This window comes from Deltaproteobacteria bacterium (genome assembly GCA_029210625.1).
Lineage (GTDB): Bacteria > Myxococcota > Myxococcia > SLRQ01 > SLRQ01 > JARGFU01.
Window position 1 is genome coordinate 23,329 of the sequence record JARGFU010000004.1, and the last position, 56,724, is coordinate 80,052.

51 protein-coding genes (1 of these 51 only partly in view) are annotated in these 56,724 nt (G+C 71.3%); 31 read left to right on the forward strand and 20 right to left on the reverse strand.

The features are described from left to right. The 3 genes from P1V51_04785 to P1V51_04795 form a co-directional block, all read right to left on the reverse strand. The coding region (locus tag P1V51_04785) for a hypothetical protein (GenBank protein ID MDF1562335.1) at positions 1 to 187 on the reverse strand (187 nt) is incomplete at its 3' end. An 89-nt stretch (positions 188 to 276) separates the two neighbouring features. Beyond that, complete coding sequence (locus tag P1V51_04790) at positions 277 to 1,188, reverse strand: alpha/beta hydrolase (protein ID MDF1562336.1); 912 nt, start codon at positions 1,186 to 1,188, stop codon at positions 277 to 279. Further along, positions 1,185 to 2,060 carry an MBL fold metallo-hydrolase gene (locus P1V51_04795; protein ID MDF1562337.1) on the reverse strand — a complete coding sequence of 292 codons (876 nt, stop codon included), beginning with the start codon at positions 2,058 to 2,060 and terminating at the stop codon, positions 1,185 to 1,187. Before P1V51_04795 ends, P1V51_04790 begins: the two co-directional genes overlap by 4 nt. 68 nt (positions 2,061 to 2,128) lie before the next feature. Between P1V51_04795 and P1V51_04800 the strand changes: the two genes are divergently transcribed. The 3 genes from P1V51_04800 to P1V51_04810 all read left to right on the forward strand — a co-directional run bounded on the left by P1V51_04800 (position 2,129) and on the right by P1V51_04810 (position 5,722). Further along, positions 2,129 to 3,385, forward strand: a complete 1,257-nt coding sequence (locus P1V51_04800; protein MDF1562338.1) for a M48 family metallopeptidase — start codon at positions 2,129 to 2,131, stop codon at positions 3,383 to 3,385. 96 nt (positions 3,386 to 3,481) lie between these two features. Beyond that, complete coding sequence (locus P1V51_04805; protein ID MDF1562339.1) at positions 3,482 to 4,855, forward strand: serine/threonine-protein kinase; 1,374 nt, start codon at positions 3,482 to 3,484, stop codon at positions 4,853 to 4,855. A gap of 33 nt (positions 4,856 to 4,888) precedes the next feature. Continuing rightward, positions 4,889 to 5,722: a PilZ domain-containing protein gene (locus P1V51_04810; GenBank protein ID MDF1562340.1), complete on the forward strand. Its 834-nt coding sequence runs from the start codon at positions 4,889 to 4,891 to the stop codon at positions 5,720 to 5,722. 42 nt (positions 5,723 to 5,764) lie between these two features. On the opposite strand, the gene P1V51_04815 is transcribed toward P1V51_04810, so the two are convergent. After that, positions 5,765 to 6,139, reverse strand: coding sequence for a YraN family protein (locus P1V51_04815; protein ID MDF1562341.1), 375 nt, complete (start codon positions 6,137 to 6,139; stop codon positions 5,765 to 5,767). Positions 6,140 to 6,174: 35 nt separating this feature from the next. Then, on the reverse strand, positions 6,175 to 7,608 hold the full coding sequence (locus P1V51_04820; GenBank protein ID MDF1562342.1) for a hypothetical protein: 1,434 nt from the start codon (positions 7,606 to 7,608) through the stop codon (positions 6,175 to 6,177). A gap of 147 nt (positions 7,609 to 7,755) precedes the next feature. Here P1V51_04820 and P1V51_04825 point away from each other — a divergent pair, with 147 nt between their 5' ends. The 3 genes from P1V51_04825 to P1V51_04835 all read left to right on the forward strand — a co-directional run bounded on the left by P1V51_04825 (position 7,756) and on the right by P1V51_04835 (position 10,438). Next, positions 7,756 to 8,670, forward strand: coding sequence for an isoaspartyl peptidase/L-asparaginase (locus tag P1V51_04825; GenBank protein ID MDF1562343.1), 915 nt, complete (start codon positions 7,756 to 7,758; stop codon positions 8,668 to 8,670). 62 nt (positions 8,671 to 8,732) lie between these two features. Then, positions 8,733 to 9,998: a hypothetical protein gene (locus P1V51_04830; GenBank protein ID MDF1562344.1), complete on the forward strand. Its 1,266-nt coding sequence runs from the start codon at positions 8,733 to 8,735 to the stop codon at positions 9,996 to 9,998. Continuing rightward, positions 9,995 to 10,438, forward strand: a complete 444-nt coding sequence (locus P1V51_04835) for a hypothetical protein (protein ID MDF1562345.1) — start codon at positions 9,995 to 9,997, stop codon at positions 10,436 to 10,438. The genes P1V51_04830 and P1V51_04835 overlap by 4 nt, the downstream gene beginning before the upstream one ends. On the opposite strand, the gene P1V51_04840 is transcribed toward P1V51_04835, so the two are convergent. Further along, the gene (locus P1V51_04840; protein MDF1562346.1) at positions 10,439 to 11,026 is read right to left on the reverse strand and encodes a superoxide dismutase; all 588 of its coding nucleotides are present in this window, start codon (positions 11,024 to 11,026) and stop codon (positions 10,439 to 10,441) included. A gap of 122 nt (positions 11,027 to 11,148) precedes the next feature. Beyond that, positions 11,149 to 11,781, reverse strand: a complete 633-nt coding sequence (locus P1V51_04845) for a response regulator transcription factor (GenBank protein MDF1562347.1) — start codon at positions 11,779 to 11,781, stop codon at positions 11,149 to 11,151. Positions 11,782 to 11,974: 193 nt separating this feature from the next. Here P1V51_04845 and fadI point away from each other — a divergent pair, with 193 nt between their 5' ends. From fadI to P1V51_04870, 5 genes are read left to right on the forward strand one after another with little or no spacing between them, the layout of a single operon-like run. Beyond that, positions 11,975 to 13,282, forward strand: coding sequence for an acetyl-CoA C-acyltransferase FadI (gene fadI, locus P1V51_04850; GenBank protein MDF1562348.1), 1,308 nt, complete (start codon positions 11,975 to 11,977; stop codon positions 13,280 to 13,282). 32 nt (positions 13,283 to 13,314) lie between these two features. Further along, positions 13,315 to 15,549 carry a fatty acid oxidation complex subunit alpha FadJ gene (gene fadJ, locus P1V51_04855; GenBank protein ID MDF1562349.1) on the forward strand — a complete coding sequence of 745 codons (2,235 nt, stop codon included), beginning with the start codon at positions 13,315 to 13,317 and terminating at the stop codon, positions 15,547 to 15,549. Further along, positions 15,546 to 16,481: an NUDIX hydrolase gene (locus P1V51_04860; GenBank protein MDF1562350.1), complete on the forward strand. Its 936-nt coding sequence runs from the start codon at positions 15,546 to 15,548 to the stop codon at positions 16,479 to 16,481. Before fadJ ends, P1V51_04860 begins: the two co-directional genes overlap by 4 nt. 55 nt (positions 16,482 to 16,536) lie before the next feature. Then, positions 16,537 to 17,784, forward strand: coding sequence for a hypothetical protein (locus P1V51_04865; protein ID MDF1562351.1), 1,248 nt, complete (start codon positions 16,537 to 16,539; stop codon positions 17,782 to 17,784). Beyond that, positions 17,784 to 19,232, forward strand: coding sequence for a hypothetical protein (locus tag P1V51_04870; protein ID MDF1562352.1), 1,449 nt, complete (start codon positions 17,784 to 17,786; stop codon positions 19,230 to 19,232). Before P1V51_04865 ends, P1V51_04870 begins: the two co-directional genes overlap by 1 nt. On the opposite strand, the gene P1V51_04875 is transcribed toward P1V51_04870, so the two are convergent. Further along, entirely contained in the window at positions 19,229 to 20,149 is a 921-nt protein-coding gene (locus P1V51_04875; protein ID MDF1562353.1) for a PAS domain-containing protein, read from the reverse strand. The genes P1V51_04870 and P1V51_04875 overlap by 4 nt on opposite strands. A 73-nt stretch (positions 20,150 to 20,222) precedes the next feature. Next, positions 20,223 to 22,586 (reverse strand): nitric-oxide reductase large subunit, encoded by a 2,364-nt coding sequence (locus tag P1V51_04880; GenBank protein ID MDF1562354.1) that lies wholly within the window; start codon positions 22,584 to 22,586, stop codon positions 20,223 to 20,225. Between the two features lie 122 nt (positions 22,587 to 22,708). On the opposite strand from P1V51_04880, the gene P1V51_04885 reads away from it, so the two are divergent. Beyond that, complete coding sequence (locus P1V51_04885; GenBank protein MDF1562355.1) at positions 22,709 to 23,134, forward strand: Rrf2 family transcriptional regulator; 426 nt, start codon at positions 22,709 to 22,711, stop codon at positions 23,132 to 23,134. 47 nt (positions 23,135 to 23,181) lie between these two features. Beyond that, positions 23,182 to 23,430 carry a YecH family protein gene (locus tag P1V51_04890; protein ID MDF1562356.1) on the forward strand — a complete coding sequence of 83 codons (249 nt, stop codon included), beginning with the start codon at positions 23,182 to 23,184 and terminating at the stop codon, positions 23,428 to 23,430. Positions 23,431 to 23,438: 8 nt separating this feature from the next. On the opposite strand, the gene P1V51_04895 is transcribed toward P1V51_04890, so the two are convergent. The 4 genes from P1V51_04895 to P1V51_04910 are packed head-to-tail and all read right to left on the reverse strand — an operon-like array spanning position 23,439 to position 30,119. Next, positions 23,439 to 26,684 (reverse strand): efflux RND transporter permease subunit, encoded by a 3,246-nt coding sequence (locus P1V51_04895; GenBank protein ID MDF1562357.1) that lies wholly within the window; start codon positions 26,682 to 26,684, stop codon positions 23,439 to 23,441. Between the two features lie 12 nt (positions 26,685 to 26,696). Next, positions 26,697 to 27,983, reverse strand: a complete 1,287-nt coding sequence (locus tag P1V51_04900) for an efflux RND transporter periplasmic adaptor subunit (GenBank protein MDF1562358.1) — start codon at positions 27,981 to 27,983, stop codon at positions 26,697 to 26,699. 4 nt (positions 27,984 to 27,987) lie between these two features. Beyond that, a complete protein-coding gene (locus P1V51_04905) occupies positions 27,988 to 29,496 on the reverse strand; it encodes an efflux transporter outer membrane subunit (GenBank protein MDF1562359.1) in 1,509 nt (502 codons plus the stop codon). After that, positions 29,493 to 30,119 (reverse strand): TetR/AcrR family transcriptional regulator, encoded by a 627-nt coding sequence (locus tag P1V51_04910; protein ID MDF1562360.1) that lies wholly within the window; start codon positions 30,117 to 30,119, stop codon positions 29,493 to 29,495. Before P1V51_04910 ends, P1V51_04905 begins: the two co-directional genes overlap by 4 nt. A gap of 212 nt (positions 30,120 to 30,331) precedes the next feature. Here P1V51_04910 and P1V51_04915 point away from each other — a divergent pair, with 212 nt between their 5' ends. The 6 genes from P1V51_04915 to P1V51_04940 all read left to right on the forward strand — a co-directional run bounded on the left by P1V51_04915 (position 30,332) and on the right by P1V51_04940 (position 35,960). After that, positions 30,332 to 30,835: a MarR family transcriptional regulator gene (locus P1V51_04915; GenBank protein MDF1562361.1), complete on the forward strand. Its 504-nt coding sequence runs from the start codon at positions 30,332 to 30,334 to the stop codon at positions 30,833 to 30,835. Then, complete coding sequence (locus P1V51_04920; protein MDF1562362.1) at positions 30,835 to 32,079, forward strand: ABC transporter permease; 1,245 nt, start codon at positions 30,835 to 30,837, stop codon at positions 32,077 to 32,079. The genes P1V51_04915 and P1V51_04920 overlap by 1 nt, the downstream gene beginning before the upstream one ends. Further along, entirely contained in the window at positions 32,080 to 33,324 is a 1,245-nt protein-coding gene (locus P1V51_04925; protein ID MDF1562363.1) for an ABC transporter permease, read from the forward strand. Positions 33,325 to 33,344: 20 nt separating this feature from the next. Further along, a complete protein-coding gene (locus P1V51_04930; GenBank protein ID MDF1562364.1) occupies positions 33,345 to 34,028 on the forward strand; it encodes an ABC transporter ATP-binding protein in 684 nt (227 codons plus the stop codon). Further along, positions 34,025 to 35,290: a hypothetical protein gene (locus tag P1V51_04935; GenBank protein MDF1562365.1), complete on the forward strand. Its 1,266-nt coding sequence runs from the start codon at positions 34,025 to 34,027 to the stop codon at positions 35,288 to 35,290. The genes P1V51_04930 and P1V51_04935 overlap by 4 nt, the downstream gene beginning before the upstream one ends. A gap of 244 nt (positions 35,291 to 35,534) precedes the next feature. Beyond that, entirely contained in the window at positions 35,535 to 35,960 is a 426-nt protein-coding gene (locus P1V51_04940) for a hypothetical protein (protein ID MDF1562366.1), read from the forward strand. 59 nt (positions 35,961 to 36,019) lie between these two features. Here the strand turns inward: P1V51_04940 and P1V51_04945 are convergent, their stop codons facing one another. From P1V51_04945 to P1V51_04955, 3 genes are all read right to left on the reverse strand, one after another. Next, on the reverse strand, positions 36,020 to 36,808 hold the full coding sequence (locus tag P1V51_04945) for a hypothetical protein (GenBank protein ID MDF1562367.1): 789 nt from the start codon (positions 36,806 to 36,808) through the stop codon (positions 36,020 to 36,022). Next, entirely contained in the window at positions 36,799 to 37,065 is a 267-nt protein-coding gene (locus P1V51_04950) for a hypothetical protein (protein ID MDF1562368.1), read from the reverse strand. Before P1V51_04950 ends, P1V51_04945 begins: the two co-directional genes overlap by 10 nt. Before the next feature lie 66 nt (positions 37,066 to 37,131). Further along, entirely contained in the window at positions 37,132 to 38,550 is a 1,419-nt protein-coding gene (locus P1V51_04955; protein ID MDF1562369.1) for an alkaline phosphatase family protein, read from the reverse strand. A gap of 139 nt (positions 38,551 to 38,689) precedes the next feature. On the opposite strand from P1V51_04955, the gene P1V51_04960 reads away from it, so the two are divergent. From P1V51_04960 to P1V51_04995, 8 genes are all read left to right on the forward strand, one after another. Then, entirely contained in the window at positions 38,690 to 40,021 is a 1,332-nt protein-coding gene (locus P1V51_04960; GenBank protein MDF1562370.1) for an ABC transporter substrate-binding protein, read from the forward strand. Positions 40,022 to 40,026: 5 nt separating this feature from the next. Beyond that, on the forward strand, positions 40,027 to 40,812 hold the full coding sequence (locus P1V51_04965; protein ID MDF1562371.1) for an ABC transporter ATP-binding protein: 786 nt from the start codon (positions 40,027 to 40,029) through the stop codon (positions 40,810 to 40,812). Further along, the gene (locus P1V51_04970) at positions 40,809 to 41,582 is read left to right on the forward strand and encodes an ABC transporter ATP-binding protein (GenBank protein MDF1562372.1); all 774 of its coding nucleotides are present in this window, start codon (positions 40,809 to 40,811) and stop codon (positions 41,580 to 41,582) included. The genes P1V51_04965 and P1V51_04970 overlap by 4 nt, the downstream gene beginning before the upstream one ends. After that, positions 41,579 to 43,423, forward strand: coding sequence for an AMP-binding protein (locus tag P1V51_04975; protein ID MDF1562373.1), 1,845 nt, complete (start codon positions 41,579 to 41,581; stop codon positions 43,421 to 43,423). The genes P1V51_04970 and P1V51_04975 overlap by 4 nt, the downstream gene beginning before the upstream one ends. After that, positions 43,420 to 44,316, forward strand: a complete 897-nt coding sequence (locus P1V51_04980) for a branched-chain amino acid ABC transporter permease (protein ID MDF1562374.1) — start codon at positions 43,420 to 43,422, stop codon at positions 44,314 to 44,316. Before P1V51_04975 ends, P1V51_04980 begins: the two co-directional genes overlap by 4 nt. Next, positions 44,316 to 45,401, forward strand: coding sequence for a branched-chain amino acid ABC transporter permease (locus tag P1V51_04985; GenBank protein ID MDF1562375.1), 1,086 nt, complete (start codon positions 44,316 to 44,318; stop codon positions 45,399 to 45,401). The genes P1V51_04980 and P1V51_04985 overlap by 1 nt, the downstream gene beginning before the upstream one ends. A 77-nt stretch (positions 45,402 to 45,478) precedes the next feature. Next, entirely contained in the window at positions 45,479 to 46,003 is a 525-nt protein-coding gene (locus tag P1V51_04990; GenBank protein ID MDF1562376.1) for a hypothetical protein, read from the forward strand. Further along, complete coding sequence (locus tag P1V51_04995; protein MDF1562377.1) at positions 46,000 to 47,127, forward strand: hypothetical protein; 1,128 nt, start codon at positions 46,000 to 46,002, stop codon at positions 47,125 to 47,127. The genes P1V51_04990 and P1V51_04995 overlap by 4 nt, the downstream gene beginning before the upstream one ends. A 1-nt stretch (position 47,128) precedes the next feature. On the opposite strand, the gene amrB is transcribed toward P1V51_04995, so the two are convergent. Further along, positions 47,129 to 47,929 carry an AmmeMemoRadiSam system protein B gene (gene amrB / locus P1V51_05000; protein MDF1562378.1) on the reverse strand — a complete coding sequence of 267 codons (801 nt, stop codon included), beginning with the start codon at positions 47,927 to 47,929 and terminating at the stop codon, positions 47,129 to 47,131. Between the two features lie 98 nt (positions 47,930 to 48,027). Between amrB and P1V51_05005 the strand changes: the two genes are divergently transcribed. Then, complete coding sequence (locus P1V51_05005; GenBank protein MDF1562379.1) at positions 48,028 to 49,131, forward strand: diguanylate cyclase; 1,104 nt, start codon at positions 48,028 to 48,030, stop codon at positions 49,129 to 49,131. A 140-nt stretch (positions 49,132 to 49,271) separates the two neighbouring features. On the opposite strand, the gene P1V51_05010 is transcribed toward P1V51_05005, so the two are convergent. Further along, complete coding sequence (locus P1V51_05010; protein ID MDF1562380.1) at positions 49,272 to 50,657, reverse strand: VWA domain-containing protein; 1,386 nt, start codon at positions 50,655 to 50,657, stop codon at positions 49,272 to 49,274. A 171-nt stretch (positions 50,658 to 50,828) separates the two neighbouring features. On the opposite strand from P1V51_05010, the gene P1V51_05015 reads away from it, so the two are divergent. From P1V51_05015 to P1V51_05025, 3 genes are all read left to right on the forward strand, one after another. Beyond that, positions 50,829 to 51,632, forward strand: a complete 804-nt coding sequence (locus tag P1V51_05015; protein MDF1562381.1) for a glycosyltransferase family 2 protein — start codon at positions 50,829 to 50,831, stop codon at positions 51,630 to 51,632. 62 nt (positions 51,633 to 51,694) lie between these two features. Then, positions 51,695 to 52,528, forward strand: a complete 834-nt coding sequence (locus P1V51_05020; GenBank protein ID MDF1562382.1) for a 3'(2'),5'-bisphosphate nucleotidase CysQ — start codon at positions 51,695 to 51,697, stop codon at positions 52,526 to 52,528. Between the two features lie 113 nt (positions 52,529 to 52,641). Beyond that, positions 52,642 to 53,310: a Smr/MutS family protein gene (locus P1V51_05025; GenBank protein ID MDF1562383.1), complete on the forward strand. Its 669-nt coding sequence runs from the start codon at positions 52,642 to 52,644 to the stop codon at positions 53,308 to 53,310. Positions 53,311 to 53,314: 4 nt separating this feature from the next. Here the strand turns inward: P1V51_05025 and P1V51_05030 are convergent, their stop codons facing one another. Then, positions 53,315 to 54,592 carry a hypothetical protein gene (locus tag P1V51_05030; protein MDF1562384.1) on the reverse strand — a complete coding sequence of 426 codons (1,278 nt, stop codon included), beginning with the start codon at positions 54,590 to 54,592 and terminating at the stop codon, positions 53,315 to 53,317. Positions 54,593 to 54,658: 66 nt separating this feature from the next. After that, a protein-coding gene (locus P1V51_05035; GenBank protein MDF1562385.1) for an adenylate/guanylate cyclase domain-containing protein crosses the window boundary here: on the reverse strand, positions 54,659 to 56,724 show its 3' portion. It continues 967 nt past the right edge of the window; only the last 2,066 of its 3,033 coding nucleotides appear in the window; its start codon lies off the right edge, out of view; its stop codon occupies positions 54,659 to 54,661.

Here is a 56,724-nt window from a genome sequence, read left to right on the forward strand (position 1 = left end):
TCTTGGCGACCTTCTTGGCCGCCTTCTTCTTGGCGACCTTCTTGGCCGCCTTCTTCTTGGCGACCTTCTTGGCCGCCTTCTTGGCGACCTTCTTCACCGCCTTCTTCGCGGTCTTCTTCGTCGCCTTCCTGGTGACCTTCTTCGCCGCCTTCTTGGCAGCCTTCTTCGCGACCTTCTTCGTGGCCATGGAGTCCCTCCCTTTCGATCGGCCGCTTCATACTCCGAAGCGATGCGAAGCGAGAACCCCGAAAACAGCGAACGAAATGACGTGCTGCGTCAGCCGCGCCGGTCGAGGAGGTGGTGCCGATCGAGGAAGGCGAGGGTGCGCCCGGCGATGGGCTCGGCGAGGTCGAGCAGGCCGGTGTGGGTGGCGTCGGGGAGGAAGGTCCACTCGGCGCCCGGGATCGCCTCGGCCATGCTCTTCCCGATGGCCGGCGGCGTGAAGCGGTCGTGGCCGCCGGCGATCACCAGGGTGGGCACGTCGATGCGCGGCAGGAGATCGCTCGCCGTATGTCGCGCCGCCGAGCGCGCCATCCAGAGGGCGCTGGCCGGATCGAGCGTGGCGAGGTGATCGTAGAAGGGGTCCATCACCTCGCGGGTGGCGCCGGACCCGACGAACTTCGCCAGGCGGTTGAGGCGGTGCCCGGCCCCGGTCTTCGAGATGCGCGCCGTCGTCCGCAGGAGGGGGCCGGCGAGGCCCGGCTGCACCACCCCGAGGAGGCGCTCGAGCTGCGCGCCGAAGAGGGGGTGGACGAGGCTGCGGAAGGGGTGCTCGTAGGTGCCCAGCAGGAGGGCGTAGCCGGCGATCCGATCCGAGAGGGTGCGCCAGGCCTCGAGGTTCACCTGGCAGCCGACCGAGAAGGAGGCGAGGATCGCCGGGTGCCCGGCGTCGACGCCCACCGCGTCCATCACCCGGCCAAGGTCCGCGGCGGCCTCGGGGATGGTGGCCGTGGCCTCGGAGCGGGCGGGCTCCGACTCGCCGTGGCCTTTGAAGTCCCAGGTCACCAGCCGCGCCCTCCCGCCGAGGCGATCGTGGAGGGCGTCCCAGTAGAAGGTGGGGCAGGCGAAGCCGTTGGTGAAGATCACGGTGGGCAGCGCGGCGTCCCCCTGCCCGGGGGTGCGCAGGATCACCGAGAGGCCCGCACCGTCGCTCCCCTCCACCCGCAGCCGCTCGAGGGTCTGGCTCAAGCGCTCGCCTCCACCCGCAGCTCGCCGGCGGTGTCCTTCACCGAGAAGCGGCCGCGCTCGTCGCGGGTGACGGTGCCCACCGCCACCTCGGGATCGTGGGTGAAGAAGAGCCGACCCTCCCGCTCCAGCAGGCGCTCCAGCAGGGCCTGCTTCTCCTCGATCAGCCGCTCGGGGAAGCGGTCGTAGCCCATGGTGATCGGCAGGTGCACCCAGGGGGCGCCGGGGATGAGGTCGCCGGCGAAGCAGAGGGGGCCGTCCGCGGTGGGCACCTCGGTGAGCATCAGCCCCGGGGTGTGCCCCAGGGAGAAGGTCAGCCGGTAGCCCCGGCCGAGGAGCTCGCTCGCCTCGCCGTCGACGAGGGAGAGGCGCCCGCTCTCCTCGAGGAGCGCGGGGAGCTCGGGGATGAACGAGGCCCGATCCCGCAGGTGCGGCGCCCGCGCCCGCTCCCAGGCCTCGCGGCCGATGACGAAGCTCGCCCGCGGGAAGAGGAGGCTCGGCTCGCGGCCCTGCTCGTGCTTCGCCAGCAGCCCGCCGGCGTGATCGAAGTGCAGGTGGGAGAGCACCACCACGTCGATGCTCTCGTGGGGGTGACCGAGGGCGGCCAGGTTCTCCAGGAGGACGTGCGCCTCCTCGGTGACGCCGAAGCGGTCGCGCAGGCGGGGCTCGAAGAAGGCGCCCACCCCGGTCTCGAAGAGGATCGTCCGGCCGCTCTCCTCCACGCAGAGGAGCGCCCGGCAGGCGAGCGGGATCCTCCCCTGCTCGTCCGGCGCGATCCACTGGCTCCAGACGGCCCGGGGGGCGTTTCCGAACATGGCACCGCCGTCGAGGCGCTGCCGGTTTCCTTCGACCGAGTAGAGGCTCTTCGCGTTCATGCGGGCCGGAGTGTAACCCAAGAGACCGCGCTTGCTCACCAGCGCCACCCCCCTCTAACCTCTCAGGGGTGAGCGATCTCCTCTCCCACATCCGCTTCGAGCCCGAGGCCCAGCTCCTCGACACCCTCTTCGATCGCTTCGGCCTCGACGAGATCCTCGATCACTTCATCGAGGCGGGTGGCGCCGGGCCCCACTACGAGCTGGTGCTCTCCACCCAGCTGCGGCTGACCCCGCTCCTGGCCCCGCGGCTGGTCCCGCTGATGGCCGAGGTGCGCGAGCGCCTCGAGTTCGCGGAGCCCATCGACCTCTTCGTGCAGCCGGACGCCGAGATCAACGCCTTCGCCCTCCACACCGTGCACGAGGGCGATCCCCACGCCATCTCCCTGACCAGCGGCCTGGTGAAGGCGATGAGCGACGACGAGCTGCGCTTCGTCCTCGGCCACGAGCTCGGGCACCTGGCCTACCGGCACTACCGGGCGCGGCTGCTCGACGTCGCCGTGGGAGAGGAGCCCACCGGCGAGTCCCGCCTCCCCGCGCTCCTGCGCCGGCGCCTGGGGAGCTGGGATCGCCTGGCCGAGCTCTCCGCCGACCGGGCGGGCTTCGCCGCCGCCGAGGGGCGCCTCGAGCCCATCGTCTCGGCCTTCTTCAAGATGGCCTCGGGGCTGGGCCCCGAGCACCTGCGCTTCGACATCGAGGCCTTCCTCGGCCAGCTCGAGGCCCTCCAGAAGATGAAGCGCAAGGAGATGCTCGCGAGCTTCTCCCACCCCGTCACCCCGGTGCGGGTGCGGGCCCTGCAGCTCTTCGGGGAGGCCGACGGGATCCACCTGGAGGACCTCCACGCCGTCGACACCTCGGTGGGAGAGGTGGCCCGCCTGATGGAGTTCGAGGCCAGCGAGCCCCTCGACGTGAACGCCCGGGACCTGCTGCTCTCGGGCGGCCTGCTCGCCGCCCACGCCGACGGCAACCCGGTGACCCAGGACCAATCCGAGCTGCTCATCCACCTCCTACTGCCCCTCTGCGCCAACCCCGAGGCCGAGGTGCAGGCGATCCACAGCGCCGAGGAGGCGCGGGCCCGCTTCGAGGTCGCCGCCGGCTGGTTCCGCGAGAACGCCGGCGAGGAGCGCTTCGGCATCTACCGCCAGCTCTGCCACATCGTCGGCGTGGACGGTCACCTCCCCGAGGGCGAGAAGGACTTCATGCGCGAGGTGGCCGAGGCCCTGGAGATCCCCAAGAAGGCCGCCGACGAGATCCTCTACGAGGTGCTCTCGGGCTACCTGCAGGCGCGCGCGGCCCAGCGCCGCCCCTCCTTCGGCTTTGACAGCTAGCAGCGGTTGATCGAGTCCCCGCTCGCGGGTCAAAATCGGTCTTTGGTCGAAGGCATGGCTCCCTGGTCTCCAGGGAAGGAACGAAGGGGTTGAGGCATGGACACGCCAGTCACGACAGAGGTCCTCTCGGGAGAGGCTCGCTTCATCTTGCAGCACCTGGCCCGCAACGCGGCCGAGGGTGACTCGAACCACATGGGGGACGTCCGGACCGCCCTCGAGGGGGCCGTGACCCTCGACTTCGCGGACTACCTGAAGTTCCTCAAGAAGTTCAACTACATCACCCTCAACCGGCAGGAGCACACCCTCGGCCTGACCACGGACGGCTCCCGCATCGTCGAGGGGCTCGACATCGAGCGCTTCACCCTGGAGATCGGCGACTACTTCGAGCACCGGGTGCAGGAGCCCAAGGTCATCGTCAACACCGACGACGACCGGGGCAACGAGACCCGGGTGGCGCTGACCGCCGCCAGCGACCTGCGCTACGTGCGCTACGACGAGCTGGGCTCCGGCGCCCTGGGCACGGTCCTGCGGGGCAAGCACGGCAAGCTCGGCATCGACGTGGCCATCAAGGAGATCAAGGATCTCTTCGACTACTTCTCCTTCCTCAAGCGCCAGACCGTCGCCTCTCGCCTGGACGTGGCGGTGCGGGCCCAGGCGGCCCTCCACCACCCCACCGTGCTGCGGATCTTCGACCTCGAGATCGAGGTCGCCCACCCCTACTACGTGATGGAGATCTGCCCCTCCTCCCTGCGCCAGCGCCTCGAGGAGAACCCCGAGGGCCTGCCCGAGGAGGAGGCCCTGCGCTGGTTCCTGCAGGTGCTCTACGCCCTGAAGGCCGCCCACGACGCGGGGATCCTGCACCGCGGGCTCAAGCCCGAGAACGTGCTCCTCGACGAGCTGGACAACGCCCGGGTCGGCGACTTCGGCATCTCCACCCTGATCTCGGCCGAGGACGCCAAGGGCCAGTCGATGCCGCGGGTCTTCCTCGGCACCGGCGGGATGGCCTACCTCGCCCCCGAGCAGATGGAGCTCGGCGCCGAGCTCTCCCCCGCCACCGACATCTACGCCGCCGGCATGCTCCTCTACGAGCTGCTGATCGGCCGGGCGCCGGGCCGCCGCGCCCCCCTGCCCTCCGAGGCGAAGAAGGGCGTCTCGAAGAAGCTCGACGACCTCTTCGACAAGCTCACCCAGGACCGCCCCGAGGATCGCTACGCCGACGTGGACGCGGTGCTCGCCGACTTCTACGCGGCCTTCGACGGCTTCGGGAAGCCGGGCGACCTCCTGCTGCGCGGCAGCGCGCCGGCCGAGGCCGCCCAGGGGGACGAGGCCAAGGAGGCCGGGGGCGCCAAGAAGAAGGCGGCCGGCCAGCGGGCCGGCGGCAAGAAGAAGGGGGACTCCGAGGCCAAGAACGGCAAGGCCGAGGAGGAGGCCCCGGAGGAGTCCGAGGCCGCGGCCGACGCCGAGGCGTAAGAACCACAGAGACCCCACCGCAGCGAGACGCTCGTGCACAAGCCCACCCTCTCCGATCGCCGCCAGTTCCCCCGGATGGAGTGCTCCATCCCCCTGCGAGTCTCCGACTACCACTTCGAGTGGGACGCCCGGAGCCTCTCCCTCTCGAACGGGGGGACCTTCATCCAGACCTCCCAGGACTTCTCCCCGGGGCAGGACATCGAGGTCACCGTCATCGACGAGGAGTTCGGGCAGGAGTGCGTGCTCGAGGCGCAGGTGCGCTGGGTCCGCAGCGCCGGCCTCGGCCCTCACGGGATCGGGGTGGCCTTCCTCGAGCGCCGAGCCGAGCGCCTGGAGATCCTCCACGACCTGGTCGATCGCCTGGCGGTGGCCGACGTGGCGACGGCGACCCGCTTCCGCGCGGCGAGCAAGCCCCTGCCGATGGACACCATCCTCTACGTCGCCCGCTCCGCCCCCTCGAGCCCGGTGCTCACCAACGAGGAGCGGCAGTTCCTCGCCTGCGTCGACGGCCACTCCACGCTCGAGGACATCAAGGGGCAGATGCCCGACCTCGAGTTCCAGATCATCTCCTACGCCCCCTTCTCCCTCCTGACCAAGGGCATCCTCACCCTGATCGAGGGCCACGGGATCAAGAAGGCGCGGCGCCGGGTCGGCGGCCGGGCCCCGCAGGGCCCGATGTTCATCAGCGGCGCCTCCCGCAAGCAGACCCAGGCCCGCAACGCCCAGGCCCAGAGCTACTACCAGCAGGCCCTCCAGTCCCTGCAGATGAACGACAAGCGCAAGGCCCGCACCCTCCTGGCCCTGGCCCTCCAGCTCGCGCCGGGCGACGCCGAGATCTCGGCCGCCCTCAACAGCCTGGAGGACTGATTCAGGTCGGACGAGGTCCGGCCCCCGGACCTCCGGTCCGCGTCACGGGCGGAAGGCGTCCTCCAGGTGCTCGAGCTGCCGCGGCCGTCCGTCCTCCAGCACCACCGCCACCACGTCGAAGCGCAGGTCGCAGCCTCCGTCGCCGTGGCGCGCCAGGTGGTGGCGGGCCGCCAGGACGATCCGCTGGATCTTGCGGCGATCGATGGTGGCCTCGGCCGGGCCGCGATCTCCGCGGCTGCGGCTGCGCACCTCCACGTAGGCCCGCACCCCCTCCCGCTCGGCGACGAGATCGATCTCACCGCCCCGGACGGTGAAGTTCCGCTCGAGGATCCGCCAGCCGCGGGCCTCCAGCTGCCGGGCGACCCAGGCCTCCACCGCGTGGCCGAGGTGGCGCCGCTCACTCGCGTCCAGTCCCATGCGCCTCGCCTCTGCGAGAGCGGTGCCAGGGGGCCTCAGGGCGCGAGGGTGGCCGAGAGCGGGAGGCAGGCGACGAAGGCCACCGACTCGAGCTCGGGATCGCCGACCCAGAGGCTCTGGGTCGGGGCCGCCGCCAGGTCGTGAGGCCCGCCCTTCGCCTGTCCGCCCAGGCAGAGGCGGTCGCCCTCCCGGGCCGCGTCCTCGAGCACGATCCCCACCGGCAGCACGATCAGCCAGTGGGCCCGCTCGCCGTGGAAGCAGCCGAGCCAGTGCGAGGAGGCGTCCCCGTCGACCCGCAGGTCGGCGCGCCGCGTCGTCCGGGGCATGGGGCCCTCCCCCGCCCGCAGCACGCAGGTCGCCTGACAATCGGCTGGCACCTGGCCGGGCAGCACCTGGCCGGGCAGCACCTCACCCATCGGACAGGCGGCTGGCCCCTCGCCGGCGGCCGGGTCGGGGCCCGCCTCCGGGGAGGGCGCCGGGAGGAGGCGGCCCTCGCCGTCGAAGCGGCTGGTCAGGGTCTCGTCCGGCGCGGCGTTCGCCAGGCTCGTCCCTTCCCCGGGATCGAGGTCCACCAGCCCCTCGTAGCGCCCGGCGAGGAGGAAGACCTCCCCCTCCTCCCGCTGCAGGGAGCGCAGGCGATCGTCCCCGGCGCTGCCCCAGGTGCGCAGCCAGCGCAGGCTGCCCTCCGGGGAGAGCCGGGCGAGGAAGAGGTCACGCCCGCCCCGCTCGCCTCCGACCACCCGCGGCGGCGGCGCGCCCGCCAGGCCCTCGCTGCCCGGCGCGAGCTCGCCGGCCAGGAGGAGGTCTCCCCCGGCGAGGACCTCCAGGGCCCCGAGGCCGATGCCCGCCTTCAGCCCCGCGAGGGCCGGCACCGCCGCGGCCGGCTCGCCGTCGGCGCTCCGGAAGCGCTGCCCCGCCCCGGTGATCAGCCACCCGCCGGGGCCGAGGGCCAGGCGGACGGGCCCCGGCTCGCTCTCGGCGTCGCCCAGCTGCGCCGCCCAGCCCTGCGCCCCGGCCCGGCGGGGCTGCACCTGGGGCGGCACCAGGGTGCGGGTGGTCAGGGAGCCGTCCGGGCGCCGGAGCATGAGGCGCAGCCCGTCGGGATCCCAGACCGGCTCCGCCAGGAGGGCGTGGCCGGGGTCGACGCGGATGGGGTGCACCGAGCGGTCGGCGAGGCCGACGAACCAGGCCTCGTGGCTGCGGCCGTCGCGGCTGCTGAAGAGGCAGCCGAGGGTCTGCCCCTTCTCGGCGCAGCGCAGCTCACCGCGGCCGGTCACCAGGACCTGCTCACCGGCGATGGTGACGCGGCAGGGGGTCTTGGGCTCGCAAGCGGCCTTCCAGGGGATCGGCTCGGGCTCGGCCTCCGGCGCCGCACCGGCGCCCAGGAGCAGGAGCGCTGCGGAGACGAGCGCCGCGCCCGGCCCCCATCTCGATTTCGTCGCCCCGGTCACGGTCGGAGCGTACCTCATCGGCTGCGAGCTGTGAGCTACGAGCTGCGAGCAACCATCGCCCTGCTCGGTGAACCAGATCTCGGGGATCCGGGGCACACCTCGATGCCCCTCTTGCTCGTAGCTCGCAGCTCAAAGCTCGCAGCCAAAGCTGATAGCTTCTCGGTCATGAAGGTTGCCATCCTCGTCCACGGCGGCGCCGGCCAGATCCTCGACACCGACCGCGCCGCGGCCTGCGCCGAGGGCTGCCTGAAGGCGGCCCGGGCCGGGCACCGGATCCTCCTCGAGGGCGGCCGGGCCCTCGACGCCGCCCAGGCCGCGGTGGTCGTCCTCGAGGACGACCCCCAGTTCAACGCCGGGACCGGGGCGGCCCTCACCGCCGAGGGGAGGCTCGAGCTCGACGCCATGGTGATGAACGGCGAGGACCTCGCCGTCGGCGGGGTCATCGGCCTCACCTCCTTCAAGAACCCCGTCCTGGTGGCCCGCGCCGCCCTCGAGAGCGGCCCCCACGCCCTCTACGCCGCCGAGGGCGCCGCGCGCTTCGCCCGGGAGCAGGGCTTCCACCGGCTCCCCGAGGCCGAGATGGTCCCCACCGGCGTGCTCAAGCGCTGGCACGGCGAGCGGGAGGCGGGGTGGCCCCGCATCCCGGGCACCGTCGGGGCCGTGGCCATCGACCTCGAGGGCCACGTCGCGGCGGCGACCTCCACCGGGGGGATCAGCGGCAAGCTCCCGGGGCGGGTGGGCGACACGCCCCTGCCCGGCAGCGGCGCCTACGCCGACGATCGCAGCGGCGCCGCCGCCGCCACCGGGGCCGGGGAGTCCATCCTCCGGGTGCTCATGGCCCAGCGCGCCCTGATGGCCCTCGAGCACCTCGAGCGCGAGCGTCGCACGGGGGACGAGGCCGGAGACCACGCCACCCGCGCTGCCCAGGCCGCGGTGGACGAACTGGCCCGGATCGGCGGCGAGGGCGGCATCATCCTCGTCGATCGCCACGGCCACCTGGGCTTCGCCTACAACACGCGGCGCATGAGCCGGGCCTGGATCATCGGCGAGAACGAGAGCGAGGGCTCGGGCTTCGAGTAGGGGGGATTGGGCGTTCGCCTCCGGGTGACTATTCTCGAACTCCAGGCCCCACCGTTCGAACCATGAGCACCGAGCACAAGAGCCGGACCGGCACCACCCTCGCGCTGCGGGACGCAGGCGGAGCCCAGACCCGCGCCCCGCTGGCGAAGCTCTACCGCGGCCTGCTCCTGCGGGTGGAGGCCCTCCTCCGGGGCAGCGAGGTGTTGCGTACCGTGGCGCCGGAGCAGGAGCCGGTGGAGACGATCCACCACGCCGCCACCGCGGTGTCCCGGGAGGTCGAGGGCCTGCGCCTCTCCGGGGCGATCCCGGACGAGCCCGTGCTGCGCTCGATCGAGTCCCGCCTGACGCGCCTCGAGGAGCGCTTCCTCGCCCTCGATGACTCCATCCCCACCGGCGCCTTGCGGGAGGTCGAGCTCGAGCAGTTCCCCGAGTCGGCGGTGCTCGCCTACCTCTCCTTCCTCGCCGCGCACCTCGAGGGCCGCCCCGCGACCCTGGCCCGGCTCGAGCTCCTCGTCACCCGCTGCTGCTCCCGCCCGGGGAGGGACGGGCGGCGGGAGCTCCGGCCGCGCGCCGAGATCCTGGCGCTGCTCGAGGACCTGGCCCAGCGCAGCCTGCCGGGCACCGATCGGCGGGACGCCGCCCTCGAGTTCCTCCGGGCGGCCCGCCGGCGCATCGCAGAGCACCAGACCCTGGAGGAGCTCTTCGGAGGCACCGTCTACACCGAGCTGCACGGCCTGAAGGTCTCGCTGGGCGCCGACCTCCTCGATCCGGCCCTGCTCCACGAGCTCGTGAAGCTCAACCTCGTCCTCGACGACCTCGTCCGGCGCCACCTCGAGCGGCGCGCGAAGGAGGGGAAGACCGTCGGCGAGCTGGGCACCCAGGCCTCGGTCGAGGAGCACTTCGCCCGGGCCCGCGAGCGGGCGCGGCTGGAGGGAGCGCAGGCCTTCGCCCGCGCCGCCCGCCCGGCGCTCCGGCGCCGCTGGATCGTCCGCGGCGCCGCCCTCGTCATCCTCCTGCTGGGCCTCACGGCCCTCCTCCTCGATCGCCCCCACCGCACCCTCGAGCGCCCCCTCGAGCCGGCCCGGACCCAGGGGCTCTCGACCCTCCTGAAGGAGGCGCGGCTCGTCGGCCCCGGCGGTCATCAGCTCCTCGCGGGCACCCTCGACGCCGCGGCCTGGACCGGGCAGTCGCGCCGGGAGCGCCGCGCCTCCGCCGAGGCGCTGGCCGGCGAGCTCGACGCCCAGCTGCAGATCGGCACCGCCGTGGTGACCCACCAGGGCGAGCTCTACCTGCTCGTGCGCGGAGGGAAGGTGGCCTACCTGCGATGAGCAACCGTCTCCGAGGCCTGAGCGTGATCGACCTCTGCCTGGTGCTCGGCCTGGCCGGCGTGCTCCTCGCCCTGGCCCTGCCTCGCTACGCCGCCCACCAGGCGAAGGCGTCGCGGCGCGAGGCCACGCTCGCCCTCGACCGGATCTGGCGGGCCCAGCAGGCCGCCGGGCAGGAGGGGGGGGACTACGAGGCGAGCCTGGGGAAGCTGGGGCTGACCCTGCCGGGCGCCCCCTGGAGCTTCCTCCTCTCCCGCCCCTCGGGACCCGGGTCCTTCCTGGCGATCGCCCAGGCGAACCTCGACGGTGACCCGGCGAAGGACCTGCTCCTGCTCGAGGTCACCTCGCTCGAGCCCGGGGCGACGCCCCGGGCTCACCTGCTCTTCGACGACCTCGACGACAGCTTCCAACCGGAGCCGTCGCCGAGGGCCGAGCGGCGCTAGCTACTTCGCGGCGGCGTAGTTCTCGGCGGCGAAGCCCCAGTCGACCAGGTCGTTCAGGAAGGCGTCCAGGTGGGCGCCCCGGTTGTTCCGGTGGTCGATGTAGTAGGCGTGCTCCCAGACATCCGCGGTGAGGATCGGGGTCTGGCCGTCGGTCAGCGGGTTGCCGGCGTTGGGGGTCTTCACGACCTTCAGGGTGTCGCCGTCGAGGACCAGCCAGACCCAGCCGGAGCCGAACTGGCCGAGGCCCGCGGTCTTGAAGGCCTCCTTGAAGGCGTCGAAGGAGCCGAAGTCCTTGTCGATGGCCGCCGCGAGCTCACCCTCGGGGGCGCCGCCGCCGCCGGGCTTCATGCTGTTCCAGTAGAAGGTGTGGTTCCAGACCTGGGCCGCGTTGTTGAAGACGCCGCCGTCGGAGGTCTTGATGAGCTCCTCGAGGCTCTTCTCGGCCTCGGGCTTGCCCTCGGTCAGCTTGTTGAGGTTGTTCACGTAGGCGGTGTGATGCTTGCCGTAGTGGTACTCGATGGTCTCGGCGCTGATCTGCGGGGCGAGGGCGTCGTTGGCGTAGCGGAGGGGGGGAAGCTCGAAGGCCATGGCTGGCTCCTTTTCGATCGGAAGTTTGGGGAGTGAATCGGTAATAGGGGTAGATCCGCAGGCGCGCGGAGGCAAACCGACGCCAGCGGCGGCAGGGCCTCAGCTCTCAGCGACCAGCGCGATCAGATCAGCCCGGACTCCATCGCGAAGCGCGTGAGATCCGCGATGTTGCGCGCCACCAGCTTGGTCGAGAGCTTGGCGCGGTGCTTCTCCACCGTCTTGGGGCTGATGCCCAGGTCGCTGGCGACCTCCTTGGTGGTGGAGCCCCGAGCGATCAGGACCAGCACCTCGCGCTCCCGCCGGGAGAGGCGCCGCAGCGCGCTGGCCGCCTCCTCGCCGTTGCCCGTCGGTGCGCCATCGGCGATCGCCTGCGCCAGGAAGTGGCGGTGATCCATCGCGGCGACGATCCCGGCCTCGAGCTCCGAGAGCGGTGAGCCCTTGCTCACGTACGCCAGCGCGCCGGCCCGCACCGCCGCCTCGACCATGGGGCGGCGGTGATCCGAGCAGAGCACCACCACCGGCAGCATCGGCCACCGGCCACGGGACTCCCGGATCAGATCCACCCCCTGCAGCGCGCCGGCGAGGTGGAGGTCGAGCACCAGTAGGTCGACGTCCTCCTCCCCGAGGCGCTCGAGCGCCTCCTCTCCGGTGGCCACCCCCTCCACGGAGAGCACTCCACCCAGAGAGGCCAGGAGCCTCACCATACCCTCACGAACCACGTGCTGGCCGTCAGCGACCAGAACCCGAGCCTGCATATCTGTCCCCCGGAAAATCGAAGCCGGACGCGAAGGGCGTGGCTTCGCATCGAGTATAGCGCCGGGAGTCCTTTACGGCATCTGAACGCATTCAGCCCGAACTGATCGATTCATCGGTCAACGCGTTGACACGGTGCGTCACGGTGACTACTCAGTCGGGGAGTCCCTGCCTTCCCAACTTCAGGAGAAACCCATGGCCACCAAGAAGAAGAGCGCCTCCGCCGGCCGCCGCGTCGCCATCGTCGCGGGCCTGCGCAGCCCCTTTGCGAAGTCCAGCACCGTCTACAACGACCTGACGACTCTCGACCTCGCCCTGCGGGTGGTGGCCGAGCTGATGGCGCGCAGCGGTCTCTCCGGCAAGGAGATCGACCACGTGGTCTACGGGCAGGTGGTCCCGGCCATCCCGACCCCGAACATCGCCCGGGAGATCGTCCTGGGCGCGGGCCTGCCCAAGGAGATCGAGGCCTACTCGGTGGTGCGGGCCTGCGCCACCTCCACCCAGGCGGTGGTCTCCGGCGCCCAGAGCATCCTCCTCGGTGAGGCCGACGTGGTGATCGCCGGCGGCGCCGACTCCCTCTCCAAGCCCCCGATCACCTACCGGGACCGCTTCGTCCAGGCCCTGATGAAGGCCAACAGCGCCAAGGACCCGATGAGCAAGCTCCGGGCCTTCGGCGACGTGCGCGCCAAGGACCTGCTGCCCCAGCCCCCCGCCATCGCCGAGTTCTCCACCGGCAAGACCATGGGCCAGTGCGCCGAGATCATGGCGAAGGAGAACGGCATCCCCCGGGACGAGCAGGATCGCTTCGCGCTGCGCTCCCACCAGAAGGCCGCCGAGGGCTGGGAGAAGGGCCTCTTCGCCGAGGAGGTCATGCCCTTCCCGGTCGGCCCCAAGTACAAGGAGGTCGTCGAGAAGGACAACATGGTCCGCCCCGACACCACCCTGGAGAAGCTCTCCTCCCTCAAGCCCGTCTTCGATCGCAAGCACGGCACGGTCACCGCGGGCACCGCCTCGCCCCTGACCGACGGCGCGTCGGCGGTCATCCTCATGTCGGAGGAGAAGGCCAAGGCCCTGGGCTACGAGCCCCTGGCCTTCCTCGATGCCTGGGCCTTCGCTGCCATCGATCCGGGCTGGCAGCTCCTGCAGGGCCCGGCCTTCGCCGCCCCGATGGCGCTGGACAAGGCGGGCCTGACCCTCGAGGACATGGACCTGATCGACATGCACGAGGCCTTCGCGGCCCAGGTGCTCTCGAACATCCAGGCCCTCGGCTCGAAGACCTTCGCCCAGGAGCGCCTGAACCGCAGCAAGCCCGTCGGTGAGGTCCCCGAGGAGAAGCTCAACATCTACGGCGGCTCGATCAGCATCGGCCACCCCTTCGCCGCCACCGGCACCCGCCAGCTGCTCACGATGTCCCGCGAGCTCTCCCGGCGCGGCGGCGGCCATGCCCTCATCACCCAGTGTGCCGCCGGTGGTATGGGCGCGGCCGTCATCCTCTCTCGCTGACCCACAGGCTCGGAACCATAAAGGAGAACCCCATGGCTACCGCTACCGCGAACACCTCGGATGCCGGCCTGAAGCTCACCCACTTCCACTTCGAGGTCGACGAGCACGGCGTCGCCATCGTCCTGATCGACGTGAAGGACGAGCGCATGAACACCATCTCCCGGGCCCTGGCCACCGACCTCGAGGCCATCCTGGAGAGACTGCACAGCGACGGCGCCATCAAGGCCGTCGTCCTCGGCTCGGCCAAGCCGGACAACTTCGTGGCCGGCGCCGACCTCGCGATGATGAAGGAGTTCAGCTCGGCGGCGAAGGCCGCCGAGGGGTCCAGAGAGCTCCAGCAGGGCCTCGCCAAGCTCGAGGAGCTGCACGCCAAGAAGGGCAAGCCCGTCGTGGCGGCCATCCACGGCCCCTGCCTCGGCGGCGGCCTGGAGCTGGCCCTGGCCTGCCAGCAGCGGATCTGCTCCGACGACGAGAAGAAGACCGTCCTGGGGCTGCCCGAGGTCCAGGCCGGCCTGATCCCCGGCGCCGGCGGCACCCAGCGCCTGCCCCGGCTGATCGGCGTGGCCAAGGCCCTCGACCTGATCATGACCGGCAAGCACCTGCGGCCGAAGAAGGCCCTGCGCCTGGGCCTGGTCGACGAGGTGGTGCCCCGCGCCATCCTCATCGACGTGGCCAAGAAGCGGGCCCTCGAGGCCCTGAAGAAGGGCGGCAAGCACCCGAAGCGCGGCCTCGCTCGCCTCAAGGAGCTGGTCACCGAGTGGGCCGACGCCGAGCACCTGCAGCAGCTGGCCCTGGAGGAGAACTCCGTGGGCCGCAAGGTCCTCTTCAAGAAGGCCCGGGAGATGCTGCTCAAGAAGACCCGGGGCAACTACCCGGCCCCCGAGGCGGCCCTCGACGTGATCAAGATCGGCCTCGACGAGGGGCTCGAGGCGGGCTACCGCGCCGAGGCCGAGCGCTTCGGTGAGCTGGCGGTCTCCCCCGAGTCCCGGGCCCTGATCTCGATCTTCTTCGCCACCCAGGAGCTGAAGAAGGACAACGGCACCGACGATCCCAGCGTCGAGGCGCGGCCCATCGATCGCATCGGCGTGCTGGGCGGCGGCCTCATGGGCGGCGGCATCGCGGCGGTGAGCGCGATCAAGGCCGGCACCCCGGTGCGCATCAAGGAGATCGACGGCCCGGGCATCGCCCGCGGCATGAGCTACGTCGAGAAGATCCTCTCCCAGGACGTGAAGCGCCGCCGCCGGACGAAGCAGGACGCCAGCAAGATCATGCACATGGTCTCCGGCAGCCTCGACTACTCCGGCTTCGAGCGGATCCCCCTGGTCATCGAGGCGGTCTTCGAGGACCTCGAGCTGAAGCACAAGGTCCTGCAGGCCGTCGAGGAGGTCGCCTCCGAGGACTGCATCTTCGCCTCGAACACCTCCTCCCTGCCCATCACCGACATCGCCCGGGCGTCGGCCCACCCCGAGACCGTCATCGGCATGCACTACTTCTCGCCGGTCGAGAAGATGCCCCTGCTCGAGATCATCGTCACCGAGCACACCGCCGACTGGGTGACGGCCACCTGCGTCGAGGTCGGCCGCCAGCAGGGCAAGACGGTCATCGTCGTGCGTGACGGCACCGGCTTCTACACCAGCCGCATCCTGGGCCCCTACGCCAACGAGGCGGCCTGGGTGCTCGCCGAGGGCGCGGCCATCGAGGCGGTGGACAGCGCCATGAAGGACTGGGGCTTCCCGGTCGGGCCGATCGTGCTCCTCGACGAGGTCGGCCTCGACGTGGCCGCCAAGGTCGGCAAGATCATGGTCTCCGCCTTCGGCGACCGGGTGAAGCCGCCGGGCACGATGGACGCGCTGATCGCCGACGGCCGCGCCGGCCGGAAGAACAAGAAGGGCTTCTACCTCTACGACGAGAACGGCAAGAAGGGCGGCGTGGACGAGAGCGTCTACGAGGTCTTCGGCCAGACCGCCGACCGCAAGAGCTTCCCCAAGGAGGAGATCCAGCAGCGGCTCGGCCTGCAGTTCGTCAACGAGGCGGCGCTCTGCCTGCAGGAGGACATCCTGCGCAGCCCGCGCGACGGCGACATCGGGGCCATCTTCGGCCTGGGCTTCCCGCCCTTCACCGGCGGCCCCTTCAGCTACGTGGATCACGTCGGCGCCGACAAGGTCGTCGCCCGCCTCGAGGGCTTCGCCGAGAAGTTCGGTGAGCGCTTCAAGCCGGCCCAGATCCTGGTCGATCACGCCAAGTCGGGTAAGAAGTTCCGGGCGTGACCCCCCTCTGGTCCGAAGCGACCGGCCGCCAGACGGATCATCTCCCCCGCCTGGCGGCCACCACCGTCCTCCTGCGCCCGGCGAGCGCCGGGCTGGAGGTCTTCCTCGTGAAGCGGGCCCACGGCTCCGACTTCATGGGCGGCGCCCACGTCTTCCCCGGCGGGAAGACCGACGCCTGTGACGGCGACGAGGCCTGGCGCGCGCGGGTCCACGGCGACCTGCCTGCCCTCCTCGCCCGCCTCGAGCCCACCCCGGGCCGGCCCCTCGAGGAGGGCGACGCCCTCGGGGCGATCGTCGCGGCGGCGCGCGAGCTCTTCGAGGAGGCCGGCGTGCTCCTGGCCGTCGACGCCGGGGGCGCCCCGGTCTCCCTCGACGGCGAGCTCGAGGCGGCCCGGGGGCGGGTCCACGACGACGCCACCGCCTTCGGCCCCCTCCTGGACGCGCGGGGCCTGCGCCTCGACCTCTCGTCCCTCTGCTACTTCGCCCACTGGGTGACGCCCTCCCTGGAGCGGCGCCGCTTCGACGCCCGCTTCTTCCTCGCCCGGCTGCCCGCCGGCCAGGAGGCGCGGGTCGACGAGGCGGAGACGGTCGCCGGCGACTGGCTCTCTCCGGAGGCCGCCCTCGCCGCGGTCGCCGCCGGGGAGATGATCCTGCCGCCCCCCACCCTGCGCACGGTGGAGTGGCTCCGGGGCTTCGCCGATCTGCCGGCGGCCTTCGCGGGGGCCCGCGCCGCCTCGATCGCCGCCATCCTCCCCAAGGTCGCCCAGACCGAGGACGGGGTCGGGGTGCTGCTGCCCTGGGACGCCGCCTACGCCGACGCCGAGGGCGAGGACTACCTCGGCGCCGGTCAGCGCGCCGACGCCTCGGGCGCCTTCGGCGGCTCGCGGATCGTCATGGCCGAGGGCCGCTGGCGCAGCCTCGACCGCCGCTGAGCGCCGGACCCACCGGGGACTGACGGCGCCACCCGCCCGCAGTAGGTTCCCGGGCATGAAGGCTCCCAGGCTGCTCCTTGTCTGTCTGCTCCTCCTCCTGCCGGCCGCGGCGCTCGCCCAGAGCCCCTTCTCCGGCACCTTCCTCGGGGAGGGCAACGAGCGGCTGGTGCTGAAGCAGCAGGGGGCGCAGGTGAGCGGCCAGGTCCTCGTCGGCGGCATGCAAGGCCAGCTCTCCGGCAAGGTCGACGGCCAGCAGCTCCGGGGCAAGGTCGTCCTGCCCTGGGGCGACTCGGCGCCCTTCACCGCCACCCTGAAGGGCGGCGACCTGCACTTCCAGCTCGAGGGCGACCCCACCATCGGCGTCTATCGGCGCCAGGGCGGCGCGGCGCCCGCCCCCGCCTCTGCCCCCACGGTGCGGACGGGGGCGGCCACGCCGAGCGCGGCGCCGGCACCGGCGCCCTCGGCGGGAAGCGGCCCCGCCCTCTCGGCGAAGGGCCCGAAGGCCGGGGGCCAGGCCTACCGCCACGAGTACCAGGGCTGGGGACTGAAGCTGCCGCCGGGCTGGAACGGCAAGGAGCAGGACGGGATGCTGGTGCTCGGCCACGCGAGCGAGGCGGGCATGATCGTCGTACAGGCCACCGAGGAGCGGGACCCCGAGGCGCTGCGCCAGGGGCTCGCCTCCGATCTGCTGGAGGTGGGCCTGCGCGGCGAGGTGCCGGCCTTCCAGACCGGCAAGCTGCCGGCGGGCCGGAGCCTGGTGGTCGAGCTGCCGGTGGTGAGCAACGACGGCGCCAACCTGAAGGTGAGGGCCGCCGGGGTCTCCGGTCCCCGGGGCACGGTGGCGATCATCGGCACGACCTCCCCCGAGCACTTCGCCAGCCTGCGAAAGCGCGTCGACGCCATGGCGCGCTCGGTGACCTTCTTCCAGCCCAAGGTGGCGCCGGGCGCCCGGATCCTCGCCGGCGAGTGGTACAGCTTCACCTCGGTCGGCGCCTTCACCGGCGGCGGCGGCGGCACCGAGGCCTCGCTGGCCCTCTGCCCCGACGGCACCTTCGCCGACTCCTCCCAGTCGAGCTACTGGGGCGGCGGCTCGGTGGGCGGCGACTTCTCCGTCGTCGGCGCCCCCCAGAGCTCCCGTGCCCGCTGGCGCTCCGAGGGCGGCGCGGCGGCCGGGAAGATCTTCGTCACCTACCCGAACGGGAACACCCGGGTGATCCCCTACCAGGCGAAGGCCGGCAGCGACGGCTACTACTTCGACGGCCGGCTCTACGGAAAGACCGGCGGCGGAAAGGTCTGCCGCTGATGAACCGGACCCCGCGCCACCGCCTCGCCCCCGCTCTCCTGCTGGCCCTCGGCCTCCTCGCCGCCGGCTGCCCCTCCCCCGACGACTCCGACGGCCGCTCGGACGCCGGCGCCGACGCCGGCCTCGACGGCGGAGCGGACGGCGGCGCCGATGGCGGCCCCGATGCGGGCACCGGCCTCGACGGCGGCCTCGACGGCGGCACCTCCGGCGCGGTGCCCCCGGGCGGCGCCTGCCAGTGCGACACCGACTGCCAGGGCGACGCCACCCACCCGGGCCTCTGCCTCACGGGCGTCTGCATGAACGAGGCCTCCGCCACCTGCAGCGCCGGAGGCTCCACCGCCGAGTGCCCCTCGGGCTCCCGCTGCTGGGGCCTCTCGGGCACCGAGCTGCAGATCTGCTGGCCCGACTGCACCAGCTTCGCCTGCGCCGGCAGCTGCGACAGCGACGGCTCCTGCATGTTCGACAGCGGCACCGACTGCGACGCCGCCTGCGGCCAGCTCTGCACCGACCCCCTCCAGCCCGGGGAGGTCGGCGCGGCCTGCACCACGGACGCCGACTGCGACGGGGGCGCGACCTGCTACCCGGAGGTCGGCGCCTCCGGGCCGACCGGCTGGCCCGGCGGGGCCTGCCTGCTCTTCGGCTGCACCGAGGGCAGCTGCCCGCAGGGCTCGACCTGCATCGACGCCGGCCAGATGGTCTGCATCGACGACTGCGCCAGCAACAGCGACTGCCGGCCGGGCTACGCGTGCCAGGGCGAGCTCTGCTGGCCGGGCTGCTCGGACGACGCCACCTGCCCCGCCGGCCAGACCTGCCAGGCCGGCGAGTGCGCCGAGCCCTCCTGCACCCCGGGCTCCTGCGGCGCCGGCAACGGGGGCGCCATCGGCCTCGGCGACATGAGCGAGGTCGACGGCTCCATCCCGGGCACCCGGGACAACAGCCCGGGGCACCCGGAGGGCACCCACACCGACGGCTTCAACATCGACATCGCCTACTTCCAGCGCGGGACGGTCGACAACCACCTGCGGCCGATCTGCGAGGACACCACGAGCAGCGGCGGCTGGGCCTACCACTGCACAGCGCTACCGCACCTCCTCGATCCCTGGCGCAGCGCCCTCTTCATCGGCGCCCTCTCCGAGCACCCCGCGGTGCGGGTGATCGGGGCGGACGGCCAGGCGGGCCAGATCCTGGAGAACGCGCTCGAGCAGCTCTGCGCCGAGGGCTGGCTCCCGTCGGCCACCTGCAGCGCCGGCTTCCCGATGACCTACGAGATGATCAACGAGGGACGGGGCTGGTACTACCACCACCACCACCACCTGCACCTCGCCTTCAACCAGCCGAGCTACACGCCGCTGACCGTGCCCGGGCGGATCGATCCCGACGAGCAGTGCCTGATCCCCGGCTGCCCGGAGGTGCCCGAGGGCACCTTCCGGAGGACGACGCCCCGCTAGCCGTTCTCGTCCAGGATGCGGCGCTGGCCGGTGAGCGCGCGGATCCCGGTCACGTCCTGCACGGCCTCGAGGCAGCCGAGGTACTCGCCCTCGGGGCCCCGCACCGGCCAGTAGCGGATGTGGATGAACTTGCCGCCCATCTCGATCCAGAACTCGGCGACCTCGCGGGTGCCGGCCCGGAACTCGTCGAGGATCCGGTTGACGATGTCGATGCTGTCGGGCGGGTGGCAGTTCTGCACCTTGGTCCCGATGGCGCCCCGGGTCCGGGGGAAGATCTTCTCCGAGTTCTCGTGGCTGTAATAGAGGACGGTGTCCTCGGCATCCACGAAGGAGAGCTCCAGCGGCAGGGTGTCGAGCATCGGCCCGAGCAGCTCGTAGGGCACCCCGTAGACGAGGTTCTTCAGGCTGCCGCCGATGATCTGGTCGGCCAGGGCGTAGTAGCGCTCGTGGGTGTCCTCCCCGAGGGCGGCCTCGGTGGCGGTGATGCCGTCGACGACGGTCTGGCCGTCCTCGTCGCTCATCACCCGGCGGGCCATCGGGTAGAGGATGTCGTTCTCCTTCCAGAAGTGCGCCTTGAGCAGCTCGGAGTAGGCGCCGAAGACCCGCTTCACCTCGGGCAGCGCGCTCGCGTCACCCCCGGCGTAGGCGCCGGCGGCCTTCTGGAACTCGGCCAGCAGCGCCTTGCTCTGCTCGTGCTCCATGAGCATGACGGCGAGGGGGCCGCCCTGGCGCGGCACGCCGCGCTGCTCGATGAGGGGGAAGAGGTGCTCCTCCTCCTTCTTGTTGTGGCAGCCGTCGAGGTACTCGACGAAGAACTTCTGGAGGTTGCCGATCAGCGCCGGCGCAGGCGGCTCCTCGGCGGCGAGGGCCTGCGCGACCGCGTCGAAGACCTTCTCGAAGGTCTCGTGATCTTCCATCAACAGGCTCGACCAATCAGCTGACATCCGGATACTCCCCTGGAGGGTTGGGTGATGGGAAAGGAGGGGCAGCCTAGGCCGCGCGGTCCGTCTCGTGCAACTCGGCGGCTTCCCCGGTGATCCCCTCACCTTCGAGCCCCTTCTCCTCGGGAAGATAGGACCAGCCGGTCTTCAAGCCCACGAGGAAGTAGCCGATGGCCACCACCCCCACGGTGAAGACGACGTCCCCGACCGCCCGCAGCCAGCGCAGGGTCGCCATCCCCTCGGCCTGGAGGAACTCGGCCGAGCGGGCGAACCACAGGCCCGCCTCCAGGCTGGCCCAGGCCTGCAGGAGCCCGATCGGCAGCAGGCTCAGGACCACCATCAGGACCAGGCCGCCGTTGAGCGACCAGAAGGCGAGGCGCAGAGCGGCCGGGTTCCAGCGGCGCCTGGCGGTCATGGCGCGCAGGGTGAAGAGCATCAGGCCGATGCCGAGCAGGCCGTAGACCCCGAAGAGCGCCGTGTGCCCGTGCACCGCGGTCGTGTTGAGGCCCTGCACGTAATAGAGGGCGATCGGGGGGTTGATCAGGAAGCCGAAGAGGCCCGCGCCGACGAAGTTCCAGAAGGCGACGCCCACGAAGAAGAGGATGGGCCAGCGGTAGGCCTCCACCCAGGGCCGGACCTGGGTGTGCCGGTAGGTGTCCCAGGCCTCGAAGCCCACCAGGACCAGCGGCACGATCTCCAGGGCGCTGAAGACGGCCCCCAGGGCGAGGACCGCGGTGGGGGTCCCGGTGAAGTAGAGGTGGTGGAAGGTGCCGATGATGCCGCCGGTGAGGAAGATGGCGCTCGAGAAGAGCACCGCGAGGGTCGCGCTGCGGACCCGGACCAGGCCGAGGCGAGAGAAGAGGAAGGCGACGACGACCGTGGCGAAGACCTCGAAGAAGCCCTCGACCCAGAGGTGCACCACCCACCAGCGCCAGTACTCGGCGATGGCGAGGTGCGTCTGGCGGCCCCACATGATGCCCGCCGAGTAGAAGAGGCCGATGGCGCCGGCGGAGAGCATCAGCATGGTCAGGAGCGAGCGGTTCTCCCCGGCCTTGCGCAGCGCCGGCCACAGGGCCCGCACCACCAGCCCGGCCCAGAGGAAGAGGCCGATCAACAGGTAGAGCTGCCAGAAGCGGCCGAGGTCGACGTACTCGTAGCCCTGGTGGCCGAACCAGAAGTTGGCCTCCAGCCCCATCTGCTGCCGGGTGCCGTACCAGGTCCCGAACATCGAGCCGACCACGATGATCAGGAGGGACACGAAGAGGAAGTTCACCCCGAGGCGCTGGAACTTCGGCTCGCCCCCGCCCACGGCCGGCGCGATGAAGAGGCCCGCCGCCAGCCAGGTCGTGGCGATCCAGAAGACGGCCAGCTGGGTGTGCCAGGTGCGAGTGACGCTGTAGGGCAGCACCGAGGCCAGGTCGATGCCGTAGAGCCCGTCACCCTCGACTCCGTAGTGCGCCGTGACGATCCCCAGGCCGATCTGCACCAGGATCAGGGCCCCCACGACCCAGAAGTACTTGAGCGTCGCCCGCATGGAGGGGGTCTGCTCCAGGTCGCGGAAGGGATCGCTGCTCGGGGTCTCGGGCTTCTCCTCCTCCTCCTCCCGGCTGCGGTTGCGCGCATACACGAAGACCAGGACGCCGACGCCGGCCAGCAGGAAGAAGAAGCTCACCACCGACCACAGCACGATCGAGGAGCCCGGCCGGTTGTCGACCAGGGGCTCGGGCGGCCAGTCGTTGGTGTAGCTGACGCTGCCGGGGGTGCGCTCGGTGACCGTGGACCAGGCCGTCCAGAAGAAGAAGCGGGTCATCAGCGCCCGGCGCCCGGCGTCGGGGACGCTGGCGCTGGGGATGGCGTAGGCGTTGCGCAGCTCGACGGGGCTCATGCCGCCGTCGGCGAGCCAGGCCACGTCCGCCGGGAAGGTCTCGGCATCTCCGAAGATGGCCCCGTAGTAGCGCGAGAGCGCCTCGAAGGCCTCGGCGCGCTCCAGGGAGAGGGTGAGGGTCTCGCTCTGCTCGTCGTAGCGGTTGGGTCGCAGCTCCGCCTGGAGCCGGCTGCGCAGGGCGGCCTGCTGCTCGGCGCCGAGCGCCTCGTAGGACTTGCCCTCCGCGGCCTTCGCCCAGCGCTCCAGGAGCCACAGCGCCTCGCGGTGGAGCCAGTCGGCCGACCAGTCCGGCGCGACGTAGGCCCCGTGACCCCAGATCGAGCCGACCTCCTGGCCGCCCATCGACTGCCAGACGTTCTGCCCGTCCCGGATCTGCTGGGCCTCGATGAGGAGCCTCCCGTCCTCGGCGACCACCCTCTCCGGGATCGGCGGCGCCAGCCGGTAGATCTCGGTGCCGAAGTAGCCGAGCACCGAGAAGGACGCGATCACGACGGTCGTCAGTGCGATCCACAGCCTGCGGGTAGTCATCGGGGTAGTCCTCCAGAAAGCGAAAGAAGATATGTGGACTTATTTGTCCTGATTGATTCGCTGCCTGAATAGATCCCCACTATCTGGATGTCAAGGTCCAGATAGGATAGTCAGGGAAGGCTGTGTTGATCTCCCAAACCGCCGAGTACGCCCTGCGCTCCGTCGTCTGGCTCGCCGCCAACGGAACCCAGACCACCCGCCAGATCGCCTCGGGCACCCAGGTGCCGGCGGACTACCTCTCCAAGGTGCTCCAGGCCCTCACCCGCCACGGCGTCGTCTCCTCCCAGCGGGGCAAGCACGGGGGCTTCAAGCTCGCGACCTCCCCGGAGTCGCTGCGCACCCTCGATGTCATCGACGCGGTGGATCCCATCCGGAGGATCGAGAGCTGCCCCCTGGAGCTGGAGAGCCACTGCGAGGAGCTCTGCCCCCTCCACCGCCACCTCGACGACGCCATCGCCCAGATCCAGGCGGCCTTCGCCTCGACCACGATCGCCGATCTGCAGCGGCAGAAGGATCTCCCCTCTGCCTTCGGCATGAAGGAGGACTGAAGGCCCGAGGCTGACAGCACGGGGGCCGATCTGGCATCTTGCCGGCCATGGAAGCACCCGCGAGCCGCCACGGTCACGACGTCCTGCACCTGCTCCTCGAGGCGGAGGCGCCGATGACGCCCGAGCAGATCCTCGAGCGCGTGACGAGCGCGTTCGGCGCGGACGCCCGCTTCCACACCTGCTCGCGGGAGGGCCTCGACGTGCCCACCCTGCTGGCGATGTTCTTCCGGAAGGGAAAGATCGTGCAGCAGGGCGGCGGCTACGTGGTCGCCGGCCACCGCATCTGCAACCACTAGGCTGACGCCTACTCCGTCACGGTCTCCGGCCCGACCTCGGGCTCGGCGGGCTCCTCGTGATCGCTCCAGAGCCACCGCCAGGCTCCGCCGAGCACCCGGGCGGCGTCGTCGAGGATCATGTAGAAGGCCGGCAGCAGGATCAGGGTGATCACCGTGGCGAAGAGCACCCCGAAGCCCAGGGAGATCGCCATCGGGATCAGGAAGCGGGCCTGCACGCTGGTCTCGAAGATCATCGGCATCAGGCCGAAGAAGGTGGTCAGCGAGGTGAGGATGATCGGCCGGAAGCGCCGGGCCCCCGCCAGGCGGACGGCCTCCAGGGGCGTGAGGCCCTCGCGCTCGCGGTAGCCGTTCACGGCCACGATGAGCACCAGGGAGTCGTTCACCACGATGCCGGAGAGGGCGACGATGCCCATCACCGAGATCATCGAGAGGTCGAAGCCCATCAGGAGGTGACCGGCGAGCGCCCCGACGAAGCCGAAGGGGATGGCCGCCATGATCAGCACCGGCTGGACGTAGGAGCGGAACGCGATGGCCAGCAGCGCGAAGATCGCCACCAGGGCGATGACGAAGAGGCTCACCAGCCCCCCCATCGCCTCGGCCTGGTGCCGCCGCTCGCCGCCCTTCTTCCAGGTCAGGCCCGGGTACTCGTCGAGGAGCGTCGGCAGGAAGGTACCCTCGAGGTCGCCCGCGATCTCGTCGCCGTTGCCCACCGAGAAGTCGAGATCCGAGGTGACGGTCACCACCCGCTGGAAGTCGTGCCGCTGGATGCTGGTGTAGGCGCGGCCCTCCTCGAAGGAGACGGCCTGATCCAGGGGGATCTCGCCGCCCTCGCGGGTGCGCAGGAGGAAGGTCTCCAGGCTGTGCTCGGTCTCGCGCAGCTCCCGCGGGTAGCGGACGTAGGTGCGCACCTCGTCCCGGCCGCGCTGCTGACGGACCGCCTCGGCCCCGAAGAAGGTCGAGCGTAGCTGCCGCGCCACGTCGAGCTCGGTGAGGCCCATGCGGCGGGCGGCGGGCTTCAGCTCGAAGTCGAGCTGCGCCTTGCCGGCCTCCAGCCCGTCGTCGATGTCGAAGACGCCCTGGTAGGTGGCGATCTTGGCCGCGAGCTTCACCGCCGCCTGCTCCAGCCGCTCGGAGTCGGGGTGGGAGAGATCGTAGGCGATGGGCGCCTGCCCCGAGCCGCCGGTGTTGCCCTTGAACTTCAGGGCCTCGACCCCGGGGAGCTCCCCGAGCTTCTTGCGCCAGAGGCGGTTGAGCTTCTCGGTGCCGAAGTCGCGCTCGTCGATCGGCACCAGGGAGACCGCCACCTCGGCGATGTGGCCGCCGGAGCTCGAGCGGGAGCCCGCGGGGCCGCCCCGGTTCGACATGGTGGCCGCGCCGCTCTGGGAGAAGATCCCCTCGACCGCGCCGTTCCCGTCGAGCTCGTCGAGGGCCTCGTGGAGAGAGCTCTCCAGGCGCCGCTGCAACACCTTGGTGTCGGCGGTCGAGGTGCCGATGGGCAGCTCGACCATGGCGACGGCCAGGTCGCTCTCGATCCGGGGCATGAAGACGAAGTGGATGCGACCGCCGGAGACCATCCCGGCGCCGGCCACCAGGATCGCCACACCGATCGCGCCAGCGAGGTAGCGGCGATCGGTGGCCCAGCGCACGGCCGGCACGTAGGTCTTCTCGATCAACCACTCCACGAAGCGCGAGAAGCGCTGCTGCTGGTGGTGGACGAAGCCCAGGAGGCCGCGCTCGGAGGGCGGCTTGGAGTGGGCCAGGTGCGCCGGCAGGATGATCAGGGCCTCGAGCAGCGAGATCGCGAGCACCGCGATCACCACCCAGGGGATGTTCCGGAAGAACTTCCCGGCGAAGCCTGGCACGAAGAGCATCGGCGCGAAGGCCATCATGGTGGTGAGAACGGCGAAGGTGATCGGGATCGCCATCTCCCGCACACCGGCGATGGCGGCCTCGAGGCGGCCCATGCCCGCCTGGCGGTTGTAGTGGACCGCCTCACCCACGACGATCGCGTCGTCGACCACCATGCCCAGCACGACGATGAAGCCGAAGAGGGAGAGCATGTTGATCGAGACGTCGACGCCCGGCAGGAAGATGAAGGCGCCCACGAAGGAGATCGGGATGCCGAGGGTCACCCAGAAGGCCAGGCGGATCTCGAGGAAGACCCCGAGGGTGAGCAGGACCAGGACCAGGCCGATGGCGGCGTTGCGCATCAGCAGGTCGATGCGGTCCCGGTAGATCTCGGAGTAGTCCGACCAGAGCTCCATCGTGAGGCCGCCCGGGAGCTCTTCCTTCTGCTTCTCGATGAACTCGGTGACCGCCGCCGAGATGTCCAGCGGGGTCTCCTCGCCCACCCGGTAGACGTCGAGCATGGCGGCGCGCTTGCCGTTGAAGTAGGCCTCCTGGTCGGTCTCGACGAAGTCGTCCTTCACCGCGGCGATGTCGCCGACCGTCACCTGCGTCCCATCGGGCCGGGCGAGCAGCACGATCGACTCGAACTCGGCGCCGGTCTGCCGCTTCTCGGTGGTGCGCAGGAGGATCTCCCCGCGCTCGGTCTTGATGGCGCCGCCGGGCAGATCGATGGAAGCCGCCCGGATCCGCTGGGCGACCTGCTCCAGGGAGAGGCCGTAGCGGCGCAGGTCGTCCTGGGAGACCTCGATGGCGATCTCGGGGGCCGGCAGGCCGGTGACCTCCACGAAGGAGACCCGCTCGTCGCCGATCAGCAGGGAGCGCAGCTCCTCCGCCTCCGAGCGCAGGGCGTGGGTGTCGACATCCCCGTAGAGGACGATGGAGACGACCCGCGAGCGGTTGGTGGCGAGGTAGACGTTCGGACGCTCGGCGTCCTCGGGGAAGGAGGTGATCCGGTCCACCGCCGACTTGATGTCGGCCAGGCCCCGGTCCTCGTTGGCCCCCTCCTCGAGCTCGGCGGCGACCACCGCCACGCCCTCCCGGGCGCTGCCGGTGACCTCCTTGATGCCCTCGACGTCGCGGATGGCCTCCTCGATCGCCAGGACCAGGCCGTCCTCGACCTCCTCGGGGCTCGCCCCGGGGTAGGGCACGGTGACGACCACCACCGGGAACTGCACCTCCGGGAAGACCTCCTCCCGGACGTTGAAGAGGGTGAAGATGCCGGCCACCAGGAGGATCAACATGATCACGTTGGCGGCGACGGAGTTGTGCGCGAACCAGGCCAGGGGGCCGGGCTTCTTCGCCAGCTCCTGCTGGTAGTCGGTGGAGGGGGTGCGGAAGGCGTTCATCGCGGGTGCCTCCTAGCTGGCCTTGCCCTGGGGCGCGCGGGGGGCGGACTTCGGCGCGTCGCCGCCGTCGCTGCTGCTCGTCGCCGCCGGCGCGTCGTCCTCTCCGGCCTCGGCCGAGGGCTCGCCCTGCACCCGCAGCTTCATGCCCGGGACGGCCGTCGGCAGGCGGCTGACGATCAGGCGCTCGCCGATCTCGAGGCCAGCCTTCACGTAGACCTTGTCCTCTTCCTTCCAGATCGGGTCGATCTTCCGGGTGACGAGCTCGTCGTCGGCGCCGACGAGGTAGACGGCGCTGCCGTCGCGCAGCGCGGCGCGGGGCAGCTCCACGACCTGCTCGAGGGTGCCCGCGTCGAGCTCCACGCCGACGAAGGCGCCCAGGAGCATCGGCAGCCCGCTCTCGCCCGGGGGCAGCTCCTCGTCGCCCCGCTCCAGGCCGAGGGGATCGTCGATCTCGACGAGGAGGCGGGCCATCTGGCCGGCGGGGTCGAGGTCACCGGCCAGGCGCAGCACCCTCCCCTGGCGGACGATGCGCGCGTCGCCGACGTCCTGGGTGATCCGGGCGGTGGCGCCCGCGCCCTCGGCGGCGTTGATGCCGGGGATGGCGATCCAGGCGAGGTCGGAGACGGGCACCGAGACCTGCACCCAGAAGTGGTCGGTGCCGGCGAGGCGGGCCAGGGGGGCGCCCGGCCCCACCAGCTGTCCGGCCTCCACCGACTCGCCCAGGACGATGGCGTTGAAGGGCGCCCGGAGCGTGGTCTTGGAGACGAGGAGGTTGGCGCGCTCGAGGCCGCTCTCGGCGGCCACCAGGGCGTTCATCGCCGTGCGCAGCTGCGGCTCGCGGCGGGCGAGCTCGGAGGCGGTGCCGCCCCGCAGGAGCTTCACCTCGCGCTCGGCCACCGTCTTGCGGCCCTTCTCCACCTCCAGCTCGAGGCGGGAGCGATCCACCGCGGCCTTCTGGGCCTCGGCCGCCAGCTGGTAGTCGCGGGGGTCGATGCGCAGGAGCACGTCGCCCTCGGGGATCCGGCCACCCTGCACGAGGTTCTCGTGAAACTTGCGCACCCTCCCGGAGACCTCGGCCTGGAGCGAGAGCTCGCGGGCGGGGACGACCCGCCCCTGGGCCTCGACGTGGATCGGGTGGTTCTTGCGCTCCACCGGCTGCACCACCACCAGCTCGCCGCGCTCGGTGCGGGGCTTCTGCTTGGGCTTGGGCCGGGTGGCGTCGAGGTAGGCCTTGATTCCGAAGCCGCCGGCGAGGACGCCGACGACGAGGGCGATGCGGACGATTCTCTGGAGGGTCATGTCTCTAGCCTTCCTTGTGACTCGGGACGTTCTCGCTCTTCGCGGCCGCGGCGGCCTCCTCCCGGACGGGCCGGTCGAGGGCCGCGGTCCAGGAGCCGCCGAGGGCCCGGTAGAGCTGGATGCGATAGGAGAGGCGCTGGCGGCGCGAGGCCAGGAGCGCCTGCTCGGTGAGCTGGTTACCGGTCAGCGCGGTGAGCACCGGCAGGTAGGTGTCGATCAGCCCCTGCTCGTAGCGCACGCGCGCGTCCTCCAGGGCCCCCTGCGCCGCCTGGAGGGCCTTCTCGGAGTGGCCGATCTGCTCCTCCTGCGCGCGCTCGAGGACCGCGGCGCTCTCCACCTCGAAGACGGCCTGGACGAAGGTCTGGGCGAAGGCCGCGGCCTTCTCGTCGACCACCGCGCGGTTGCGATCGGTCTCGGCCTTCAGGCGCCCGGCCTGGAAGAGGGGCTGGGTGAGCCCGGCCAGGAGGTTGAAGAGGGGCGCGGAGAAGAAGTCCTCGAGGCTGGTCGGCACGCCGCTGGCGCTCGGGGTCTGGAGGCTAGCCGAGGCCGAGAGGCGGATCGAGGGGAGGCGGTCGGCGATCGAGGCGCCGAGGCGGTAGTCGGCGGCGACCAGCCCGCGCTGCGCGGCGCGCACGTCGGGGCGGCGCACCAGCAGGTCGGAGGGCAGACCGGTGGCGGGCAGCTCCCCGACCTCGGGCAGCGCACCGGTCTCGGGCGGCACGTAGCCGGTGGGGACCCTGCCGAGGAGGACCGCGAGCTGCTGGCCGGCGACCTTCGCCTGTCCCCGGGCCGCGGCGAGCTGCCCCTCGGTGTTCGCCACCTGCTGCTCCTGCTGGTGGAGGTCGAGGGCCGAGGCCAGGGCCGAGTCGAAGCGCAGCTGCAAGAGCTCGAGGTAGGTGCGGTTGGTCTCGAGCTGCGCCTCGAGCAGGGCGATGCGCTCGCGCTGCATCACCAGGTTGAAGTAGCTCTCGGCCAGGCTGGCGGTGAGGGTCATCGCCGTGGCCTCGAGGCTGTCCCGCATCGCCGCGGCGTCGTGCGCGCCGGCCCGCGCGCGGTAGTCGTTCTTGCGCAGGTAGTCGAGCTCGTAGGCCGCGGAGATCGAGGCCGAGACGGCCTCCTGGGTCCGGGCCTCGTAGGTGATGCCGGCGGTCGGGTTCGTGGGGTCGAAGGCCGGGATCTGCAGGCGGCGCTCGCTCACCCCGACGTCCATCTGCACCGCCGGGAAGCGGGCGGCGCCGGCCTGGCGGCGGATGGCCTCGAGCTGATCGAGGCGCGCCCACATCTGCTCGAGCTGGAGGTTGCCCGCCAGGGTCTCCTCCATGAGGGCGTCGAGGGTGGGATCGCCGAAGGCCTTCCACCAGCGGTCCGGGGCGGGCTCTCCCTCGGTGGCCGAATCGAAGGCCTGCGGGAGAGGCAGCGCCGGCGACGGGGCGGTCTCGACCTTGTGCAGGGCGCAGCCGGCCGAGGCGAGGGGCAAGAGGAGCAGGAGGGCGAGCGAGCGGGTGTTCTTCATGATGAGGCCTCCTCCGGGTTCGCGGCGCCGGCGGGGAGCTTCAGCTTGCGGACGACCTCCAGGTAGGCCTCGGGGTCGAAGCCGATCCCGATCACCGACTGGAAGAGCGCCCCCTGGAAGAGCGCCATCATCACCGAGGCCACGGCCTGGGCGTCGAGGGTGGGATCGACCTTCCCCTTCTCCTGGAGCGTGTGGACCAGGCCCTCGAGGTTGGAGCGGACCCCGGTGAGCATCTTGCGGACGGTCGCGGCGATGCGCTCGTTGCTCATCGCCTCGCCGGCGAGCTCGACCTGCATCACCCCCGGCCGCGGCGCCCCGCTCTCCTTCGCCTCGGCCATCATCCCGTTGGCGAAGGCCGCGACCGAGGTGAAGAGATCGTCGAGGCCGGCGATGCAGCCCATCGCCCGGCTCTGGGCGGCGAGGTGCCACTCCGCGAGGCCCTCGAAGATCGACTCCTTGGAGTCGAAGTAGCGGTAGACCGCGCCGGGGGAGAGCGCCGCCTCCTTGCAGATGTCCTGCACGGTGGTCCGGTGGTAGCCGGTCCGGCTGAAGCAGGTCCGGGCGGCGTCGAGGATCTGCTCGCGTCGGGCCTCGAGGTAGTCTTCGCTGACCTTGGGTGCCATGGGTGCCTCTAGTGAAAGCCCGGGGGTCGAAAAGTAAAACGAAGGGTCGTTCTTTTTTATCGAGAGGTCAACCCAAAAAAAGCGAAGCGTCGTTCTTTTAAAAACCGATCGAATCCAGGGGGTTGGATCCGCCGATCCCTTCCAGTTTTTTTTCTAATTTTCGAATATTCGGTGTTGACCGAATTTTGGGGGTGACTAGGGTTGCCCCCCAGATGGCCGGCACCCTCGATCCCCAGAGACTCCACCAGCACCGCCTGGCCGTGGCCGAGGCCATGGGCGCCACCTTCGAGCCCTTCGGGCTGCCCCGGGCCGCCGGCCGGATCCTCGGCTGGCTGACCGTCTGCGATCCGGCGGAGCAGAGCGCCGCGGACATCGGCGGCGCCCTCCACCTCGCCCCCTCCACCGTGAGCACCATGGCCCGCACCCTCCTGCAGGCCGGCTTCATCGAGCGGGTGCCGATGCCCGGGGACCGCAAGCGCTTCCTGCGGGCCCGTCCCCACGGCTGGCTCGAGGCGATGTACGCCGAGGCCGACGCCTGGCGCCGCCTCGAGACGCCGGTCGGGGTGCTGCGCGACTACCTCGCGGACCACCCCGGGATCGCCCGGGAGCGGCTCGACGAGTTCCACGACTTCATCGGCTTCTTCGATCGGGAGATCCCCGCCCTCATCGACCGCTTCCTGGCCGAGCGCCGCAGCAAGAACAACGAGGAGTCCTGATGGGTGCCCTCACCAAGATCGCCTGGCGAAACCTCTACCGGCAGGGGCGCCGCACGATCATCACCGCCACCGCGATGGCGGTGGGGTCGGCGCTCTGCATCGCGGGGGTCGCCCTCACCGACGGGATGTACAACGACATGTTCGACTCGCTGGTGACGGCGAGCATCGGGCACGTCCAGGTGCACCACCCCGACTACCCCAAGCAGAAGTCGCTCTACGAGACGATGGATCAGGAGGCGGTGCTCGCGAAGATCGACGCCCTGGGCGAGGAGAGCGCCCTGCGCGGCGCCGCCCCCCGCGCCTACGGCTTCTCCCTGCTGGCCAGCAAGAACAAGGCCGGCGGCGCGCGGCTCCAGGGCATCCTCCCCTCGCGGGAGAAGACGGTGACCGAGGTCCACGAGGAGATGGTCGAGGGCGAGTACCTCCCGGACGTCCCCGAGCAGGGCATCCTCCTGGGCGACGGCCTGGCCAAGACCCTCAAGGTGAAGCTGGGCGACGAGCTGGTCGCCGTGACCCAGGCCGCCGACGGCTCGATGGGCAACGAGCTCTATCGCATCACCGGCATCTTCCACACCGGCAACACGATGCTCGATCGGGGCGGCGCGCTCCTCCACCTGGCCGACCTGCAGTCGCTGCTCGCGATGGAGGGGAAGATCCACGAGGTCTCCCTCCAGGCCACCGATCGCGCCCACATCGACGCGCTGACCGCCGCGCTGCGCTCCGCCCTCCCGGAGGACGAGCACCTGGTGCGGGACTGGCGTGCCGTCGATCCCCTCATGGGGCAGATGCTCGCGATGCAGGACGCCTCGGTGTGGATCCTGCTCGCCCTGGTCTTCTCGGTGGCGGGCCTCGGCATCCTCAACACCATGCTCATGGCCGTCTTCGAGCGGACCAAGGAGCTGGGCGTGATGCGGGCCCTGGGCATGCGCCCCTACCGGGTCGTGATGCTGGTGCTGATGGAGACCGGCCTGCTCGGCCTGCTCTCGGCGGCGATCGGGGCGGTGGGCGGCGCGCTGCTGACCTGGAAGCTGGTGGTCGACGGCCTCGACCTGACGAGCTTCATGTCCGGAGGCGTGACCTCCATGGGCGTCACCTTCGAGCCGGTCATGTACGGGGACTTCCGCGTCGATCGCATCGTGCTGGTCTCGGGCTTCGTGATCGTCGTCTCGCTGGCCTCGGCGATCTGGCCGGCCTTCCGGGCCGCCCGCCTCGATCCGGTGACCGCGATGAGGGAGGACGGCTAGATGCACAAGATCATCGTGCTCGCGTGGCGCAACCTCTTCCGCAACAAGCGCCGCACCCTCATCACCATGAGCGCCATCGCCTTCGGCCTGGCCCTGCTGGTGGTCTCCAGCGCCATGGGCGACGGCGGCCACAACCAGATGATCCGCTACGGGGTCGCCAACCAGGCCGGCCACCTGGTGGTGCAGGGCGAGGGCTTCCAGAAGGAGCGGAAGGTCGAGATCCTGGTGCCCGACACCGCCGAGGTGGTCGCCACCGCGAAGCGGCTCGCGCCGGACGCGAAGGTGGTGCAGCGGGTCTTCTTCGACGGCCTCCTCACCAGCCCCCGCTCGGCCGTCGGCGTCGCGATGGTCGGCGTCGAGGCCGGCCCCGAGGCCGAGGTGGGTGACCTCGACACCAAGATCGTCGAGGGCCGCTACCTCACCGACGAGGACAGCCAGGGGATCATCATCGGCACCCTCCTGGCCGAGGCCCTCGAGGTCGCGCCGGGCGACAAGGTCGTCCTGATGACCCAGCAGAACGGGGACATCCAGAACGTCCTCTTCCGGGTGACCGGCCTCTTCAAGACCGGCATGGCCGAGCTCGACGGCTTCTACGCCCACGTCCCCCTGAAGAAGGCCCAGGAGGCCTTCTCCCTGGGCACCGAGGTCAACCAGGTCTCCCTCCACCTGCCGGACCCCGACGACACCGACGCCCTCGCCCTCCGCCTGCGCGAGGCGCTGGCCTCCGCCTCGATCTCGGCGGAGGTCCTCCCCTGGCAGGAGGCCCTGCCCGAGCTCTACGAGTTCATCCTCCTCGACGACGGCGGGATGTACGTGCTGATCCTGATCATCGCCATCGTGGTGGCCTTCGGCATCCTCAACACGGTGTTGATGAGCGTGCTGGAGCGCACCCACGAGCTGGGGGTGATGCTCTCCCTGGGCATGACCCCCTGGCAGGTCGCCGCCATGATCCTCACCGAGGCCGTGCTGCTCGGGCTGATCTCGATCGTCGTCGGCTCAGGAGTAGGCGGGCTGATGGCCTGGCCCCTGATCGTCAACGGCATCGACGTCAGCGAGATGGTCGCCGGCCAGGGCGCGGTCGGCGCCGCCGGCGTCCCCATGGACATGATGCTCTACGGCGAGCTCTCGGCGGTGAAGGTCGTCGTCTTCGCCCGCATCACCTTCGGCCTCACCCTGCTGGCCGCCCTCTACCCCACGTGGAAGGCCGCGCGCCTCCACCCGGTCGAGGCCATCCACCACCACTGATCCCCCACCCGGAGTCACCCATGCCACTCGTCGAGACCCACGACCTGAAGCGCACCTACACCCAGGGCAAGCTCGAGGTGCACGCCCTGCGGGGCGTCGACTTCTCCATCGAGAAGGGAGAGTTCACCGCCCTGATGGGCCCCTCCGGCTCGGGCAAGACCACCCTCCTGAACCTCATCGGCGGCCTCGACGCGCCGAGCGGCGGCAGCGTCCTGGTCGACGGCCAGGACCTCTCGGCCATGAGCTCGGGGGAGCGCTCGCGGATGCGCCTGAACCACCTGGGCTTCGTCTTCCAGGCCTACAACCTCATCCCCGTGCTCTCGGCCAAGGAGAACACCGAGTTCGTCCTGCTCCTGCGCGGCACGCCGAAGGCCGAGCGGGAGAAGCGGGTGCTGGAGATCCTGAAGGCCGTGGGCCTCGAGGGCATGGAGGATCGCCGCCCCAACGAGCTCTCCGGCGGGCAGCAGCAGCGGGTCGCCGTGGCCCGGGCCATCGCCAGCGAGCCGGCCCTGGTGCTGGCCGACGAGCCCACCGCCAACCTCGACTCGAAGACCTCCGACGCCCTCATCGAGACCATGCGCGAGCTCAACGAGAAGCACGGCGTGACCTTCCTCTTCTCCACCCACGACCCCAAGGTGATGGAGCACGCCTCGCGGGTGGTGCGGCTGGTGGACGGACAGATCGAGGAGGACCTGCGCAAGTGATCCGGGCGCTCCTCATCGCGGCGCTCCTCGGCGCGCTGCCGGCGGCGGCCCGGGCCGAGGGTGACGCGTCGCTGGAGCTCAACGGTGACGTGAAGAGCTTCACGATCCTCGTCCTCCCCTACGAGCACGCCATCCTCTACCCGAGCGCCGATCCGATGGGGATGGGCGCCCTGGATCTCCGCCTGAAGCTCCACGGGGCCTTCGGAGAGCACTTCACCTTCAAGTTCCACCCCCAGCTCACCGCCAGCAGCAGCGCGATGGGCGCGGGCGGCGGCGGCCTGCTCGGCCGCTCGGGGGGCGGCTCGCCCGAGGCCATCGACCTCTCGCACACCTGGCCCTCGGACCGCCCCGACGCCGCGACCACCCTCACCTTCCGCGTCGACCGGCTCCTGCTGAAGTTCGAGGCCGGGTCGGTCGCGATCACCCTGGGCCGCCAGCCGATCTCCTTCGGCACCGCCTTCTTCTTCTCTCCGATGGACCTGGTCTCGCCCTTCTCGGCGACCACCATCGATCAGGAGTACCGCACGGGCATCGACGCCGCCCGCCTCGACGCCTACGTCGGCGAGAGCACCACCCTCACCCTGGTCGCCGCCTACGCCGGCGCCGATCCGGACGCCACCCTCTCGGACTGGCGGCTCGCCGACGCGGTCTTCGCCGCCCGAGCGGGCACCACCTTCGGGGTCTGGGACGTGGGCGCCTTCGGGGCGCTCAACCACGAGGACGTGGTCCTCGGCCTCGACACCCAGGGCTCGATCGGGCCGGTGGGCGTGCGCGCCGAGGCGACGGTGACGGTGCCCCCCGACGGGGGCAGCGTCTTCTACCGCGCGGTGCTCGGCGCCAACGGCAGCTGGGAGAAGGGGAGCGTCTCCGCCGAGCTCTACTGGCAGTCCAACGGCGAGCTCGAGAGCGAGGACTACCTGTGGCCCTCGGTCGCCCTCGCTGACCGCCTGGAGCGGGGCGACCAGTGGGTGCTCGGCCGCTACTACGCCGCGGCCACCCTCGGCTACGAGCTGCACCCCCTCCTGCAGGGCGGCCTCTTCACCATCGTGAACCTCGCCGACCCCAGCGCGCTCGTCGGCCCGAGCCTCTCCTGGTCCATCGCCGACGAGGCCAGCCTCGACTTCGGCCTCTACCTCGGGGTGGGGAAGCGCCCCGACGACGAGCTCACCCTCTCTCCCACCGGCCTGCCGACCTTCGACCTCGGCTCCGAGTTCGGCCTCATGCCCGCCACCGCCTTCGTCGTCCTGAAGGCCTACCTCTAGATCGATGCGTGACCGTCCGTCGGCCCGCGCTAGGTGGGCTCTCGGTGGCGGGCTGCTGGTGCTGGCCCTGATGGCGATCCTCTTCGTGCTCGGCTCGCGAAGCGATGCGCCCGCGGGCGACATCGAGGGCACTCCTGCCTCCTCCTCGGTGGCAGGCGACCCTGGAGCGGAGCCGGCGGGTGAGCTCTCGCCCGGACCTCGAGCCTCGTCCGTCGCGAGGCCTGCTGCTGCGCCCAACCCCGAGGTGAGCTCGTCACCGGAGCCCCTCGACTGCGAGCGCGAGTGTGGCACCGAATGCATCCTGGTGGACGGCCAGCCCTCCTGCCCCCCGCTGTGTGAGACGAACGCCGACTGCGAGCCGGACGCCCGCTGCTCGCTGCTGATCCTCGAGGAAGGGAAGGCGGCTCGCCGTTGCCTCGACTCCTGCCTGCGCCCCTGTGATCAGGACGAGGGCTGCCCGTCGGGCGAGTTCTGTCATGCGGTCGAGGCCCCACCCGGGCTGATGTTCCCCTCCTTCTGCCGGCCGGACTGCCTGCAGGGCGGCTGCCCCGATGGCGAGACCTGCATCCCGGTCGAGGACGGCGCCCACGGCGGCTGCGGCCGGCCGGACGCCGATCCCTTCGGCGAGCGGGCGGAGCAGTTCGCCGAGTTCCTCCGACAGAGGAACTGAACCGAGAATCGCGATCCTCGGTCCAGGCTACCTCCTCGGTTGGAGAGTGGCCCGGCTCTCTATTCGAGCACCCGGGGCAGCACCCCACCCGGCCGGCCGTGGTGGGGCACGAGATCGTCGGGGGCGCCCTCGCCTGGGGCGAAGAAGCCGGCCCGTGAGGGTGAGTAGTAGAGGCAGCCGAGCTCCTCGGGGGGACGGGAGCGAACGAAGGCTTCTGCCTCTTCGAGGGCCGTCAGCCAGTCCTGCTTGAGCACTGTCAAATCCACGGCCTCAGCCAGGTGCAGGCGGGCGAGGTCTTCCGGACGTACTCTCCCCCGCCTGCGGAGCAGCTCGAGGAGCAAGAGGGGCGTGAAGCCCGGATCCTTCCCGGCGGCGGCCCAGCAAACTGCCCCCAGGGGAAGGATCTCGTGGTGAACCTCCACCACGTCGAGGAGATCACGCACCTCATCCCGACCGGCCAGGGCGAGCACCTTGTTGGTAGCCAGATCGATCGGATGGAGCCGATAGCCGACCCGCTCGTCCCGCACCGTCGGCAAGAACCGCCAGGCCGAGTCGTGGGCCCACTCGACCTTGGTGGCCTGCCCCTCCCCGCGAACCACCGCGCGGACGAAGCCCGGCTGCTGGAGATCGATCTCCAGCGCGTAGCCCTCGCGCTCCAGCAGCTCTGCATCCTCCCGATGCGCGGCGGCGACCCGCTCCACCGAGTCGTTGAAGTAGTCGAGGTCGTTACTGTAGCGGCTGGTGTTCGGCTCGAGGTGCAGCGCAGCGCCCCCGGCGAGGTAGCTATCGGGGCTGCGGTTGGCCGAGAGCAGACGAGCGAGGGTGGCCTGGAAGTCGGTCAGCGGCACAGTCGAGCTCCGATCTCCCAGCCCTCCCGGCCGCCGTGACGCATCAGCTGGTCGGCGACCCAGGGAACCTCGGCCAGGGTGATGACGTGGTCGGGATCGTGGGACCAGAAGCAGCGGGCGTGGAAGCGTCGAAAGGCCCGGCGGGCCTCCCGGACCTTCACCATGTCCCGGGCGGTCTGCGGATCCATCTTCCGGCGGCTCTTCCTGCCACCCTTCCGGCCGATCTCGGCGAAGTAGGCCCGCAACTTCGGATCCATGCCATCATCATAAGCTGCTTATGATGAAATTCAAGTTATTCCATGAATTGAGGAGACTCGACGGCCTCACTCGCCCGCCGACTGGCCGACCCCGGGCATCTGGGCGCTGGCGGGCTTCAGGGGGATGTTGCGCTCGGGGTAGCCCTCGGGGTGGAGCACCTCGGTCTGGGGCGCGGCCTCGTAGCTGGGGATCGTCTGCACCGGGTGGGCCTTTCGCCAGGTCTTCTCGAAGATCCCCTCGAGGACCCTGCCCTTCATGTCCGCGCCGACCGGCAGGCCGAGGTAGTGCAGCAGGGTCGGGGTCACGTCCTCGATCTTGGCGCCCTTCACGGCGGCGCCGGCGGGGACCCCCGGGCCGGCGACCAGCAGCACGCCGTCGTCGAGGTGGTCGCCGCTGAAGGGCTCGCCCTTGAGCTTGTGGGGCACCGGCGCGTTCCCGAAGCCGTGGTCGGAGACGATCATCACCAGGGTGTCGGGGCCGGCGAGGGCCTCGAGCACGCGGCCGACCCGGGCGTCGATGTCCCGGTAGCAGGCGTCCACCACCCCGCCGAAGCGCCGCTTCATCTCGGGGATGCTCACCGGATCGATGCCGTGGGTGTCGTAGCGCACACGGATGTCGGCCTCGCTCTTCTGGAAGATCCAGAAGCGGTGGAGCATGGAGTCGGTGCACTGGAAGTAGACCAGGGCCAGGTCCGCCCGCACCTCGGGCGCCAGCGCCAGGGCGATGGCCTCCACGCTCTTCGCCCGGGCCAGGGACCACTCGATGGCGTAGGCGTAGCGATCGAGGCGGGGGACGGTGGTGTAGAGCTCGTGGCCCTCGGGCGGGATGTCGGCCCAGGCCTTCAGCTCCTCGGGCTTCAGGTCGCCGGGCTCGACGATCTTCGACATCAGCTTCTTCTGCAGGGTCGCCGGCTGGATCTGCCCCTTCTCGCCCCGCCAGAAGGAGCCCTTGATCGTGGTCTGCCGGGGATCGCCCATCAGCTCGATGGGCGCGGCGATGACGCTGCCCTCCACCGCCTCCGCCGGCCAGCTGGGCACCCAGCCGACGATGAGGCTCTTCATCCCCTTCTCGCCCAGGATGTTCCAGAGCGCCTTGCTCTTGCGATCGGCGGTGGTGACGACGAGCTTCTCCTCGGTGCGCACCTCCGGCGGGTTGAAGTAGGTGCTCGACTTGTGGTCCCAGATCCCGTGCTGCCCCGGCAGCTTGCCGGTGACCGCGGTGGTCCAGACCTGCGGGGTGCGCATGGGCCAGATGGTGCGCAGGTGCCCGCGGGTGCCGGTCTCGAGGAGCCGCCCCAGGTTGGGGGTCAGTCCGGCCTTCGCCTTGGGCTCCAGGAGGTTGAGGCTCACGCCGTCGAGGCCGATGAGCAGCACCTTCGGCCTCGCCGGCTCGGGGACGGGCTTCGCCGCGGAGAGGCTCTCGGCCCGGGCCAGGGGCGGGAGGGTGAGGAGCGTCAGGGCGAGCGTGCGGATCAGGATCTTCATCGCGAGCCAGGGTACCCCTCGACGGCTCGAAGGTCAGGGGAGGGTGTCGAGACCTCAGGTGTCGAACGGGTTCTGGTCCCGGGAGATTCGGACTAGGTTCCCCGGCGGGACGAATCGAACCTCTGGAGGGAGGAACCAGATGATGAAGCGACTCTCTGCTGTCACCGGTGTGCTCTTCGCTGCCCTGCTCGTCACGGGCTGCCCCGAGAAGAAGGCCGACACCCCCACGACCGACACCCCCGCGGACACCGCGGACACGCCGAAGGCTCCGGAGCTGAAGGCCGGACCCGGCGTCGACCTCGAGAAGAAGGTCGTGCGCATCGGCACCCTCGACGACCTCTCGGGGCCGGGCGCCGCCATCGGCAAGCCCTACGCGCAGGGCAAGCGCCTGCTGGCCGCCCGGATCAACGCCGGCGGCTCGGGCCTCCTGCCCGAGGGCTGGACGGTCGAGCTGGTCGAGCGGGACCACGGCTACAACCCGACCAACGCCATCAAGGCCTACAAGGAGATCCGCGAGGAGATCCTCTTCCTCGGCACGACCTTCGGGACGCCGAACACCCTGCCCCTGATGCCGCACCTCGAGGCGGACAAGCTCGTGGCCTTCCCGGCCTCGCTCTCCTCGAAGCTCGCGGAGAACAAGCACACCCCGCCCATCGGCACCCCCTACAAGCTCGAGGCCGAGCGGGCCATGGACTGGGCCGTGGAGCAGGCTGGCGGCGCCGACAAGGTGAAGGCGGGCATCGTCTACCAGCAGGACGACTACGGCGCGGACGGCCTGGCCGGCTGGGAGGCCTCCGCCGCCCGCCACGGGGTCGAGATCGTCTCCAAGCAGGCCATCGCCCCGGGGCAGAAGGACTTCGCCGCGACGATCACCGGCCTGAAGGACGCGGGCGCCACCCACGTGCTGCTCACCACCCTGCCCTCGGCCACCGGCCCGGTGCTCGGCACCGCCGCGCAGCTCAAGTACATGCCGATCTGGATCGGCAACACCCCGAGCTGGGTCGACATCTTCTTCGAGGACAAGCCCCTGCCCAACGCGGTGATGGTGAACTTCCACTGGGTCATCGGCCTGCCCTTCTGGGGTGAGCCCTCCGGCGGGATGACGACCTTCCTCGAGGCCTTCGAGAAGCACGGCGGCGAGAACAAGCGCCAGGACTTCTACACCCTGGTCAGCTACCTGCAGGGGCTGGTCCAGATCGAGGCCCTGAACCGCGCCATCGCGGCCGGCGACGTCACCCGGGAGGGCTACCTCGCCGCCCTGGGCACCATCGAGGACTTCTCGGGCGACGGCCTGACCCGCCCGATGAACATGAAGAACTTCCCCTACCGGACCTCGGATCTCTCGCGGGTGCTCAAGCCCGACTTCGAGAAGAAGAGCTGGACGGTCGTCTCCGACTTCGCGGCGCCCGGCGCGGCGGCGCCCGCGGCGCCCGCCGACGAAGAGCCGGCCGACGAGGCCCCGGCGGAGTAGGAGAGCTGCTCACGATCTCCAACCTGGAGGTCGTCTACCACCGCGTCGTCCTGGTGCTTCGAGGCGTCAGCCTCGAGGTGCCGGACGGGCAGTGCGTGGCGCTCCTCGGCCCGAACGGCGCCGGCAAGACCACCTTGCTGCGCGCCGTCACGGGGCTGCTGCCCATCCACGACGGGGCGGTCACCAAGGGCTCCGTCCGCTGGCAGGGCCAGGAGATCGCCGGCTGGTCCTCGGAGCGGATCGTCGGCTCCGGCATCGCCCAGGTGATGGAGGGGCGGCGGGTCTTCGCCGACCTCTCGGTGGAGGACAACCTCCTCTCGGGCGCCTACGGCCGCAAGCGGCGCGCCGAGGTGCGGCAGGATCTCGAGGCGCTCTACGAGCGCTTCCCGGTCCTGCGTGAGCGCCGCCGGCAGCAGGCCGGCTACCTCTCCGGCGGCGAGCAGCAGATGGTGGCCATCGGGCGGGCGCGGATCTCGCGGCCCCGCCTGCTCCTCCTCGACGAGCCCTCCCTGGGCCTCGCCCCGAAGATCGTCGCCGACGTGGCGCGCCTGGTCCGGGAGATCGTCGCCGAGGGCGTCAGCGTGCTGCTGGTGGAGCAGAACGCCGCGCTCGCCCTCGAGCTCGCGGGCCAGGGCTACATCCTGGAGAACGGCCGGGTGGTCCACGAGGGCAGCAGCGAGCGCCTGCGCGCCGACAAGGACGTGCAGGAGTTCTACCTCGGGCTCGGAGAGGAGGCCGGCTCCTACCGCGACGTGAAGCTCTACCGCCGGCGGCGCAGGTGGCTCTCGTGAGCGCGCCCCTCCTCGAGGTGAAGGAGGTCGGCCTCTCCTTCGCGGGGGTGCGCGCCCTGGACGGCGTCTCGCTCTCCGTGGAGGAGGGGGAGCTCGCCGCGGTGATCGGCCCCAACGGCGCCGGCAAGACCTCGCTCTTCAACTGCATCAGCGGCTTCTACCGGCCGCAACAGGGCAGCCTCTCCCTCGCGGGCCGCGACCTGCGGGGAATGAAGCCCCACCACGTCGCCCGGCTGGGCGTCAGCCGGATGTTCCAGAACCTGGCCCTCTTCGAGTACCTCACCGTCCTCGAGAACCTGCTGCTCGGCCGCCACATCCACTTCGGCTCCTCCTGGTGGCAGGACCTCCTCTTCCTGGGCCGCACCCGCAAGGAGGAGGTCGCCCACCGCGAGAAGGTCGAGGAGGTCATCGACTTCCTCGACCTCGAGCGCTTCCGCCTCTCCCCGGTGGGCATGCTCCCCTACGGCGTGCTCAAGCGGGTCGAGCTGGGCCGGGCGCTCTGCATGGCCCCCCGCCTCCTGCTCCTCGACGAGCCGGCGGCGGGCCTGAACCAGGAGGAGACCGAGGACATGGCCCGCTACCTCCTGGACATCAAGGAGGAGCTGGGCACGACCCTGGTGCTCATCGAGCACGACCTTCGCTTCGTCTTCGATCTGGCCGACCACATCACCGTCCTCGACTTCGGCCGCGGGATCGCCCACGGCAAGCCCGAGGAGGTGCGCGAGGACCAGGCCGTGATCGACGCCTACATCGGGGGGGAGGTCGCGTGAGCCTCCGCCTCCCCGAGGCGAGCGCCGAGCGGCTCGATCGCTCCCTGCCCGGCCGCCTCGCCGCGCAGGTGCGCGCCCACCCCGACGCGGTCGCCCTGCGGGAGAAGCGCCTGGGCATCTGGCGCGAGCGCAGCTGGAAGGACTACTGGGACGGCGTGCGGGCGGTGGCCCACGGGCTGGCGGACCTCGGGGTGAAGCCGGGCGACCACGTGGCGATCCTCTCGGACAACCGCGTCGAGTGGGTCCTCACCGACCTCGCCGTCCAGGGCCTGGGCGCCCGCAGCGTGGGGGTCTACCAGACCGACCCGGCCGACGCGGTGGCCTACGTCCTCTCCCACAGCGAGACGGTGCTCATCGTCTGCGAGGATCAGGAGCAGGTCGACAAGGTCGTCGAGGTGCGGGGGCAGACCCCGACGGTGAAGCACGTGGTGGTCCTCGAGCCCCAGGGCACCCGCCGCTACGAGGACGAGCGGCTGATCGCCTGGGACGCGCTCCTCGAGCGGGGGGAGCGCCTGCGCGAGGCCGAGCCGGACTTCTTCGCCCGGCAGGTCGCCGCCCTCGAGCCGGAGACCCCCTCGATGGTGGTCTACACCTCGGGAACCACCGGGCGGCCCAAGGGGGCGCTGCTCTCCTCGGCGAACGTCTGCGCGGTGGCCGACGCCGCCCAGGCCTGCTTCGGCCTGAAGACGGGCGAGACGATGCTCTCCTACCTGCCCCTCTGCCACGTCGCCGAGAAGATCTTCACCCTCTTCTTGCCCCTGAAGACGGGCGGCGTCGTCCACTTCGGTGAGTCGATCGACACGGTGACCTCGGACCTGCGCGAGGTCTCGCCCACGGTCTTCCTGGGGGTGCCGCGGATCTGGGAGAAGATGGCCGCCGCCATCGAGATCAAGATCCGGGACACGACCTTCCTGAAGCGGACCCTCTTCAACTTCTTCGCCGCGCGCGGGCGCCGGATCGCCGCCCGGCGCCGGGAGGGCGCCCTCACCCTCCTCGACCGCCTGGTCTGGTTCGTCGGCGACCTGATGGTCTACCGCCCCCTGCAGGAGCGGCTGGGCCTGCGCCGCTGCAGCTACCCGATCAGCGGGGCCGCGCCGATCTCCGACACGCTCCTCGGCTGGTACCACGGGCTGGGCGTCGCCATCCTCGAGGGCTACGGCCAGACCGAGGACTCGGGGGTCACCCACGTGAACCCCCCCGGCCGCGCCCGCCTGGGCACCGTCGGGCCGCCCCTGCCCGGGGTCGAGGTGAAGCTGGCCGGGGACGGCGAGCTCTGCGTGCGCGGCCCGACCGTCTTTTTGGGCTACCTCCACAACGAGGAGGCGACGCGCGAGGCCATCGACGCCGAGGGCTGGCTGCACACCGGCGACGTCGCCACCGAGGACGCCGCGGGCTTCCACGCCATCACCGGGCGCATCAAGGAGATCATCGTCACCAGCGGCGGCAAGAACCTCTCCCCCGAGCGGATCGAGAACGCCCTGAAGGTGAGCCCCTACATCAAGGAGGCGATCGCCATCGGTGACGGACGGAAGTTCGTCAGCGCCCTGGTGCAGATCGAGCTCGACGCGGTGGGCGACTGGGCCACCCGCCAGCGGATCGCCTACACCTCCTTCGAGGACCTCACCCGCAAGAGCGAGGTGATCGCCCTGGTGCAGGAGGAGATCGACCGGGCCAACGAGCTGCTGGCCCGGGTGGAGAGCGTGCGCGCCTTCCGCCTCCTGCCGGCGCCCCTCAACCAGGACGAGGGGGAGATCACCGCCACCCAGAAGGTGAAGCGCCGGGTGATCCACGAGCGCTACGCGCCGCTCATCGAGTCCATGTACGGCGGAGGTGCCGGGTGACGACCTTCGTGCAGCTCCTCTCCTCGGGCCTGGCCCTCGGCGCCATCTACGCCCTGATCGCCCTGGGCTTCGTGATCATCTACCGGGGCTCGGAGGTCTTCAACTTCGCCCACGGCGAGCTGCTCACCATCGGCGCCTTCTTCATGGTGAGCCTCACCGGCCTCGGCGTCCCCTGGGGGCTCGCCCTGCTGGTGGCCATGGCCGGCACCGGGCTGCTCGCCGCCACCCTCGAGCGCCTCCTCCTGCGCCGCTTCGTGGGCCGGCCGGTCTACGTCTCGATCATCCTCACGATCATCATCGGCCACGTGCTGCGCGCGGCGATGCTCCTGATCTGGGGCGGCGACCAGCGCGGGATGCCCGTGCCCTGGGAGACGACGGCCACCTTCGAGATCGGCGGCGCCCAGATCCTCTACAACGGCCTCGCCGCGGTGGTCTTCGGCGCGGTGGCGATGGGGGTCTTCGTCTACGTGCTGCGCTACACCCGCCTGGGTCTGGGGATGCGGGCCAGCGCCGCGGACCAGGAGGCCGCCCTGGCGGTGGGCATCCCGGTGGGCCGGGTGCTGATGCTCACCTGGTTCATCGCCGGCGCCTGCGCGGCCCTCGCCGGGATCTTCCTGGGCACCTTCCCGCGGGCGGTGGAGGTGAACCTCTCCTTCGTCGCCCTCCGGGCCTTCCCGGCGATCATCGTCGGCGGCCTCGACTCGGTGGGCGGCACGGTGATCGCCGGCCTGGGGCTGGGCATCCTCGAGGTCATGGCCCAGGGCTACGTGAACCCGCTCCTGGGGAACTTCGGGCAGAACCTCCACGAGGTCTTCCCCTACGTGATCATGATCCTCTTCCTCGTGGTGCGACCCTACGGCCTCTTCGGCCGCAAGGACGTGGAGCGCGTCTGATGCCGACGAAGAAGCTCTCCACCCGCTACGAGCACGACCTGAAGCTCCTGCCCGACCTCTGGCACAAGGTCGGCCTCCTCCTGGCCCTCGCCTTCCTGCTGCCCTTCCCGCTCCTGGCCTCGGGCTACTGGCTGGGGGTCGCGAACTTCGCCCTGATCACCATCGTCGGCGCGGTGGGGCTGATGATCCTCACCGGCTTCACCGGGCAGATCTCCCTGGGGCACGCCGCCTTCCTGGGGCTGGGCGCCTACACGGCGGCGCTGCTGGGGCAGGCGGGCCTGCCCTTCTGGCTGGTGCTGCCGGCGGCCGGGCTGGTCGCGGCGGTGGTGGGCCTGGCGGTCGGCCCCTTCGCCCTGCGCCTGAAGGGCCTCTACCTGGCCATCGTCACCATCGGCCTGCTGCTCCTGGTGAACCACTGCCTGATCTCCTTCCCGGAGCTGACCGGCGGAGTCGGCGGCATCGCCGTGCCCACCCACGCCTGGTTCGGCGAGCCGAACGCGGTGATCACGGAGTTCCAGAAGGCGGTCGAGCTCGGCTCGCTGCGCCTGACCTTCGAGAAGAAGCTCTACTACCTCTTCGCCCTCGTCGCCCTGCTCTCCATCCTCGCCGGCAAGAACCTCCACCGCTCCAACAGCGGCCGGGCCCTGATGGCGGTGCGGGATCACGACCTGGCCGCCGCCGCCCTCGGCGTGAACCCGGCCCGGGCGAAGATCACCGCCTTCGGGATCTCCTCCTTCTTCGGCGGGGTGGCCGGCGCGATGTTCGCCTTCCAGCAGCAGTTCATCACGGTGGACCCGCCCTTCGGCTTCCTGATGTCCATCGAGTACGTGGCCATCGTGGTGGTGGGCGGCACCGGCACCATCTTCGGCGCGGTCGCCGGCGCCATCTTCTTCGTGGTGGTCGCGCCGCTCACCGAGCTGGTCGGTCCGCTGATCCCCTACTTCTCCGAGCTCACCAACCACCAGCAGGCGACCTTCCTCTTCGCGGTGGTGGTCAGCGCCTTCCTGCTCTTCGAGCCGTTGGGGCTCCTCGGCATCTGGCTGCGGGTGAAGCGCTACTTCGCCCTCTGGCCCTTCCGCTACTGATCGCGGCGCCACGATCGCGGCGCTTCTCGGGATCGCGGTAGAGTCCGGGCTGGCCGAGGGAAGAACAGGGGTGGGCGATGCAACGGTGGCTATTCGGCGGGCTGATCTTCGTGAGCAGCCTCTTGCTGGTCGGTTCGATGGTCGGGGTACTGGCGGGAGCCTGGGCCTGGATCGAGGTGGAGCGAGCCAAGAAAGAGGTGCAGAGCGGCTGGACCCTGAAGCCGGTGGTGGTCACCAGCCTGGACGTGCCGGCCGAGACGATCCTGGACTTCGCCCACATCCAGCAGCGCCGGGTACCCGAGGGCATGATCACGCCCTCGGTGGTGCTCCCGGAGTCGGTGAACCACGTGGTGCAGCAGGTGATCTTCGAGGACCGCCCCGCGGGCAGCATTCTGCGCTGGACCTCCTTCGACCTGGATCCGAAGGAGGGCTATTGCGGCGATCTCCTCTCGGGTCGTGAGCGGCCGCCCTTCACCGGCAGAGGCCCCTGTGACGAGGGTGAGGTCCGCGCGGGCCGCATCGAGGACGGCGTGGCCCACCTCGAGTGCCGGGGGGCCGACGGCGAGGTCGGCCGGAAGGCGAGCTGGCAGGTGGGATCATGAGCCGCAACCCGAACCTGCGCTTCTACCTGCTCTGCGGCGGGCTGGGCGCGCTCGTGGCCGTGGTCGGCATCCCGGCGGTCACCTGGCTGGCGGTCCAGACCCCCGTCCAAGAGGTCAAGGAGGGCTGGGATCTGGTCCCGGTCGTGACCATCAAGGACGAGCTCCCCTCCGGCGCGACCCTCGCCGCGGAGAACCTCGTGCTGCGCCGCTATCCCTCCCAGTTCGTCACCAGCGAGATGGTCCCGGACGAGGCGATCTCCTGGATCCTGGGCACCCGCACCCTGGTACCGCTCTCGAAGGACGAGCCCCTCTCCTTCTTCCAGCTCGAGCTCCTCGCCGATCCGGCGCGGTGTGAGCTCGCCCAGAAGCACTTCGGCAACTACTTCGATCACAACCCGCCCCCGGCGCTGGCGGCCGACACGGCCTGCCCGCAGGGGACCACCAAGGACAGCCGGAAGATGGAGGGTCGTGGCCTCGCCCCGGGCTGGGTGATGGGATGCGTGACCGAGGACAGCAGACCTGAGGGCCCCTTCCTCCTCTGGTCGGGAAGAGGAGAGCTCATGCTGATGGCGACCTACGCCGCCGGCAAGCTCGACGGCCGCCTCGAGTCCTTCCGGGAGGGTCATCCGGACCTTCAGGCGGAGTTCCGCGAAGGTCTCCCCCACGGCACCTGGCACGACCTGGGGCCCGAGGGTGTGATCGAATGCATGGGGCGATTCGAGAAGGGCCTGCGCTCGGGTCAGTGGGTGATGGCTCGCGACGCCTCCCGGGAGGTCGGCCACTGGCGAGACGGCCGCCCGGACGGCGAGTGGAGCTGGTTCGATCCATCAGGCAAGAGCCTCGGCACCGCGACCTTCGAGCGAGGTCGGGTGCGCGATCCCTCCACGGGGACCAGCCAGGGGCTCTGCTACGAGCAGGCCCTCTCCCGGGGAGCGACCGTGACCTCAGACCACCTCGGCCCCTGCACCGTGCCCGCCCTGGCGCTGAAGCACGACTGGGTCGGCCCGGACTCGAAGCGCTACGTGATCGATCAGGCGATCCGCGTCTCGGTCCCGGTCGGCGCGCCTGTCCTCTGGGAGGACTTCGAGACGGTCCTCGACGGCCACCTCCCCGCGGCGGAGTAGATCACCCGTCCCGCACCGCCCATGCTCCGTAGCCGACGACCTCGGCGCGGAGGCGGCCTTGCGTGTCGCCGGAGTTGCGTAGGTCGAGGCGCTCGAGGGTGAGGGGGCGGCGGCGGGCGAGGGCGACGAGGCCGCCGAGGCCGACTCTTCCGCAGGCCCGGCCGGGCTCGAGGGCCTTGCCGTCGAGGGCCTCGAGGAGGAGCGCGGTCTCCTCGTCGATCCTCACGGCCTCCTCGTAGGGGAGGAAGTGGGAGAGGTCCGAGCTGATGAGCACGAGGGTGTCCTCGTCGTCCCAGACGGCCTCGAAGAGGTCGGCGACGGCCTCGGGGGCGGCCTCCCCGCCGACCACCGGGAGGAGGGTCGCCTCCGGCAGGATCCGCCGCAGGAAGGGCAGCTGCACCTCCAGGCTGTGCTCCCGGGCGTGGGGGCGCTCGTCCTGCACGCAGAGGCCCGCGGCGAGGAGGCGCTCGCGCAGCTCGATGTCCACCGGGATCGAGCCCAGCGGGGTGTCGAAGGCGTCCGCGCCGCTCACCGCCAGCCCCCGCAAGGCCACCCGGTGGGAGGGGCCGATGAGGAGGACCCGCCCGGGCAGCTGCCCGCTGCGGCGAAGGTGGGCGTAGGCGCTCGCGGCGATGGGGCCCGAGAAGACGAGCCCGGCGTGGGGCACGACGTAGGCCCGCACCGGGCCGGGGGGGCCGGAGGTCACCCTGGCCCCCGCGAGGAGGTCGTCGACCATCCCCGCGAGGAGGGCGGGATCGGCGGGGTAGAACGTCCCCGCGACGGCTGGCGCCCGGAGGTTCATGTGCCTATGGAGACAGTAGCACGGCCACCGTGGAATCCTGCTAATCTCACGTTTCCGGATCATTCCTGGGGGGTAGTCGCCTGAAGGATCAGACCATCCTGGTCGTCGATGACGACCCGAACATCCGGCAGATGCTCCACGACATACTCGGGTCGGAGTACCGGGTGATCGTCGCCTCGGACGGCGAGGAGGGGCTCGAGCGCCTGGCGAAGGACGCGCACGAGATCGCCGTGGTGATCGCCGACCAGATGATGCCCGGCCTCACGGGCGTCCAGATGCTCCGGAAGATCGCCGACGAGCACCCGGAGATCGTGCGGATCCTGGTGACCGCCTCCGATCGCCTGGCCGACGCCCGCGACGCCATCAACGTGGCGCGGGTGGACCGCTTCCTCTCCAAGCCGGTCCGGATGATCGAGCTGCGCGCCATCGTCTCCGGCGCCCTGCGCGAGCGCCGCCTGCTGCAGGAGAACCGGGCGCTGGTCCAGGACCTCGAGGAGAAGAACCGGATGCTCCACGACGCCCTGGAGGCCGTGCGCTTCCACGAGCACAACCTCACCCAGAAGCTCGAGGAGCGCACGCGCGAGCTGAAGGGGGCGATGAAGGAGCTGGCGGCCCTGGCCGTCCGCGACGGCCTCACCGGCCTCTACAACCACCGCTTCTTCCAGGAGTCCTTCACCGCCGAGGTCGCCCGGGCCCGCCGCCACGACCGGAGCGTCTCCCTCCTCTTCATCGACGTCGACAACTTCAAGAACTACAACGACAGCGCGGGTCACCCCGCCGGTGACGAGCTCCTGCGCACCCTGGCCAAGATCATCGCCACCACCAGCCGCCGGGAGGACTTCTCGGCCCGGGGCGGCCGGGAGCTCGGCGCCGAGGCCGATCCGGCCAGCGAGCGTCGCCTCGAGGGCCCCGGCGGGCGGGAGTCCGACATCGTCGCCCGCTACGGCGGCGAGGAGTTCGTGGTGATGCTGCCGGAGACCCCCAAGGCCGGCGCCCAGGTCCGGGCCGAGCGTCTGCGCTCCTACGTCGAGGCCCACCCCTTCTCGCAGCGAGAGCGGCAGCCCGGGGGGCGGGTCACCATCAGCGTGGGCGTGGCCACCTTCCCCGAGGACGGCGGCAGCCGCGAGCAGATCCTCGAGGCCGCCGACAAGGCGCTGCTCAAGGCGAAGCAGACCGGCAAGAACCGGGTCGTCGTCGCGTAGCGCGGCGGCTTCGCCGCCGCTGGCTGCGAGCTACGAGCCGTGAGCAAGATGGCTCGCGGATCTGAAGCGGAAGTCCATGGCCTCCGTTTCAGATCCCGGGACCCGGTTGCTCGAAGCTCATAGCTCGTAGCTCACAGCCCTCAGCGTCGCGCCTGGTACACCGGCGCGACCTGATCCGCATCTCGCAGCGACTCGACGATCAGCCGCGTCATCAGATCGTTGAGGCGCTCGGTCTGGGCGCGCCCGCCGGTGGCCTCGAGGTGCCGCTCGCCCACGCCGCTGTCGTCGGTGAGGTAGACGTAGCTGCCGCCGGTGATCACCGCGAAGTGCCGCAGCAGGAACTCGGTGTCCTTGTCCACGCCGCTGCCGGCCACCGGGAAGATCCGGATCCCCTTCGCCGCCGCGTCGGCGAGCGAGCGCTGGAGAGAGCGCACCTCGGCGGCCCCGCCCCGGGGCGGCGCGTCCAGCACCAGGAAGAGGAGCCGGCCCCGCGCCGAGGCGCTCCAGCGGTGCTCCTCGAGGGCGTCCGCGAGGGCCAGCTCGACCGCCTCGGGGTAGTCCCCGCCGCCCTCGGCGCGCTGCTCCAGGAGCGAGGCGGTGGCCTGCGCGAGGCTGCGGGTGAAGGGGAAGGAGCGCAGCACGTAGGCGTCTCCCCGGTCCCGGTAGAAGTTCACCGAGAGGCGCATGTCGACCTGCTGCATCAGCTGGTGGTCCGCCCGGGCGATGACGTTCTCGAGCTCGCTCTGCAGGTAGGAGAGCTCGTCGCTCATCGAGCCGGTGGTGTCCATCACCAGCATCACGTCGCCCACCGCCGCCGGCGCCTGGTCCTCGAGGGGGAGGACGAGGCGCAGGGCGTCGCCGGCCCGCACGGCGCGGGAGACGGCCCGGCCGCCCCCCCGGGCGATCACCCGCAGCCCCTCGAGGGCGCGGCCCGCGCTCCGGCGGCGCTCGAGGTCCGGGTAGAGGAAGGCCCGGCCGCGGTTGTCGGTGCGCGCCCGGAAGAGCACCTCGCCCTCGCGCTCGAGGACCACCGGCACATCGGCGACCGGCCGGCCCCCGGCGTCCTCGAGGGTCAGGGCGATCCGCTCCTGGGTGGAGAGCTGCCAGGCCCGCGCCACCCGGGCGAAGGGGCCGGCGCTCCCCTGCGCCTCGCCGACGAGGTCGAGCCACTGCCCGAAGCTCTCGGCGTCGCACCACTCCTTGGCGGTGAGGGTGCCGGCCCAGGGCCGGTCGGCGATCTCCCGGCGGGAGCGGGTCTCGCCCCGGGCGGGCCGCCAGTCGTAGCGCTCGCCTCCGAAGGAGCGGACGCGGACGCTCGGGGCGCCGTCGGACTCGGAGAAGTCGGCCAGGCTCTTGTGGCCCTCGAGGCCGAAGCCCTCGCGCGGCGCGCGCTCCTCGCTGCCGGCCAGGGCGTCGGCGGAGGCGGAGAGGGCCGCGCGAGCCGGGTCGCCGCCGGTGCTCGTGAGGGCGAGCAGGGCCAGGAGGGCGGGGAGAGCGAGGACGAGGGCGAGCTTGATTCGGCGCATGGGGATCTCCTTCTTCACTCCCGCAAGCGCCCGGGCGGCCTCCTTGGTTCAAACCCGCGGCCTTATTTTCGCCCCACCCCTCCAAGGGCCTGAAATCCGGGCTCTTTTTCTCTCTCCCCGGGTGCCCGGGGCGATGACTTCGAGGCCCGATCGGGTTAACCCTGAAGGTAGATGCTGAACGATCACAGCGTGGGTGTGGTGATTCCCTGCCGGGAGTCCTGGCCGGCGGTGCGCCTGCTGATCCAGGACCTGCCCGCCTTCGTGGACCGGGTCATCGTGGTGGACGACGCCAGCCAGGACGGCTCGGCCGCCCACCTGCGGCGGGCCCACGATCCGCGCACCCGCGCCGGCGCCCGCCTCACCCTCCTCCTCCACCCGGAGCCCCGGGGGCTGGGCGCGGCGGTGGTCACCGGCTACCGCGCCCTCCTGGCCGCCGGCACCGAGCTGGTGGTGGTGGCCTGGCCCGGGGACGCCCTCGACCCCGGCGAGATCGAGGCCCTCCTCACCCCGCTCATCGAGCGGCGGGCGGACCTGGTCAGCGGCAGCCGCCTCGGCGAGGGCGCTCCCCGCCTCGGGCGCCTGCGAGGCCTCGTCACCGCCCGGCTCCTGGGCTGGGCCATCGGCTCGGGCGGGATCGCCGACGCGGCCTGCGCCCACCACGCCGTGACCTCGGTGACCCTGCGCCGCCTCGCCCTCTCCGAGCTCGCCCGGGGAGAGGCCTTCCCCCTCGACCTGATCTCCCACGCCCGGCGCGAGGGGCTGGTCACGGAGGTGGCCGCCCTGCGTCCCTTCCACCGGCGCCGCCACCACCTGCCGCCGGAGAGCGTCTGGATCATCGGCCGGGCGGCGCTGCGGAGGCTGCGCCTGCGGCGGCACCCGCGGGTTCTGGCGGCGAACGCCCGGGCCCGGGCCCGGGTCGCGGCGGCCCGCCCGGTGGGGTCGGAGACCCGCCGGCAGCTCCCCGATCCGACCTGAGCCGGGGCGCGGAGCCGGGGCGGCTGGCCCCCGGCGCCGATCGGTGCTTGGTTGCGCCCCCCATGAGCAAGCACGCACTCGAAGAGGAGCTCGAAGTCGCCCGCCGCCTGATCCTCGAGGCCGGCGAGCGGATCATGAGTCACTACGGTCAGGTCGACGTCGAGCACAAGGCGGGCGACGAGCCGGTGACCGCCGCCGACCGCGAGGCGAACGCCCTCCTGGTCGAGGGTCTCTCCCGGGCCTTCCCGGAGGACGGGATCCTGGCCGAGGAGAGCCGCCCGAGCGCCGACTGGCACGAGAAGAGGCGGATCTGGTGCATCGATCCGGTGGACGGCACCAAGGAGTTCATCGCCCAGAACGGTGAGTTCGCGGCGATGGTCGGCCTGGTCGTCGAGGGCCGCGCCGCCCTGGGCCTGGTGCTGATGCCCGCCCGGGGCCTGCTCTACTACGGCGGCCCCGACCTCCCCACGGTCGAGGAGAAGCTCGAGACCGGCGAGCGCCGGGAGCTGAAGGTCAGCGATCGCGCGGACTTCTCGGAGATGGGCGTGGCGATCTCCCGCAGCCATCGCTCCGAGCGGGTCGGGGGGATGGTAGAGCGGCTCGGCGTCACGCGCGAGGTGCGCAGCGGCAGCGTGGGCGTGAAGCTGGCCATGGTCGGCAACGGCGAGGTGGACCTCTACCTCCACCCCTCCGGCGGCACCAAGCGCTGGGACGCCTGCGGTCCCGACGCCATCCTGGCCGGCGCCGGCGGCGTGCTCACCGACTTCCACGGGCGCCCCATCGACTACGTCTCCGGCGAGGTGCACAACGACTCGGGGCTGCTGGCCAGCAACGGGACGCGGCACGCCGAGATCGTCGAGCTGCTCGCGGATCTGACGGAAGAAGCCGGGCTCTGATCGGGCTACGAGCTTCGAGCTTCGAGCAACCTGGTTCACGGAAGTGAAAGGGCCTGCTCGTTCACGCCTGTCGTCCTGGTTGCTCGCAGCTCGTAGCTGATAGCTTCCCCCTCGTGGGGAAGAAGAAGCACGAAGGTTTCAACTCACCCTTCGCGGACCTCTCGAAGCGCCTGAAAGAGGACGAGGAGCCGGCGAAGGCCGAGCCAGTCCCCCCTCCCCCACCGGCGCCGAGCGCAAGCGAGCCCGAGGACGACGCCGCCCTCTTCGAGCAGTGGGTCGGCGAGGTGAGGCCCCTCGAGGGGAGGGAGCGCCAGCTGCGCGCCCGGCCGGAGCCGAAGCTCGCCGAGGCCCTGCAGGACGCCGAGGACGCCGAGGCCCTCGCCGTGCTCTCGGACCTGGTCGGCGGTCGGGGCGAGTTCGACCTCTCGGACACCGAGGAGTGGGTCGAGGGCCTGGCCCCCGGCATCGACCGCAAGCTCCTGCGGCGCCTCAAGCGCGGTGACTTCTCGGTGCAGGGGCACCTCGATCTGCACGGCCTGGTCCGCGAGGCGGCCCAGGTGGAGGTCCGCCGCTTCATCCGGGACTCCCGGGGGCAGGGGAAGCGCTGCGTGCTGATCATCCCCGGCCGGGGCAAGGGCTCACCGGACGGCGAGCCGGTGCTCAAGAAGGCGCTGGTGCGCTGGCTCTCCCGCGGAGAGCTCGGCCGCCAGGTCCTCGCCTTCTGCACCGCCCGCCCGGGGGACGGCGGCGCGGGCGCCCTCTACGTGCTGCTGCGCCGCTGAGGCGCTAGGGCGCCGCGCACTCGAGCTCGGCCTCGACCTCGTCGTCGGCCCGGCTCGCCTGCACCAGCTTCTGGCCCGGATCGAGGGTGAGCTTCAGCTTCTTCTTGCCGGCCACCTTCGCCCCGGGGATCTTGGTGGTCACCGAGGTGCCCGGCACCAGGAGCGCCTTGGCCGGATCGAGCTCCGCCAGGGAGACGGGCTGCAGGAAGCCCTTGGGGAAGGGGATCGCCAGCGTCACCCGGCCATCCCAGGCGTCGGAGGGGAGCCGCGCCGGGCCGGTGGAGGCGATCGTCACCACGACCTCGCAGGCCTCGTCGAGGTGCACCTTCGAGAGGCCGAGGTTGGGGAGGCGGGCCTGCGCGACGGTCTCGATGTTCTGGCGGCCGTTGGGCTTCTTGTTCGACTTCCAGGTGACGCCGCCGTCCTCGGAGCGCAGGACGAGGCCCTTCTCACCGGTGATCACGAAGCCCTGCTCGCCGAAGGGCGTGGCCGCGAAGAGGCGGGCGGTGCTGCCCGAGGCGACGGCGCTCCAGGTCTCGCCGCCGTTCTCCGAGCGGTAGATGGAGCCCTTCCAGCCCACGGCCAGCACGTTGCCCAGGCCGTCGACGGCGACCCCCTCGAAGGGGAGCTTCGAGCCGGTCTCGGCGCCCTTCCAGGTCGTGCCGCCGTCGGCGCTGGAGACCACCGTCCCGCCGACGCCCGCGGCCACGAAGTGGCCCTTGGCGTAGGTCAGATCGTTGAGCTGATGGCGGGTCGCCGGATCGGGCAGGGTGAAGCTCTCGGCGTCGTCGCTGGAGGAGGCCACCTGCCCGCGGGTGCCCACGGCGACCCAGGTGCCCTGACCGTCGGTGGCCACGCCATAGAGCTCGGCGTCGCTCTCGACCGGGACCCGGGTCCAGGTGAGGCCCAGGTCGTCCGAGCGCAGGATGACCGCCTGCGCGCCCACGGCGACCATCCGGTCGGAGACCTCGTCGAAGGCGATCGCGGTGAGGGACTCGGTGACGCCCGAGGAGACCTTCTTCCAGGTCTTGCCGTAGTTCACGGAGCGGAGGATGACGCCCTTCGCGCCCACGGCCACGAAGGCCCCGCGGTTGTCCGAGGTCACGCCGTTCAGGTAGGTCGAGACCCCCGAGGGCACCCGCCGCCAGACCTTGCCGTCGTCCTGCGAGACGTAGAAGGCGCCCTCCCGGCCGGTCGAGACCAGCTTGGCCGCCGCCAGGGCGGCGGTCTCGGCGGCGAAGAAGGCGCAGAGGAGCGCGAGGGTGCGGATGGTCGTCTTCATGGTCGTCCCCCTTGGAAAAGGATCTTCCGGTCGCGCGTTCCTAACATGGACGCGGCGCGCGGTCCGCTATTCGTCCGGCGTCCGCGGCGCGGTGGGCAGGCTCGCGGCGCAGCGGGCAACCTTCCAGCCCAGATCGAGGCTCTCGTAGAGCTCGCGGGCCTCGGCTCGCATCGCCTTCACCCGCTCCTCCCGCCCGGGCCCGGCGGCCAGGAAGTCGGCGTGGGCGCAGAGGGCGTCGGCCAGCTCGTGCCGCTCGCCGGTGCGGCGCAGGAGGGCGATGCCCTCGTGGAAGCGCTCGTCGACCAGGGTCGAGCTCCCGGCGGCGCCCATGAGGAGCGCCTGCGCCCGGGCCTCGTCGACGATGGCGCGGGCCACGTAGACCTTCATCCCCATCGCCGCCGAGAGCTCCCGGGCGGCCAGGGCGAAGACCAGCGCCCCCTGCCCCTTGCCGCGGGCCAGCGCGATCTCGGCCAGCCCCCCGATGGCCTCGGCGATCATGCTCTGGGCGCCGAGGGCGTCGCCGATCTCCCGGGCCTTGGTGAAGGCGTCCTCCGCCTCGTTGAGGCGGCCCAGCGCGCAGAGGGTGGGGCCCAGGTTGCAGAGGGTGTTGCCCTCGTTGTGCCGCTTCTTCTGCTCGCGGGCCATCTGTAGGGAGAGCTCGAAGGCGGCGATCGCCTCGTCGAAGCGGCCGAGGAGGTGGTAGTTGATGCCGATGTTGCTCTGGGTGGTTCCCACCCGGGCGCCGATCCCCGCCTCCTCGTACTTCTTCGCCGCGGCCGAGTAGAGCTCGATGGCCTTCTCGTAGTGGCCCGAGGAGCCATAGTAGATGCCCAGGATGTTCAGGGCCCGGGCCTCGACCTCGGGATCGTCGAGGGACTCGGCGGCCTCGGCGGCGGCCTCGGCGTGCTCCCGGCAGGGCTCGGGCTCGCCCTTGAGGTAGGCGAGGTAGGAGAGGCCGGCGTGGGCCCGCGCGCCGGTGGGTGAGGGCGGCGGATCGGGATCGGTCTCGAGGCTGGACTCGTAGTCGCTCCAGGCCTCGTCGAGGCGGCCGAGGTTGGTGGCCGCCGTCGCCCGCTGGAGGTGGAGGGCCGCCGTCATCCGCAGGTCGCGTCCCTGGAGGCGGGAGAGGGCCCGGGAGAAGTGATCGTAGGCGGCCTCGGAGGCCTCGAGCTTGAGGCTGTCCTCTCCGGCGACCCGGTACCAGCGGGCGGAGGCCATGGCCGCGCCGCCGAGGTCGTGGTGCCGGGCGATGGTCTCGGGGGGCACCGGCTGCCCGGCGGTGCGCTCGTCCTCCAGCCGCCGGGCGGCCGCGAGGTGCACGCCCCGCCGCACCCGCTTGGGCAGAGTGGAGTAGGAGACCTCGCGCATGAGGTCGTGGACGAAGAGGAGCTCGTGATCTCCCTCGCGGCGCAAGATCTCGCGCTGCACGAGGGCCTCGATGCCCGGGGCGAGGCTCTCCTCGCCGGCCAGCCCGAGCTGATCCACCACCGCCTCGGAGGCGGCCAGGGCCTCCAGGGTGCCCCGGCGGAAGCGGCGGCCGAGCACCGCGCCGAGGCGGGCCAGGCCCGCGGCCTCGGGACCGGCGGCATCGAGGCGGCTCTGGATCAGGCCCTCGACCGTGGCCGGGACCCCCTCCAGGGCCGAGAGGCCCTGACCGCTCCCGGCGGCCCAGCGCCAGCCCGAGCCCCGCGGCTCGATCACGCCGCGGTCGGCCAGCCCCTTGACCAGCTCGACGGCGAAGTAGGGCACGCCGCCGGAGCGAGAGGCCAGGGAGAGGATCGCCTCGGCCGGGACCCCGACGACGGAGGAGAGGAGGTGGGTGACCAGGTCCCGGATGTCGTCCGTGCCCAGGGGCTCGAGCTTCACCCGGTGGGCGCCGACCACCGGCAGGGGCGAGTCGCGGTTCACCTTGCGGGAGGTGCCGACCAGGAAGAAGGGGCGGCCGGAGGCTTCCTCCACCAGGCCGGTCAGCGCGGTGAGGGAGTCGGTGTCGGCCCACTGCAGATCGTCGAGGGCCAGGACCACCGGGCCCTGCGTGGTGCGCTCGACGAGCCAGCTCGCCAGCAGCCGGCGCTGCTCGGCGAGGTCGCCCTCCTCGGCGTGGCCCTGGAAGGCCTTCAGGAGCGAGTCGT

Bases quoted from the DNA above. Each gene is read 5' to 3' on its own strand.
- P1V51_04795 (MDF1562337.1), bottom strand. From the start codon at position 2,060: ATGAACGCGAAGAGCCTCTACTCGGTCGAAGGAAACCGGCAGCGCCTC.
- P1V51_04805 (MDF1562339.1), top strand. From the start codon at position 3,482: ATGGACACGCCAGTCACGACAGAGGTCCTCTCGGGAGAGGCTCGCTTC.
- P1V51_04815 (MDF1562341.1), bottom strand. From the start codon at position 6,139: ATGGGACTGGACGCGAGTGAGCGGCGCCACCTCGGCCACGCGGTGGAG.
- P1V51_04820 (MDF1562342.1), bottom strand. From the start codon at position 7,608: ATGAGGTACGCTCCGACCGTGACCGGGGCGACGAAATCGAGATGGGGG.
- P1V51_04825 (MDF1562343.1), top strand. From the start codon at position 7,756: ATGAAGGTTGCCATCCTCGTCCACGGCGGCGCCGGCCAGATCCTCGAC.
- P1V51_04830 (MDF1562344.1), top strand. From the start codon at position 8,733: ATGAGCACCGAGCACAAGAGCCGGACCGGCACCACCCTCGCGCTGCGG.
- P1V51_04835 (MDF1562345.1), top strand. From the start codon at position 9,995: ATGAGCAACCGTCTCCGAGGCCTGAGCGTGATCGACCTCTGCCTGGTG.
- P1V51_04840 (MDF1562346.1), bottom strand. From the start codon at position 11,026: ATGGCCTTCGAGCTTCCCCCCCTCCGCTACGCCAACGACGCCCTCGCC.
- P1V51_04845 (MDF1562347.1), bottom strand. From the start codon at position 11,781: ATGCAGGCTCGGGTTCTGGTCGCTGACGGCCAGCACGTGGTTCGTGAG.
- fadI (MDF1562348.1), top strand. From the start codon at position 11,975: ATGGCCACCAAGAAGAAGAGCGCCTCCGCCGGCCGCCGCGTCGCCATC.
- fadJ (MDF1562349.1), top strand. From the start codon at position 13,315: ATGGCTACCGCTACCGCGAACACCTCGGATGCCGGCCTGAAGCTCACC.
- P1V51_04865 (MDF1562351.1), top strand. From the start codon at position 16,537: ATGAAGGCTCCCAGGCTGCTCCTTGTCTGTCTGCTCCTCCTCCTGCCG.
- P1V51_04870 (MDF1562352.1), top strand. From the start codon at position 17,784: ATGAACCGGACCCCGCGCCACCGCCTCGCCCCCGCTCTCCTGCTGGCC.
- P1V51_04875 (MDF1562353.1), bottom strand. From the start codon at position 20,149: ATGGAAGATCACGAGACCTTCGAGAAGGTCTTCGACGCGGTCGCGCAG.
- P1V51_04880 (MDF1562354.1), bottom strand. From the start codon at position 22,586: ATGACTACCCGCAGGCTGTGGATCGCACTGACGACCGTCGTGATCGCG.
- P1V51_04890 (MDF1562356.1), top strand. From the start codon at position 23,182: ATGGAAGCACCCGCGAGCCGCCACGGTCACGACGTCCTGCACCTGCTC.
- P1V51_04895 (MDF1562357.1), bottom strand. From the start codon at position 26,684: ATGAACGCCTTCCGCACCCCCTCCACCGACTACCAGCAGGAGCTGGCG.
- P1V51_04900 (MDF1562358.1), bottom strand. From the start codon at position 27,983: ATGACCCTCCAGAGAATCGTCCGCATCGCCCTCGTCGTCGGCGTCCTC.
- P1V51_04905 (MDF1562359.1), bottom strand. From the start codon at position 29,496: ATGAAGAACACCCGCTCGCTCGCCCTCCTGCTCCTCTTGCCCCTCGCC.
- P1V51_04910 (MDF1562360.1), bottom strand. From the start codon at position 30,119: ATGGCACCCAAGGTCAGCGAAGACTACCTCGAGGCCCGACGCGAGCAG.
- P1V51_04915 (MDF1562361.1), top strand. From the start codon at position 30,332: ATGGCCGGCACCCTCGATCCCCAGAGACTCCACCAGCACCGCCTGGCC.
- P1V51_04920 (MDF1562362.1), top strand. From the start codon at position 30,835: ATGGGTGCCCTCACCAAGATCGCCTGGCGAAACCTCTACCGGCAGGGG.
- P1V51_04925 (MDF1562363.1), top strand. From the start codon at position 32,080: ATGCACAAGATCATCGTGCTCGCGTGGCGCAACCTCTTCCGCAACAAG.
- P1V51_04930 (MDF1562364.1), top strand. From the start codon at position 33,345: ATGCCACTCGTCGAGACCCACGACCTGAAGCGCACCTACACCCAGGGC.
- P1V51_04950 (MDF1562368.1), bottom strand. From the start codon at position 37,065: ATGGATCCGAAGTTGCGGGCCTACTTCGCCGAGATCGGCCGGAAGGGT.
- P1V51_04955 (MDF1562369.1), bottom strand. From the start codon at position 38,550: ATGAAGATCCTGATCCGCACGCTCGCCCTGACGCTCCTCACCCTCCCG.
- P1V51_04960 (MDF1562370.1), top strand. From the start codon at position 38,690: ATGATGAAGCGACTCTCTGCTGTCACCGGTGTGCTCTTCGCTGCCCTG.
- P1V51_04985 (MDF1562375.1), top strand. From the start codon at position 44,316: ATGCCGACGAAGAAGCTCTCCACCCGCTACGAGCACGACCTGAAGCTC.
- P1V51_04990 (MDF1562376.1), top strand. From the start codon at position 45,479: ATGCAACGGTGGCTATTCGGCGGGCTGATCTTCGTGAGCAGCCTCTTG.
- P1V51_04995 (MDF1562377.1), top strand. From the start codon at position 46,000: ATGAGCCGCAACCCGAACCTGCGCTTCTACCTGCTCTGCGGCGGGCTG.
- amrB (MDF1562378.1), bottom strand. From the start codon at position 47,929: ATGAACCTCCGGGCGCCAGCCGTCGCGGGGACGTTCTACCCCGCCGAT.
- P1V51_05010 (MDF1562380.1), bottom strand. From the start codon at position 50,657: ATGCGCCGAATCAAGCTCGCCCTCGTCCTCGCTCTCCCCGCCCTCCTG.
- P1V51_05015 (MDF1562381.1), top strand. From the start codon at position 50,829: ATGCTGAACGATCACAGCGTGGGTGTGGTGATTCCCTGCCGGGAGTCC.
- P1V51_05020 (MDF1562382.1), top strand. From the start codon at position 51,695: ATGAGCAAGCACGCACTCGAAGAGGAGCTCGAAGTCGCCCGCCGCCTG.
- P1V51_05030 (MDF1562384.1), bottom strand. From the start codon at position 54,592: ATGAAGACGACCATCCGCACCCTCGCGCTCCTCTGCGCCTTCTTCGCC.